Raw genomic sequence first — 56,709 nt, 5'->3', positions numbered from 1 at the left:
CATTGGCCTGTGTGTCTTTCAGCATACGCTCGGTAAAGCTATCGGCAGCATCCCCCAACAGCTGCATGGATTGCAGCAGGTTATAGGCCATCATCGGGTTATAGACGTTCAATTCAAAATGGCCTTGGCTGCCCGCAAAGGAAATCGCGGCATCATTGCCCAAGATATGGGCGCAGACCTGTGTCATCGCCTCGGCTTGTGTTGGGTTCACTTTGCCGGGCATGATTGAGCTGCCTGGTTCATTTTCGGGCAGGATCAATTCCCCAAGGCCCGACCGCGGGCCAGAGCCCAAGAAGCGCATATCATTGGCGATCTTATAGGCGGCCATCGCCGTTGTTTTAATCGCGCCCGACATAAAGACCATCGCGTCATGCGCGGCCAAGGCTTCGAATTTATTGGGTGCGGTGATGAAGGGCAGGCCCGTGATCCGCGCCATATTGGCCGCAACGGTGGTGTCCCAGCCTTTATCTGTGTTCAGGCCAGTGCCAACCGCTGTGCCGCCCTGCGCCAACTCGTAAATGCCCGGCAGGGCCATTTTGATACGGGCAATCCCATTGCGGATTTGCTGCGCATAGCCCGAGAATTCTTGCCCCAAGGTCAGCGGGGTCGCATCTTGGGTATGGGTGCGCCCAATCTTGATAATGTCTTTGAACTCCTTGGCCTTCGCCTCAAGGGCGGTGGCCAGTTTGTCGAGGCCAGGCAGCAACACATCGCGCGCGGTCATTGTGGCGGCGATATGCATGGCGGTGGGGAAGGTGTCGTTAGACGACTGCCCCATATTGCAATGGTCATTGGGGTGAACGGGGGCTTTCGAGCCAATCACACCGCCCAAAATCTCAATTGCGCGGTTCGAGATCACCTCATTCGCGTTCATGTTGGATTGCGTGCCAGAGCCTGTTTGCCACACCACAAGGGGGAAATGATCATCAAGCTTACCATCGATCACCTCTTGCGCAGCGGTGATCATGGCATCGGCCAAGTTCGCGGGCAGTTTGCCGCTTGCCTTATTCGCCTCGGCACAGGCGCGTTTGATCACCCCAAGGGCGCGCACGATGGCAACGGGCTGTTTCTCCCACCCAATGGGGAAGTTCATCAAGCTGCGCTGTGTCTGCGCGCCCCAATAGCGGTCGGCAGGAACCTCCAACGGGCCAAAACTATCGGATTCGGTGCGGGTTTGGGTCATCAAAGATCCTCCAGTATGCTGTTGCATACCAAATAGGGCCTGCGCCGCTTAATCGCAACGGGGAATTTAGTGCATCGGCCGCGTAAAGCGATAGACGCGGGCAGGGGGCAGGTTGCGCCAAATCTTATCGCTGCGTGTCCATGACAGGGCCATCTCTTTGCGCAGATCGGCATTCACCGAAGGGTTTGGCCCATAGGTGAATTGTACAAAGCTGCCCTCGGGCGCGAGGCTGTTGAAACTGTCTTTGAGAATATCGCGCTGCACCCCGATGGGCATCGACAGGAGCGGCAGGCCCGAGATCACGGCCTGCACATTGTTTAACCCCAATCTGTCGAGATCACAGGCGCTCATGTGATGGACATTCACCCCTGCAAAACTCTCGCGCAGATGGGTGCAAAAGTTGGGGTTCATCTCAACCGAATGCAGCATGTGCGGGGCAATGCCACGGCCCAAAATGGCGCGGGTGATATTGCCCGTGCCCGGGCCCAATTCGATCACGGGGCCTTTATTGGGATCAAGACCTGCAACCATCTCTTGGCACAGCGCCGCCGATGAGGGGGCCAATGCCACAACCTGATAGGGTTTTGACACAATCTGAGAGAGGAATAGGCGTAGATCTTTGTTCATACCGCATCCGATGCAGGGATATTGTAATTTATTTATGTCGAATATGCGGGATGCCCACAAATTTCAGGTATTTTTTCTGAACCGATCCAGAGATACCACTTCGCCCTGCGCTTTGGCCCCTTTCGGGGCGGGGTCGGGGTCTGTGACGGGGTCATCCTCGGCGGGGGTGTCTGGATCGGGGGTGTCATCTTCGGCTTCCACCGATTCAAACCGCAGACCAAATTCAACCGAAGGATCAACAAAGGTGACAATCGCGTCAAAAGGCACGCGCAGCGCCTCGGGGTTGTCGCCAAAATTCAGAACGATGGAAAACCCGTCCTCATCCACCTCAAGCGCGTCATACCAATGTTGGATCACAATGGTCATTTCCGCGTCATAGCGCTCGCGCAGCCAATCGGCCATTTCCACATCAGGATGGCCCGTGGCGAAGGTGATAAAGAAATGATGGTTTCCCGGCAGGCCGTTATCCGCAACATCCTCTAGCACAGTCTGGATCAGCTTGCGCATCGCGTGATGCATCAAGCGACCATAGGGGATAGAGGCGTTGGAACTCGAACTCATCATCATTGCCTTTGCTGCATCTGCAGCCCCAAGCATAGAAGATTCGGAACGGAAAGAAAGCGCGGTTTTGGCCCGCGCCTCAGCTATTTGCGAGGATCAACCACGCGGCCAATCCCGCCTCGCAGCCGAAAAAGGTCAGGCTTTGACGCGACCACGCCTTGTCGCGCAGGATCGAGGTGATCCGACCAAGCGCCGCCCCCGCATAGGCCAATCCCACCACAACCCATGCCAGCGGGTCATTGATCAAAATCGCGCCCAGACCAAGGCCCACAAACAAACAGCCCGAGGCGGCAGAGACTTCGGTATAGGCCATATTGGTGGGGCCTGCGCGCATATCAAGCACATCCATCGTCCAACGCGTGGCCAACCACCCAAGCGCGCCAAGGGCGATGGTGATCGCGCCCGCCGCGAAATTTAGAATATCAACGATGCCCATCTGACCCTTCCAAGCCCTGTCTTTCCTCTTATTCGGCGGGGACAGGGGATTGGATCACTTTTCCTTGCATCTGCAAGAAAATCTTTTTCGCGATTTAGGTGGCAATCGGGGGGGGAGTGCAGGCTTCTGTTGCCAGGTGCCTGCGGACCCCGCCTTACGCGGCTAGGCGCAAGGGCTTAGTTTCGGCGACCCGAACTGCTTATGCAGCCAGAGCCATTGCCGGAGCACGGTTGTCATTTGCAACTGTACGATTTGAACCGATAACGGTGGTATCTCACCGAGACAAAGCTAACCCCTTTAGACGTTCGTCGATCCTATTTCGGCCCCATGATCCGCAAATGACGGGGTATGGTGGAGCCGCCGGGTACCGCCCCCGGGTCCGATCCGCTTATTACGAGCGCGTTTATGTCCATAGCCCCCCGGAGGGAGCAGGTGGAATATAGGCGCTGCGGGGGCGGATGGGAAGGGGGGAGCGCTGCGCCCCCGCGTAAATTGCCGCATGCGCAGAAAGCGGACTTTGCAAAGTTTGGCACCAAGACGCCATGAAGAACCATGAACGGTCCGTTGCATGCTTTCAAGCGGTGGCCGAGAATGTCGCAATTACGCTGCGGCCCAAACCGACTCTGATAGGTGGATTGAAGATTACGGTTCCCCAAATCGCCTTTGCTTGCATATGACGGCCATTACAGCGCGGTGAGCGAACGGCAACGGAAAACTTCCTCCCCCCCAAACACAAAACGAGCGCCTTTTCGGGCGCTCGTCTCATTCCACCATCTGACCTAAATCAGAAGCCTGCTTTGATCCGCACAAAGGCCTCGGCCTGTGCTTCGCGGCGGTCGTTGCTGATGGGCAGCTGTGCCAGAAGAGGCACGGTCACTTCGCCCAAGCCATTGGACTCGAGCGTTTCTGCGCCAAGGGCGGCAAGGGCCGCGCTATTGGCGGTGCCAAAGCCGCCATCAAGCAGGGGCTGTGCTGACACCTCGGACTGCATCGCGTTGACGAAGTCATAGGCCTTATCCTCGGACCCTGGTGCATCGGCCATTTTCACATAGCCGCAGAGCCAGACAGATGTGCCCTCGACCGTGTTACGCTCGAACCCAACGGGGAAGCCTTCATCGGCCAATGCCACGGGCACCTCGTTCCATGCCCAAGCCACCAGAACCTCGCCCGATGCCATCAACTGGCCCAATTCGGCGGGGTCGGTCCAATAGGTGCGCAGGTTTTCGTGAATCGAACGCAGCCATTCGGTGGCGGCCTCGAACTCGGCATCTGTGGCTTTTGTCCAATCGGTCACGCCCGTGGCGAGATAGGCCAGCGCATAGGCGTCATCCACATTGTCAGGGATCGACAAGCGGCCCGCGAAGGCGGGATCAGTGAAGACCTGCAGCGAGGCCACCTGTTCTGCGGTCACTTCCTCGGTGTTATAGGTGATCGCGGTCGTGCCGTAATCGGTGGGCAAGAAGAACAATTCAGACGTGCCCGCAAGCACATCTTGACCCACGAGGCTTGCATCGAGAGTGTCAAAGGCCGCGATGCGGTTCTGATCCCATGGTTCGATGATGCCCGACTCTTGCCACCGCGGCACGGAGCCTGCGCAAATATGGGTCACATCGGATTTGAACCCAGAGACAAGACGCTGAAACGCTTCGTCCTCATCCCCGAAGAACACAAAGCTGGGGCTTGCGCCATGTTGGTCGATATAGGGTTGGTGGTAACCAGGTTCTTCAAAGCCCGAATAATCGAACACGGTCAATTCGCTATCTTGGGCGAGGGCCACACCAGACATCGCCATCAGTGCAACAGTGCTAAAGAGCATTTTCTTGGTCATAAGCAGCAATCCCGATCCTGTGAGTTAAGGGAAAAATCGCAACGGACGCTAGGGCGAAGCCAACCATCACGCAAGAGGATTCGCGAAATTCGCACTTTGGGATCGGGCACGTGCCACAGCATTAAGCAGTTTGTGACCCGAGATTTTACCCCCCATACCTTGACCCGCCAGATGCTGCACTAGCTTGCATCCAAAAGATCGGGTTGGGCCTTGTGACACCGCCCCAAAACAGGAACTGCCAAGGCCAATCGCGCCAGCGGCCAAAGATAAAAAAGAGGGGCCATGACAGACGCGCCTGTCCTATACTGGATCCGCCGTGATTTTCGTTTCAGCGATAATCCCGCGCTTGTGGCCGCCGCCGCTATGGGGCCTGTGATCCCCGTTGTGATTTTGGATGACAGCATTGATCAGATGGGCGCGGCCCCGCGTTGGCGCTATGAAATGGGGCTGTGCGCCTTGGCCCGCGCCTATCATGCGCAGGGTCTTGATCTGGTGATCCGCAAAGGGGCGGCTGATGCGGTCTTGGCGGATCTTGTGGCCACGACTGGGGCCAAGGCGGTGCATTGGAACAGGCTCTATGACCCCCATGCCCGCGCACGCGACAGCGCCATCAAGACCGCGTTGCGCGATCAAGGCATCGCCGCGCAGAGCCATAATGGCCATCTCCTGTTCGAGCCATGGGAAGTGCAAACAGGGCAGGGCGGGTTTTATCGCGTCTATACCCCCTATTGGCGCGCGGTGATGGGGCGTGATGTGGCGCGCCCCTTGCCTGTGCCCGCCTTGCGCGGGGTAGATCACGCGCTTGACAGCCTATCGGCCGAAGATCTGAACCTTGCGCCGCAGATGCGCCGTGGCGCGGGCGTTTTGGCGCGCTATGCGCAAATCGGGGCCGAGGCCGCCCAAACCCGTCTGGCGCAATTCCTCGGTGACAAGGTGGCCGCCTATAAGGACCAGCGTGATTTTCTCGATCAAGACGCCTGTTCTAACCTGTCCGAGCATCTCTCGCTTGGCGAAATCAGCCCGCGCGAGATCTGGCATTTAGGGTGGGAAGCACATCGCCATGGTGCGGCGGGGGCCGAGCATTTTGTAAAAGAATTGGTTTGGCGCGAATTCGCCTATCATCTTCTGTATCACTCGCCCCAGATTGCGACTGAGAATTGGCGCCCTGACTGGGACAGTTTCCCATGGGCCACCGACCCGCATGCCCCGCAGGTTCTGGCGTGGAAACAGGGGCGGACGGGCATTCAAGTGATCGATGCTGCGATGCGCGAGCTGTATGTGACGGGGCGCATGCACAATCGCGCGCGGATGTTGGTGGGGTCCTATCTAACCAAACATATGATGTGCCATTGGAAAATTGGCCTTGATTGGTTCGCCGATTGCCTGATTGATTGGGATCCCGCCGCCAATGCGATGGGGTGGCAATGGGTTGCGGGCTCTGGCCCTGATGCGGCCCCTTATTTCCGCATCTTCAACCCAGAAACCCAAGGCGAAAAATTCGACAAGCACGGGCGGTATCGGGCGCGCTGGATTGCCGAACTGTCAAACCCTGCACCGCAAACCGCGCTTGATTTCTTTGAAGCCGCACCGCGGTCGTGGAATTTGCAGCCTAAAATGGGCTATCCCACCCGACCCATTGTGGATCTGGCCGAGGGGCGCGCGCGGGCGCTTGCCGCATATAGCGCGCGAAATTCTTAACACATGCAACGATGAGATGAATTCGCTTGAGCCTGCACAGGTTTAAGGCGAAACTGGCTGACAATGTCAGGGGGAATGATGACAATAAAAACAACCACCAAAGGTGAACCAAACCTACCGCGCTATTTTGAGGCGGTTTTTGCCAAATCTGTGGACATGAAAAACGGCCGTTTGGATATGGTTCTGCCCGATGGTCGCATCTTCCGTGCCGAAGGGGCTGGGCAGGGGCCTGTTGCTGAAATTCACATTCACAATGTGGATGTGTTTGCACGCTTGATCCGCGAAGGGGATCTTGGGTTTTGCGAGGCCTATTTGGATGGGTGGTGGTCAACCCCTGACCTGCAAGCCTTTCTAGATCTGGTTCACGCGGGCAATGACGATATATATGATGGTTTTTTGGGTCTCAAAATCGCCCGCGCCTACGAGCGCTTTCGGTTTTGGCTGCAAAGCAATTCCAAATCTCAGGCGCGCAAAAATATCTCTTATCACTATGATCTGGGCAATGATTTCTACAAATTGTGGCTTGATGACACGATGACCTATTCCTCGGCCTTGTTCCAAACAGGCCAAGAAAGCCTTGAGGCCGCGCAGATCGCCAAATACGCCTCGATGGTGGATCAGATGGGCGCACAGCCTGGGGATCATGTTTTGGAAATCGGCTGTGGATGGGGTGGGTTTGCCGTATATGCCGCGCGCGAACGCGGCCTTAAGGTTACGGGCCTAACCATCTCGCGCGAGCAGCATGATTACGCGGTTGATCGGATTGCCCGCGCGGGCCTGTCTGATCAGGTCGAGATCAAGATGCAAGATTACCGCGATGAAACGGGTGTTTATGATGGGATCGTCTCGATTGAAATGTTCGAGGCGGTTGGCGAGAAATATTGGCCCGTCTATTTCAAAGCGCTGCGAGATCGCCTAAAACCTGGCAAACAGGCGACTTTGCAAATCATTACCGTTCAGCATCGCCGTTGGCAGATTTACCGCAATACGGTCGATTTCATTCAGAAATATATCTTTCCCGGTGGTATGCTGCCATCGCCCGTTGTTTTGCGCGAAGAAGTGCAAAAAGCAGGGCTTGAGGTGGCGGGGTCAATTGAATTTGGCGAAAGCTATAGCCAGACCTTGCGGCGTTGGTGTGACACTTTCAACGATCGTTGGGATGAGGTGGCCGCCCTTGGGTTCGATGATCGCTTCCGCAGGATGTGGAATTTCTATCTAACCTCTTGTGCCGCAACCTTTCATTTCCGCAATTGCGATGTGACCCAAATCACGGTGCGCAAGCCAAGCTGAGGGATAGTATGACTGATCTCGCGCTTTACGGCACGCTGCGTGATCCTGATATCCTCAAGATTGTCTTAGGGCGGGCAGGGGGCGAGATGCCATCTGCCCGTCTCTCTGGCTATCGTGTGGCGATGGTTGCAGGACAGCATTATCCCATGATCTGGCCCGAGGGCGGGGCGGACTGCGAGATAGAAATTTTGCAAGGGTTGGATGCGGGCGATCTCGCACGGATTGATTTTTATGAGGATGTGTTCGGATATTCCCGCATAACCATTTCCCATGAGGCGCGACCGCTGCAGATTTATCTGCCACCTGAAGGTGGGTCTTGGCCGAAAGGTGGGGTCTTTGATCCTGCAACTTGGGCTGTGGCACATGGCGCACTCACCCGTTTGGCCGCGCAAGATATCATGTCGTCATATGGCATTGAAACGGCCAAGGTCGTTGCCGCCCGCCTGCCGATTATTCGCGCAAGGGCGCAGGCCCATCTGCGTGCGGGCGATCATCCGCCCGTGGGAAAGACCCCCAAGCGCAACATGAGCATCGTTCATCAAAACATTGTCTATAATGGATTTTTTAATTTAATCGACATTGCAGCCTCCTATCAACGATTTGATGGCAGCCTGTCTGATCCTGCGGGGCGTTTGATCCTTGATCTTGGCGAAGCTGTCACTGTGCTGCCTTATGATCCCAAGCGGGACTTGGTGCTTTTGATTGAACAATTCCGCCCTGCCGCGGTGGTTCAAGGTGATCCAAACCCATGGCTGCATGAGACTGTGGCAGGCATATGTGACGAGGGCGAAACCTATGAGCAGACTGCGCAGCGCGAAGCCCGCGAGGAAGCAGGGGTTGCGCTGCACGCGCTGCATCTAATCGGGCGGTATTACCCAAGCCAAGGGGCGGTTGCGCAAATCCTGATTTCTTACATCGGGCTTGCTGATTTGGCGCAGGATTATGACAGCACCCATGGCCTGTTGGCCGAAGGAGAGGATATTCGCGCCTTAACCTTACCCTTTGACGAAGCCTTTCGCCTTGTGCGGGAGGCGCGCCTGAGCAACGCGCCGCTTTTGCTGTCCTTGATGGCGCTTGATCGCATGCGTGCCGAGCGGGGCTGGCCCTCACAATAGCGCCAACGCCCCTTGAGTTATCGCCCCATCCCGCCTATCCCTTGAGAAAGCAAAGAATTCTTTCAAAAAGGGGGGCGCTATGACCATTTATTCCGATCTTTCTGCAGCGATTGGCAATACGCCCCTGATCCGTCTGAACAAGGTCAGCGATGAGACTGGGTGCGAGATTTTGGGCAAAGCGGAATTCATGAATCCCGGCCAGTCGGTCAAGGATCGCGCAGCGCTTTACATCATCCGCGATGCCATTGCGCGCGGTGATCTCAAGCCCGGCGGCACGATTGTTGAGGGCACGGCGGGCAATACGGGCATTGGTCTTGCGCTTGTCGGGGCCTCGCTTGGGTTTCGCACTGTGATCGTGATCCCCGAAACGCAAAGCCAAGAAAAGAAAGACATGCTGCGTTTGGCAGGCGCCGAATTGGTGCAAGTGCCTGCGGCACCCTATAAAAATCCGAATAATTATGTGCGATATTCGGGGCGTTTGGCGGCTGAATTTGCAAAATTCGAACCTAATGGGGCGATTTGGGCCAATCAGTTTGACAATACTGCCAATCGTCAGGCGCATATTGAGACAACGGGCCCCGAGATTTGGGAACAGACCGCGGGTAAGGTGGATGGGTTCATCTGCGCGGTCGGCTCGGGCGGTACATTGGCGGGGGTTGGTGCCGCGCTGCAACCCAAAGGCGTGCGCATCGGATTGGCTGATCCTGAAGGGGCCGCGCTTTATAGCTTCTACACCAATGGAACCTTTGACGCGCCAGGAACCTCGATCACCGAAGGGATCGGGCAGGGGCGCATCACCGCGAATTTAGAGGGGTTCACGCCAGATTGCGCCTATCGCATCTCGGATCAAGAGGCGCTGCCGATCGTGTTTGATTTGCTCAGCACGGAGGGCTTGTGCCTTGGTGGCTCATCAGGGGTGAATATCGCAGGCGCGGTTCACATGGCGCGCGAGATGGGGCGGGGTCATACCATCGTGACCATTTTGTGCGACTATGGCACCCGCTATCAATCAAAACTATACAACCCTGAATTCCTGCGTGAAAAGGGTTTGCCCGTGCCCGCGTGGCTTGACTGCGGCGCGGCGGATTTGCCCGTGGTATTTGAGTAATGATGACATTCGCACGACCAAGTTTGGCCCTGACGCGGCTTTTGATCGCTTTTGTGGTCTTGTGGCTTAGCCTCACAGCCGAGGTTTTGGCGCAAGACCCGCCCGATTACACCGCGTGGTCACAACTGAGCGCGCGCGCGCAGGTGATGATTGACGGGAATCGCGCGTCAACCTCGATGCTTGAGGCGGTGCGCGCTGAGATCGTCACGTGGCGCACGGTGTTTTTGGACGCGCAAGATATCAATGCCAGTCGCATCGCAACATTGAACGAACAGATCACGGCCCTTGGCCATGTCCCCGCAGAAGGAGAGGTCGAGCCTGCGGCGATTGCCGCAGAACGCGCGGATTTGACCCAACGCCTGACCGATGCAGAGGCACCCGCGCGGCGCGCGGAGGCAGCCTATCGCGAGGCGCAAGGCCTCATCGGGGAAATTGATGCGCAAATCGCCGCCCGTCAGGCGGGCGCCTTGTTGCAGCTTGAACCCGCCCCGATTAACCCCGCCAATTGGCCCAGTGCGGTTGCAACACTGCTTGGCTTCGCTTTTGCCGTAGGGCAGGAGGTCGTAACCTACTCACTGGCGCCTGCGCAGATATCCGCCCTTGGGGCGAACCTGCCGCTTGTGGCGATTTTTGTGATTGTGGGGCTTGTTCTTTTGACCCGTGGCAGGGGCTTTGTGGGGCGGTGGATGGAAATGCACCACAGCCCAAGCCGAACCCCCACAGCGCGGCTTGCCCTGTTTGGTCTGTCACTTTTGCATCATGCCATGCCCGTCATTGGGGTTTGGGTCTTGGCCTATGCGGTGCAGATCTCGGGCATGGTCGGGTTTCGCGCGGCGGTGTTGGTGCAAATGGCCGCCCCGATGGCGCTCAGCTTTATGGCGGCGATTTGGCTTGGGCGGCAGGTTTTCCCCCTCGATGAGACCAACCGCCCCCTTCTGCGCCTAGACGAGGCGACACGCGCAACAGGCCGCCGCTTGGCGCGGGTTTTGGGGGTTATTGTGGGGCTGTGGCTTTTGGTGAGGCAGGTCGCACAAACCGAAAATTTCACTTCCGCAGACCGATTGGTGATCAGTTTCCCAATCGTGGTCTTGGCGGGTCTGATGATGTGGCAATTGGGCCGTCTGTTGGCCGTTCATGTCAAAAATTCAGCCCAGTTGGACGGCGCGCGCCCCCTGATGCTGCGCATGACACGCGCGCTGTCTTTGGCGGTCATGGCGCTTGGTCTTTTGGGGCCGATTTTGGCAGGGGTTGGGTATTTCACCGCAGGATCGTCCTTCCTTTTGCCGATGTTGTTCAGCCTGTCTTTGCTTGCGGTTCTCGGCATCTTGCAGCGGGTGGTCACTGATGCCTACGGGGCCTTAACCCGCCGCAGCGAGGGGTTGGACGAGGCCCTGACCCCGACCTTGATCGGGTTTATCTTGGTCTTGGCCTCCTTACCCGCCTTTGCCCTGATCTGGGGGGTGCGGCCCGCGCAATTATCTGACATTTGGGCGCAGATTGTCTCGGGGTTCACCATTGGCGGCGTGACGATTTCGCCTCGCAATTTCCTGATTTTCGCGATTGTCTTTGCGATTGGCTATACGGCAACCCGCGCGCTTCAAAGCACGCTGCGCTATAACCTTCTGCCAAAAACCCAAATCGACCAAGGCGGTCAAAGCGCGATTTTGGCGGGAACGGGCTATGTTGGTATTTTCTTGGCCGCACTTTTTGCCATCACCTCGGCAGGAATTGATCTGTCCTCCCTTGCGATTGTGGCTGGTGCGCTGTCGGTCGGTATCGGTTTTGGCCTGCAAACAATCGTGTCCAATTTCGTCTCAGGGATTATTTTGTTGATCGAGCGCCCGTTCAAAGAGGGTGATTGGATCGAGGTCAATGGCCAGATGGGGTATGTGCGTGAAATCTCTGTGCGCTCGACCCGCATTGAAACCTTTGATCGTTCCGATTTGATTGTGCCGAATGCCGATTTGATTGCGGGGGTGGTCACCAACATGACCCACTCCTCCGACACAGGCCGCCTGATTTTGCCCGTTGGGGTGGCCTATGACAGCGACCCGCAGCTTGTGATGAAAATCATGGCCGAGGTGGCCGAGGCGCATCCGATGGTGATCTTGAAACCAAAACCAACCATCTTGATGGTAAATTTTGGGGCAGATGCGTTGGAATTTGAAATTCGCGCGATCCTGCGGGATGTGAATTTCTTATTGTCGGTGAAATCCGAGATGAACCTTGAACTGCTGCGCAAGTTCCGCGAGGCAGGTATCGAAATCCCATTCGCACAGCGTGATTTGTGGCTGCGCAACCCCGAGGCGCTTGCCGCCCCTAAATCTTGAGTGCTGGTATGAGTGAGCTTTTATTCCTGCAAGATGCCTATCGCAAAACTGCGCCTGCGACAGTTAAGGGGCTGACGGATGCAGGTGGGATCATCTTGGATCAAACCATTTTCTATGCCCAAGGGGGCGGGCAGCCGGGCGATAGCGGGTGGTTGGATTACGAGGGCGGGCGCATCGCCATCGCCACCACGATGAAGGGCGAGAGCGGGGATGTTGTTCTCTTGCCTGCCGAACCCGTGGCCCTGCCAAAATCTGGCGCGGCGGTTGAGCAGCGTCTTGATTGGGCGCGCCGCTTTAATCATATGCGCATGCACACCGCCTTGCATCTGTTGTCTGTTGTGCTGCCTTATGGGGTGACAGGCGGGGCAATTGGCGCGGAACGCGGGCGGCTTGATTTCGACATTCCCGATAGTTTGCCCGAGCGTATGATCCTGCAAGGTCAACTTAACGCATTGGTGGATCGCAACCTGCCCGTAACACAGCACTGGATCCTCGAGGCGGAATTGGATGCAAAGCCTGAGATGGTCAAAACCCTCTCGGTGAAACCCCCGCGCGGCGCGGGCCGCATTCGTCTTGTGCAAATCGGCGAGGGGGCAGCGCAGATTGACCTGCAACCTTGCGGCGGCACCCATGTTGCGCGCACGGGCGAGATCGGCAAATTGGAGATCCTTAAAATCGAAAACAAAGGCCGCCAAAACCGCCGCGTCAGCATCGGGTTTGCCTAAACTCGGGCTTCGGTGAAATTCTCTGCGGGGGATGTCAATTCACGGGTTGCACAAAGGGGGTGAAATCCTATAGGAGACCCCTCACGGACAGGTGGCCGAGTGGTCGAAGGCGCACGCCTGGAACGCGTGTAGGCGGGAAACCGTCTCCAGGGTTCGAATCCCTGTCTGTCCGCCACCCCACCCTTTGATGAGCTGCTTACATCGGATCAAACTGATCTGCGGCAAAGACCGTGTGGATGACATGGCCGTCAAACATCTCGAACAGCCGCTTTGATACTTCTTTGCTTTGCCATCTTGTGGGGGAATTCAGCGCCTCTTCGATGTCATCGCGGGTTTTGAATTTCATGGCCATCACAAGCGGGAAGGGGCTGTCGGGGTCATCGCTTTCCACTTCGCGCATCACGCGCAACTCTTGCAGATTGGGAAAGGCTGACCAAAGCGGCACAAGATTTTCGCACCAATGGCTGTGGAAGTCTGCCTCCATGCCATCCTTGATTTTACCCTTAAAAAAGGCGCATCTTACAAACATCTGTCCCGCTCCATTCTATGTGTTGCGGCGATAGGATTGCCGAAAGCCTGCGCACAAGCAAGGGGAATGGGATGGATGTTCGCCCCTGTGAAACATGGGGGTTATGTAAGCGAGAAACGGGGGCGGGTCATGGATTTTGGACTAAAGGGGAAACCCTGCATCGTGACAGGCGGGGCATCGGGGATTGGCGAGGCGATTGTGAAGGATCTTGTGGCCGAAGGGGCCAAGGTCATCGTGATCGACAAAAAACCCTGCAAGGTGGCGCAATTTGCGACATCCGTCACCCTTGATTTGACCGATGATGCGGCCTGTGCGGCGGCATTGAGCGATATTCGCGCTGAATTTGGGACGATTTACGGGCTTGTGAATAATGCAGGCCTCAATGATGGCGTGGGGCTAGATGCGGGGCCTGACGCGTTTCGGGCCTCTCTCAATCTCAACCTCGTGCAATATTACACCTTGATGCATCACCTGCATCATGACCTGCGCGCAAGCCGTGGCGCGGTGGTCAATGTGGCCTCAAAAACCGCTGTGACAGGGCAGGGCGGCACATCGGCCTATGTGGCCGCAAAGGCGGGCGTCTTGGGTTTGACGCGGGAATGGGCGGCGGAACTAGCCTCGGCGGGTGTCCGCGTGAATGCCGTTTTGCCCGCCGAGGTTATGACGCCTATGTATCAAAACTGGCTGTCGACCTTGCCTGATCCAGAGGGGATGCGCGGCAAGATCGAGGCCGCGATTCCCCTATCGCGCCGGATGACCGAAAGCGCGGAAATCGCGGCAATGGTGGTGTTTTTGCTCTCTGCGCGGTCGGGCCATACCACGGGGCAATGGATGTTCGTGGATGGCGGATATGTGCATCTGGATCGCAAGCTGACGCTCTGATCCAACTACATCACTGCCCCCACTTGCCACGGCACGAATTCGACCCCGCCAAAGCCCAATTCCTCGCTTTTCGTGGTGCCGCCTGAGGCCACGCGTAGGATTTCGCGATAAATCTCTTGCCCCTTATCGGCTAGGCTGATGCCGCCGCTGATAATGTCACCGCAATTGATATCCATATCGTCCCCCATGCGGCCATAAAGATCATCATTGGTCGAAAGCTTGATACAAGGTGTGGGCATATAACCCGACACAGACCCACGGCCCGTGGTGAATGTGATGATATTGGCGCCTGAGGCAATCTGCCCTGTGACCGAGCATGGGTCATATCCAGGACTGTCCATATAGACAAAGCCCTGCGCGGTCAGGGTTTCTGCAAATTCATAAACCCCCGCCAAAGGGGCAGTTCCACTTTTGGCCACCGCGCCCAAAGATTTTTCAAGAATTGTGGTCAGCCCGCCGCGTTTGTTGCCTGGGGATGGGTTATTGTCCATCTCGCCGCCATTTCGGGCGGTATAATCTTCCCACCACTGAATGCGCGAAATCAGTTTTTCACCAATTTCGGGCAATATCGCGCGGCGGGTCAAAAGATGCTCTGCCCCATAGATTTCTGGGGTTTCAGACAGGATTGTGGTGCCGCCCTGACGCACGATTAAATCAGACGCATACCCCATGGCAGGGTTGGCGGTGATGCCAGAATAGCCGTCCGAGCCCCCACATTGCATGCCTACCACCAATTTTGAGGCCGGCGCAGGGGCGCGTGTCGCACGATTGGCCACGGCTGCAATCTCGCGCAGCATGCTGAGACCCCGTTCAATTGTGCGCTTTGTGCCGCCTGTCTGCTGAATGGTCATATAGCGGAAACTCTCGCCATCGCGCAGACGGGCGGGGCCGATCAGGTCAGGCACCTGCATCACCTCGCAGCCCAGACCGACCAACAGGATCGCCCCAAAATTTGGGTTTTTCGAATATCCTGCCAAGGTTCGGAAAAGCATCTGATACCCTTCGCCCAAGCCAGACATCCCGCAGCCAGAACTGTGCACAATCGGGACAATCCCATCGACATTTGGGAAATCCTTCAAGAGCCCCGATTTTTCAGCAGCCTCCGCGATGAAACGGGCCACACTGCCTGCGCAGTTCACGGATGTCAGAATGCCAATATAGTTGCGCGTGCCGACCTGCCCATCAGGCCTATGATAGCCCATAAAGCTGTCGCTTTCATCCGCCGCAGGAAGGGGGGTGTTCTGCGTGGCAAATTCATAGCCGCGTTTGTGATCGCCAAAAGACAGGTTGTGGCTATGCACATGCGCGCCTGCGGCAATATCTTCGGTCGCATAGCCGATAATTTGACCATAGCGGATCACCGCCGCGCCCTTGGCAATGGGGCGCAATGCAAATTTATGCCCTTTTGGAATGTCGGATTGCGCAATCGTTTCAAAAGATGATAGAGCCGCGCCTGATCGGATATCGACCAAGGCAATTCCGACCGTATCATCTGCGTTCAGGATCAAAATATCTTGGGTCATCGCTGGCATCATTCATTCAAAGTGAGAGTTTACGATCTTGAAATTTCCACGGCAATCATACTAACATGCTAGAATTATCGAGATTGAGCGACATGATGCAAGAGAATTCACCATCAGACCCCGCGCAAGGCAGCGAATTTAGGCTGCGGTCTTTGGATGCCTATGAAGGAAATTTGGCACGGCGCACCTACGCCGCCCTGCGTGAGGCAATTTTGACCTTGCGCTACAAACCGGGCGAGGCGCTGCGCAAGCAGGATATTTGCGCAACGCTTGGCGTGTCGCGGTCCCCTGTGGCAGAGGCGATAACACGCCTATCTAACGAGGGTTTGGTGGATGTGGTGCCGCAATCTGGCACATTTGTAGCGCGCTTCTCGATGGAAGAAATTCGCGAAGGTGCGTTTCTGCGGGAAAGTATCGAACTGGCCTGCGCCGAGCTTTTGGCCGAGATTATCACAGACGAGCAGATCACCGAATTGCGCCGCAATTTGCGCCTGCAAAAGGTGATGGTTGAGGAGGGCGATTTTGCTGAATTTTATCGGCTAGATGGCGAAATGCACGATCTCATCATCGGCTTTACGGGGTTCAAGCAATTATCGACCATTGCCAAAACGGGATGGCTTCATGTGGATCGCGCACGGCAGTTGATCTTGCCCATGCCAGGGCGCGTGGCCGAGACATTGCAAGAGCATTACGATTTGGTCGATGCGATTGCCGCGCGTGATCCGCAAGCGGCGCGAAAAGCGATGCGCGCCCATTTGGGCCAGTTGATGAAATCTTTGATCCCGCTTGAGAAGACCCATCCAGAATTATTCGACCCCAGTTGAAAGTCAGTAAATGTCCTATCCTGCGAATAAACCCCGCTATGCCGCGCGTCTGAATGCATTCAAACCACTGGCCGAGGGGCGGGGTATTGCGGGCATGATTGCCGCCGCCGCCCGTGTTGAGGGGATGGATGCGGCGGATTTGAACTATCCTGATCATTTCGAAGGGCGTCCTGCGCGCGAGATTGGCGATATGTTGCGCGATAATGGCTTGGGGTTAAACGGGCTTGCGATGCGCTATTACTCTGACCCTGCCTTTGCCATAGGGGCCTTTACCAACCCAGATCCCGCAACACGGCGCAATGCGATTGATCTGACCAAACAGGGTCTAGATGCTTTGGCGGAAATGGGTGGGGGCGTGATGACCCTTTGGATGGGCCAAGACGGGTTTGATTACGCCCTTCAGGCCGATTACGCGCGTCTTTGGGGCGATACGCTTGATGCTTTGGCCGAAGTCAGCGCCCATAACCGCGATCTGCAAATTGCCATCGAATATAAACCCAATGAGCCCCGCGCCTTTGCGCTGATGCCCGACATGGCCACAACATTATTGGCCATTCGTGATGTCGGGGCCGAAAATTTGGGCGTCACCGTGGATTTTGCCCATGTGCTTTATGCAAATGAGATGCCCGCCCATGTGGCCTATCTGGCGCAGCGCCATGCCAAGATTTTGGGGGTTCACCTGAATGATGGCTATGGCAAGCGCGATGATGGCTTGATGGCGGGCACGGTGCATCCTGTGGCGACAGTCGAGTTATTCGTGCAATTGCACCGCATGGGCTATGATGGTGTCATTTATTTCGACACATTTCCCGACCATTCGGGCCTGAACCCGATTGAGGAGGGGCGCACAAATATCCTGATTATCGAGCGGTTGCGCGCCATTGCCGCAGAACTCGCCGAAAGTTCAGAGCTGTCTGATCTGTTGCAAAAGCAAAACGCGGCCCTCACCCAGCGATTGATCGCCGAGCTGCTTTATGGCGGGGTGATCCCTGATGGGCGCTGATATCCTTGTGATGGGGGCGCTGCATCTTGATGTGATTGTCAACGCCCCCGCTTTGCCCGCCCCAGACGAGACGATGATGGGCCAAGATGTGGCCTATCGTTTTGGTGGCAAAGGCGGCAATCAGGCGGTTTCTGCCGCCCGCATGGGGGGCAAGGTTGCCATGATTGGCGTGGTTGGCACGGATGATTTTGCGCAGCCTTTGCGCGCTGAACTGGCGCGCGCAGATGTCGATAGGTCCATGCTTGCCACGTGTGATGGGGCCTCAGGCATGAGCGTGGCCATCGTGCAAAATGATGGCAGCTATGGCGCCGTGGTCGTTTCGGGCGTGAACCGCCAAATCAACGCGCAGCAGGCAAAACTTGACCCCCCCCCCAAAGTGGTCGTGCTGCAAAATGAAATCCCTGTTGCGGAAAATCACGCGCTCTTGGCGCGTTTGCCGCAGGATGTCATCGTTATCTGGAATGCGGCCCCCGCTTTGGCGCGTGACGCGGTGATGATTGAGCGGGCTGATATTTTGGTGGTTAATCGCCTAGAGGCCGCAATGCAGGCAGGGCTGCCGCATGATCTGCCCGATCCTGGGGCGGCCTTAGCGCAGCTTGCGCGCGAAGGGCGTGCGGTGATCATTACACTGGGCGCGGATGGCTATATCGCGCAAGCGCGGGACGGCACTCGCTTTGAGGCCAAGGCGCATCGCGTGCCCGTCATCTCCACCCATGGGGCGGGGGATGCTTTCGTGGGGGCGCTTGCCGCTGAGATTGCGCGCGGTGCCGATTTAGCGGCGGCTGCGGCCTTTGCCCAAGGGGCGGCGGCCCTTCATGTCTCAACCCCGCTTGAGGGACGCGCCAATATTACCTCTGCGCAACTGCGCCATGCCTTTGGCCTATAGCGCCAAGCGATAGGCCTCGGCCGCCGTGCCGCCAAAGACCCGTGCCCGTTCTTCGGCGGTTAGAGTATGGGTCAGCTCCTCCGCCGCATGGCGCCATGCGTCATATTCCGCCCGCAGACGGCAGACGGGCCAATCTGACCCCCACATGATGCGCTCAGCGCCGAAACAGGCAAAGACATGATCCGCATATGGGCGGAGATCTTCGACTGTCCAACCTTCATTTGCCTCGGTCACAAGGGCCGAAAATTTCAAATAGGCCTTGGTGTCACGCGCCAAAGCGGCCATGCCATCGGCCCAAACCTGAAACGTCTCGGCGCTATGCGCGTGGATTTGCGGCTTCATGCAGTGATCAATCACGCAGCGCATCTCGCTGTGGCGGGTCAAGATGGTGTGGAAATTCGCCAAATGTCGCGGAAATCCAAGCGCGTCAAAGCACAGATCATGCTTGGCGATGGCCTGATAGGCCCATGCGATATCTGCGCGCAGCATCCAGTTATCGTCTTCAATATCTTGGATCATGGGGCGCACGCCCACGAATTTAGGATGCTTTGCAAATCGCGCTAAGACCGCCTCATCGTCTGGATTTTCAAAATCAATCCACCCCACAACGCCTGCAACAAAAGGCGTGGCATCGGCAAGGCCCAACATATAGGCGCTTTCCTCCACTGTTGGGGCGGCCTGCACCAAAACGGTTTTATCGATGCCATGACGCGCCAGATGCGGGCGTAAATCATCCGGGCCATAGGGGCGATAGAGCGTGGCGTTTGAGGGATCCATCCATCCATAATCGCCACGGGCAGGGTTCCAGAAATGTTGGTGGGCATCAATTTGCATCGTTCGTCTCCCCGTTGCGAATTTAGGCGGTTGGTGCGTCTTGGCGCATCAATCCTGCGGATTTGAGATCAGACCAAAGGGCGGGCGGGATTTGCGCCTGTGCCGCGCGCAGATTGCTGGCCATTTCTGCAGGGCTTTGCCCTCCTGGGATCACCGAGATCACCGATGGATGCATCAGCGGAAACCGAAAGGCGGCATCGACAAGGCGCACATCATGCGCGGCACAAACCGCCTCAATGGCCGCGACCTTGTCCAAGATGTGTCGCGGGGCAGGGTCATAGTTGAAATACGCCCCCTCGCGCGCACCTGTCGCCAAAATGCCCGAATTATAGGGGCCGCCAATGACAATCCCAATTCCACGCGCGGCGGAGAGGGGGAGAAAGGTTTCAAGCGCCTCTTGCTCAAGCAGCGTGTAGCGGCCCGCAAGAAGGAAGATATCGAAATCGCCACGCTCGGCCAGCCATTGTGACGCTTGCCATTCATTCAGACCCGCACCAAATGCCGTGATCACCCCTTGATCACGCAATGCGGTCAGCGCGGCCAAGCCCCCCCCCATGAATGCGGCGCGCTTTTCCTCAAGCACGGCATCGGTCTTGTGGGTGAAGAGGTCAAGATCATGCACATAAAGCACATCAATGCGGTCTATTCCCAAGCGCTCAAGCGAGGTCTCAAAAGAGCGCATCACACCATCATAGCTATAATCGAACACCTCGCGCCGCGCGGGCACATCAAACCATTTCCCGAACCCATCCCGCGCCTCTGGTGCTGTGACCTGCATCAGCCGCCCAACCTTGGTCGAGATCACATAGTCTTCGCGCGGTTTACCCCGCAGAAAATGGTTGATCCGCGTCTCAGAGAGGCCAAGCCCATAAAGCGGTGCAGTATCGAAATACCGCAACCCTGCATCCCACGCATCTTGCAGGGTGTTTTGCGCATCCTCCTCAGAGATCGCGCGATAGAGATTGCCCAAAGGGGCCGCGCCAAACCCGAGCTCGCTCAGCCTCAGCCCGCCATTTCCAAGGCGATCCCAATTGCGAAATTTGATCATTCTGCTCCCTCCAAGGTTTAACTGACATGCTAGTATGTTTTGCCTTGGATGCAAGATAGTTTCACGTTAGGCTATGTCTCGCGCAGGTCGCGCATGGGAGAGTGTCGTGCAGAAATTCAAAGCTATTTTTGGGGATAAGAAACCTGTCATCGCCATGGTTCATTTCGGCGCCCTGCCAAGTGCGCCGCTCTATGATGCAGAGGCAGGTATTGAGGGGTTGATTGCAGGCTGCAGGAAAGATTTGCACGCCTTGCAGGCCGCAGGCGTTGATGCGGTGATGTTTGGAAATGAGAATGATCGCCCCTATGAATTGAATGTAGATACTGCCTCGACTGCGACCATGGCCTATGTCATCGGTCGGCTGCGCGATGAGATCACTGTACCCTTTGGCGTGAATGTTTTGTGGGATCCCAAAGCAAGCCTTGCTTTGGCGGCGGCAACGGGCGCGCGTTTTGTGCGTGAGATTTTCACGGGCACCTATGCCTCGGATATGGGGGTTTGGGCGCCTGATGCGGGTGCGGCCTATCGCTATGGCGCGCGTGTCGGCGCGGGCGATGTTGCAAAGTTTTTCAACATTAGTGCCGAATTCGCCTATAGCCTTGATCAGCGCTCGGTCGCGGATCGTGCGCGCAGCGCCGTGTTCTCGTCTATCCCTGATGCGGTTCTAGTCTCAGGCACCATCACGGGTGAGGCCGCGAAAATGGAGGATCTCGAAAGCGTCAAAGCGGCTGTGCCCGATGCGCCCGTTTTGGCGAATACAGGCGTTAAGCATGAAACTGTGGCCGATGTTATGCGGGTCTCGGATGGCTGTATTATTGGATCGGCGCTCAAGGTGGATGGGCACACATGGAACGCGGTTGATCCTGATCGGGCCAAGGATTTCATGGATCGGGTGCGAGCAATCAGATGAGCGAGCAATTAAAAAAAGATCTTATTGATCTGATGCAGATCGTGGGCCTGTCAGGCCATGAGGATCGGGTGCGCCGCGCGATTGCGGCGCGTTTGTCGCAAATGGGTATTGCGCATGAAACCGACAGGCTCGGCAATCTCATCGCGCGGTTTTCAGGCGATCCTTATGCGCCGTCCGTGATGGTTTTTGCGCATATGGATCAGCTTGGGTTCTTTGTGCGTAAAATCGAACAAGATGGCAGCATCAGGGTTGAACGCATGGGCGGCGTGCCCGAGCGTGCGCAAGCCTCGCAGGCGGTGCGGCTCTGTATCGGGGAGGGGCGTGATATTGATGCTGTGATTGCCAATAAATCGCATCACGCAACCACCCCTGACGAGAAATATCAGGTTTTGACCACGCCGCAGATCCGCATTGATGCAGGCTTTACAGCCAAGGCCGAGGCAGAGGCCGCAGGGGTGCAAATCGGCACGCCCGTGGTCTATCGGCCCAATGTGATCGAATTGGCAAATGGCCGCATTGCGGGCACAGCCGTTGATGATCGCGCGGGCTGTGCCGTTCTTCTGGATTTGGCCGCGCGCCTTCAAGCGCGCAAATCAGGGCCGCCTGTTGCCATCGTCTTTTCGGTTCAAGAAGAATTCAATTTGCGGGGTGCAATGTCTGCTGCACAAATTTTGCAGCCTGATATTGCCATACAATTGGATCTGATGCTGGCCTGTGACACGCCCGACATGGCGGATCGGGGGGAGATGGTTTTGGGCGGTGGCCCCGGAATGTCGCTCTATTCCTTTCATGGTCGGGGCACCCTCAATGGTGTGATCCCGCACCCTAAGATGGTAGCCCTATTCGAAGGCGCTGCCAAAACGGCCAATCTGCCCCTGCAGCGCAGCGCGCAGGTCGGGGTTTTGACTGACCTATCCTATATTCAGCAGATGGGGCAGGGTGTTGCCGCAATCGATTTGGGCTTTCCATGCCGCTACACCCATTCCAGTCTCGAGGTTTGCGCGCTCAGTGATTTGACTGATCTTGCGCAGCTTCTTGAAACAGGGCTTGCGCAAATTGACCCTGATTTCAATCTCAACCGCGATTAAAGGGGGGCTTGGGCTATGGCCGTGTTTCTTGGCGTAGACATTGGCACCTATGAGACAAAGGGTGTTTTGACCAATGAGGTCGGCCAGATTTTGGCGCAGGCCGCTGTCAGACATGAGATGATCGTGCCACGCGCGGGTTGGGCCGAGCATCGCGCAGAAGAAGATTGGTGGGATGATTTCGTTGCGGTCACCAAGGCGCTGCTTGCCCAGTCTGGGGTTGATCCGCAGGAGATTGCTTGCATCGCCACCTCAGCCATCGGCCCCTGTATGCTGCCCGTGGATGCCGCAGGCACGCCCTTGATGAATGGCGTGCTTTATGGGGTGGATACCCGCGCCACCGCGCAAATTGACCGCCTTAATGCTGAGATTGGCGAAGATCAGATCTTGGCACGCTGCGGCAACGCGCTGACCTCGCAATCTGTGGGGCCAAAAATCCTATGGCTCAAAGAGACGCAGCCCGATCTTTATGCGGCCACAGCGAAAATTCTGACCTCGACCTCGTTTCTCGTGCATCGCCTGACGGGGGAATATGTCATTGACCATTACACGGCCGCAAATTTCAGCCCGCTTTACGATGTAACCACACAGGACTGGACGCAATCCTTAAGCGATCAGATCATCGAAACGGGGCGTTTGCCGCGCCTTTTATGGTCAAGTGAGATTGCAGGGCGGGTGACCGAACAGGCCGCAGCGCAGACGGGATTGGCCGTTGGCACCCCCGTCACGGCAGGAACAATTGATGCCGCCGCCGAGGCGCTGAGTGTCGGGGTGCAAGAGGCGGGTGACATGATGATGATGTATGGCTCTACCATCTTTATCATACAGCGCACCGCAGAAAGGGTGAGTGACGCACGGCTGTGGTATGCACCATGGCTTTGGCCCGACAGCCACGCCTCAATGGCGGGTCTTGCGACATCGGGCACGCTGACCCATTGGTTTCGCGACAGGTTTGCGCCTGACCTGCCAAAGGACACGGCCTTTGGTGCCTTGGCGCAGGAGGCGGCGGCCTCCCCCGTGGGGGCTAATGGCGTTTTGGTCTTGCCCTATTTTTCGGGCGAAAGGACGCCGATCCATGACCCGCTGGCCAAAGGGGCGATTTTTGGCCTGAACCTGACCCATAGCCGTGGCGACATCTATCGCGCCTTGATTGAGGGGATCGCGATGGGAACCGCCCATGTTATCGAAACCTATCGCGAGATTGGCCATGCACCCGAACGCTGTTTGGCGGTTGGGGGCGGCACGAAAAACCCGCTGTGGTTACAGGCAACCTCAGATTTTGGGAATATCCCGCAGATCGTCTGTGAAAAGACCATCGGCGCGTCATTTGGGGACGCATTCCTTGCCGCCTGCGCCATTGGGGCTGCGCGGCCTGAGGATATCAGCAAATGGAACCCTGCCACCCACGAAGTGGCGCCCAATCATAGTGCGGCGCATACCCGTCACTATAAGCTGTTTCGCCAATTATACGAGGACAGCCGCGGCGTGGCGCATAGCCTAGCTGGGGGGCAGTAATGCGGTTCGAGCGGATGTTGCCCCATCAAATTCGGCATGCGATTGCCGATAACACGCCTGTCGCCTTGGCGCTTGGGGTTATGGAATATCACGGCGAACATATGGCTGTTGGGATGGATCTCTTGGCGGTCACAGAGATCCTCACGCGTCTTGAGGCGGAGATGGATTTGGTGATCCTACCGCCCTTTGCCTATGGCGCGGCCAGTTATGCGGTAGCGGGGCCAGAGGGCACGGGCAGCATGGATATTGATGCATCCAAAATTTCGGCACTGGCCGAGGATATGTTTTTTGCGCTTTTGCGCATCGGGTTTCGCAATATTCACGGCATTATCCATCACCAATCGGAAAACTTCACCGCAGGTATGCCAACCGATCTGGCGTTCAAATTCGCGGCGCGGCGCGCCTTGTTTCGGTATCTGCAAGAGACGCGTGGCGAAGGGTGGTGGGGCGATAACGCTATGGTCGATTACTATGCTGAGCACGCCACGGGCAGCGACCCCTTCAACTGGATCAAAATTCACCCGCTCATGGGGCCCGAGGTGAAGGCGCATTATCCCTTTGATCATGCAGGGGCAGGGGAAACTGCCCTGATGATGGAGCTTGCCCCCGATGTGGTCGAGGCTGCACGCATGGCGCAGAACACAGCATGGTATACGTCCAGCGCGACCGAAGCGACACCAGAGCTTGGCGCGAAAGGGGTGTCCTTGATCATGGCTGAGATGCGCAAGCGCCTGAGCTAACACCCCGCGCGCGCTAAAGTGGTGTTAAATCCACCACACCTTTTTTCAGGATAAAGCAGCCGTAAGGCCCACTATCGGCGGTGCGAATGATACAAAAGGCCCGCTTTGCGGCCTCGTAGAAGGCAAATCGTTCCAGGGCCTCGACCAAGACAGGTGCGCCGTTTGAGGCATCCAGAACCTTCTGCATCTTGCCGAAAATGGGCACTACGCCTTCTGGGTCACCCACAACTTGCATCCGCCTAACGGGGGCAGGGACAAAGCTATCGAGCGGCATGAGGGACAGAATGGCGCGCGTTGCGGTCGGAATATCGCACCCCGCCATATCCAAAAGGCTGCCATAGGTCGTCTCTTTTGCGATTGTCACGGCGGGGTGATTGATGTCACAGATCACCAGATCATCCCCATGCCCCATTTGCATCAGCGCATAGACTATTTCAGCGGAAAGACGCTGATCAATGCCCTTCAGCATTATTTTACCGCCCCCGCCGCCATGCCTTTGATGATATATCTCTCAAGGATGATGCCGATAATGATCAAGGGCACAATCGCCGCAAAGGACAGCGCCGCCATAGACCACCATGAAATGCCCTGTGAGCCCGTTTGTGAGGCCACCATCACAGGCAAGGTCTTTGCCGCAGACGAGGTCAGAAGTGCTGCAAAGAAATACTCGTTCCATGTCAGCACAAGCGACAAGATGAACGCGGCCACCATACCGGGCAGGGCGATTGGCATCACAATGGTGCTAAAGGCCCCCCAGATCGACAAACCATCCACCAAAGCTGCTTCTTCCAACTCGGTCGGGATTGAGCTGAACTGATCCCGCATGATCCAAATAACAATGGGCAGAACCGTCAGCGTATAAAGCAAGATCAACCCGATCCGCGTGTCAAGAAGATCAAGCGATTTATATAAAACCAAAAAGGGCAGGGCCAAAACCACAGGCGGCAGGATCAACTGGCTGAGAAAAAAGAATGAGATGTCCGAATTGCGCATGAAGCCAAATTTATAGCTAAACCGCGACAGTCCATATGCGGCGCAACTGCCCAAAACCACCGCAAAAAACGAAGCGGTGACAGAGACAACGGTCGAATTCCAAAATCGCTTGAGAAATTCTTCGCGCACAGTGGATTCATTTCCGATTGTATCAGGTGACAGGCCAAGCGACCGCCACCCCAACCAATTGGGCGTGAAATCTGCCCAAGGGATGATATTGCCCTGCATCACATCAGGCGCGGTCTTAAACGCTGTTGTGGCTGTCCAAAAAATTGGAAACAGGCACACAACGGCCCAAAGAATCAACACGCCATAGATCAGGCCGCGCGAGAGATACCAAACGGGGCGAAATTTGCGGTCAGTGTCACTGTCTTTGAAAATCTGCGCCGACATTTTAATACCTCGGTTTCATCCAGCGATCTGCTAGTTTCATTAGGATTGTCATCGCAATCACGATCACAACCAAATAAACAATCGCCAAAAGCGTGCCATATCCCACATTGGATCGGTCACGATATTCTCGGAAAATAAAGCTGGTTACACTATCGGTCGCGCCGCCTGGCCCGCCCGAGGTGATGTTGATGATGATATCCGCCAATTTGAGCTTAAAGATAATGCGGATCAAAATCGCAGTGATGGAAACGGGCAACATTAAGGGGAAGGTCACCTCCCAAAATTGTCGCCATTTCGAGGCGCCATCGACCTCGGCCGCTTCGAACAATTCGCGCGGGATTGCCTGAAGCCCTGCAAGGATCATGATCATCATGAAGGGGATGAACGTCCACGCGTCCATCATCATGATCATCGCACGTGCAACCCCCGCAGAGCCGAAGAAGGACGGGCTTGCCCATCCCAACCATTGACCAAAATCGCTGATATAGGAGCCAATCAAAAACAGCGGGGCAGGCAGGTCGGCTGAAGGCTCGGAGGCGATATAGCGCATAAAGCGCGAAATCGGGCCAAAGCGGATTTCCAACATGGATTTACCAATCATCCAGCTGACCGCAACGGGGGACAGCATCAATGGCAGAAGGAAGGCCACACGAAAGAATTTGCGCCCTCGAATTTGCCCGTTCAGCAACAGGGCAAGGCCAAAGGCAACCGTATATTCCACAACAATCGCGGCGGTATACCAAAACATGTTGCGCATCGCGTTCCAGTAAAACGGGTCGCCCGCCATCTGCCGCAGATTGTCGATGCCATTAAATTGCCGCCCATCGGGCGAGGAGAGGTTCCAATCTGAAAAGGCAATGACCAATCCAAAGAGCAGCGGGAACACCACCATAGAGATCACAAATAACGCGGCGGGCAGAACAAACAATGTGCGTTTTCCATGTTCGCCGCGGATCAAAACCTGCGACACGCAAAGGCAGGTTGACCAAAATAGATACGCATAGAGGGAGGGCCGCCAATTTTCAAACCCGATGGACAGTGTGCCAATCCCATCGAGGGTTTGTACGGCCATAATCAATGCCATCAGCGCGGCTGATCCCCAGACAAGGGTTTTTCCCAAACGGCGGCGTTGATCCGAAATGTGATCTGCCGTCACCACGTGAAGCCTGTCGCCGTCTTCCATGCTTATCGCCCGATTTATCGTGTAAATGGATTAACAAGTCTGTGGCCGACCCCGAAAGATCGGCCACAGCGTGTTTTTGCCCTTAGAGCCCGAGAGAGGCGCGATAGAGGCTGATTTGAGTGTCTCTACCGATTTGATCGGTGATGCCTTCCCAGGCAGCGGCAATCGCATCGGCGGTCTCTTGTGCCGATCCGTATTGGCCGGCAAACCCTTTGGCCAGTTCGTCTTCCGCCACCGAGTAGTATTGGAAGATACCAGGGATACGCGGTTCAATTGCCGCGTTAGGGTGGTTGTAGCTATCCGCGTTCGAGCCCAAATAATCCTCAACATAATCGCGGTCATAGCCCGCTGCTTCCCACTCGTCATATTGGAAGTGCGAGTTACGATAGGGCTGGAAGCCCGATGGATATGCGGACATCCACAAGGATATATCTTTGCCGCCAAGATGCGCCGCCGCAGACCAAGCAGCTTTACGCTTAAGGTCATCACCCTGCACGTTTTTGGTGACATAGATGCCCCAGCCCAAATAGGCCATGTTGGGCGCCTCGTTGTAGGTGTCTTCCCACTGGCCCGTCTGCGAGTTGTAGACCCGGTCTGAGCCCGGATTAATGCCAAAGCCTACAACGTCACCGACTACGGACGTATCTGATGTGCGTGCGTTGGAGCCAATATCACCCCACCACATTAGCATCGAACCTGTGCCAGCCAAGAATTGCTGGAAGCCTGTTGTCCCGGGGTCAGCATTGATCTGATCTGCAGGGTATGCACCTGGAGTCTCGATCAAATCCATCACGTCTTGGATGGCCTGAACCCATGCGGGATTGTTTACCCGTGGGGCCATGGTGTCTGGATCAAACAGCCATGCTGGGTCACTTGGGTGCTTGGCATAGGCGGCAGCGCGGTTGGCAATAAAGTAGAAGCCAAAACCGCCCCAGCCTTTCAGCGGGTCAAGATAGCCATGCGCAGGCAGACCAGTGAGGGGGTCGGTCTTGCCCACCAAATCCTTGGTCACTTGGTTCACCTGTTGCCATGTGCTTGGCACTTCGGCCCCACCGATTGCGCCATCGCCGAAGTAATCCTTGCGATAGCAGAATGTATGGCAGTCTCCATCAATGGTGATGCGATATGTTTTGCCATCCCATGTGCCCACAGGTGGTTGCAAATACCCAACCAAATCATCGGCTTCGATCTGGTCTTTCACCCATTCTGGCATTTCATCCAACAGACCCTTGCCTGCTGTGTCGCCTTCAAATGGGGCGCCCATTTCGATGATGTCGAAGTCAACTGTGCCAGTGGCAATTGCCTGCTGCAAGCGGGGGTTATAATCGGCCTGTGCAAGGTCGATCCAGTTGATCTTCGCGCCTGTGTAGGCCTCCCATGGCTTGAGGAACCCGCGGAACAAGAAGTTATGCAGGTTTTGGTTGTTGAGGCCCAAGAAAGTCAGTTCAACACCTTCAAATTCGCCTTCCGCAACATTCTCTCGGACCGGACCAAGGCATAACTCTCCAACGCGCTGCCAGTCTGCATCGGTCGGTGAGCCCATTCCTACCCCCGGAATTTGTAGAATTTGAGCGCGGACGTCACTATGACCTGCTGCGTTCGCAACTTTAGGTGCTGTCAAGGCACCAGCGCCACCTACGGCGGCAATTGCGCCGACGCTGGCGGCACCTTTGAGCATATTACGGCGGCTCATCTGTGCAGCCACAATAGCTTTATACATTTCAACTTTCACGACTTATCCTCCCAGATATCTTCGCTTAACTTGTGCAGTTTCGACGCTAGCTGAGTCCGACGTTTGAATATTTTTTAGTTGCTAGCGATATTATCTTTCCAGCCAGCAATCATTCTGTCAAGATTCTAACATGTTAGTATGCATCTGGAATGGACAGAGAAAGACTTTCGATTTAGTTGTTAAAGGCCGACTGACTTAAGGAACATGAGCATGGCAGGGTTAGAAATACGATCGCTGATGAAGTCCTACAGTGATGTGATGGTTTTGCATGGTTTGGATTTAGACATCGAACACGGTGAGTTTGTTGTTTTAGTTGGCCCGTCTGGTTGTGGTAAATCAACTCTTTTGCGTATGATCGCAGGTCTTGAGGGTATAACGAGTGGTACAGTCCAAATTGGTGATCGTATCGTGAATAATTTGCCACCGGCTGAGCGCGATATTGCTATGGTGTTCCAAAATTATGCACTTTATCCTCACAAGACAGTGCGTGCGAATATGGCCTTTTCGCTGCGGATGCGCGGCATGGATAAGGCCGAGGTCAACAGTCGCGTTGATCACGCAGCTGAGATTTTGGGCCTGATCCCTTATCTTGATCGCTATCCCCGTGCATTATCAGGCGGGCAGCGCCAGCGAGTTGCTATGGGGCGTGCAATCGTCCGTGATCCGCAGGTGTTTCTGTTTGATGAGCCACTTTCAAACCTAGATGCGAAATTGCGCGTGCAAATGCGCACCGAAATTCGGGAATTGCACCAAAGGCTACAAACAACCACCGTTTATGTGACCCATGACCAAATCGAAGCGATGACCATGGCCGATAAGATTGTGGTCATGCAGGGCGGCTATATCGAACAAATTGGCACCCCACTTGAGTTGTACGACCGCCCGCGCAACGTCTTTGTTGCGGGCTTTATCGGCAGCCCTTCGATGAATTTCTTTGAAGGGCAGGTGGTCAAATCTGGGCGTTCTTTGGCGGCGCAGATCGGTGGTGCGGTGGTTTCCTTGCCAAAAGGGGCGGGCGTTGCCGAAGGCCAACAGGTCATCATCGGCATCCGTCCCGAGGCCTTGCAAATTGCGGATAAGGGGATTTCTGGCACGATTTCAGTGATCGAGCCAACAGGTTCAGAGACACATGTGATGTTGCGCCATAGCACGGGGCAGGATTTTACACTGATCTCGCGCGAGCGGCGCGATTTCAAGGTGGGTCAAACGATCACGATGACGGCTGATCCAGATGACCTGCATATTTTCGATAAATCCACCAAAGAACGCGTGTGATCATCACTATTCGAGAAAAAGGGGGGGTATCATGCTGAAAGGAATTGATCCAAGGCTTAATGCCGATGTTTTGCATGTTTTGCGCATGATGGGGCATGGCGATGTTCTGATCATTGCGGACACGAATTTTCCATCCGACTCGGTTGCCCGCGCCACGGTTTACGGCAACCTTTTGCGCATGGATAACCTCACCGCGGCCGAGGCGGTCGAGGCGGTTCTTTCGGTCATGCCCCTTGATACTTTTGTTGATGATTTTGCAGGCCGTATGGAAATTGTGGGCGAGCCTGACACAATCCCCGCCGTTCAGGCCGAGGTGCAGCAAAAAATCAACGCCGCCGAAGGGGCGGAGCGGCCCATGATCAGCATTGAGCGATTTGCCTTTTATGATATGGCGCGGCAAAGCTATGCTGTGATTCAAACGGGCGAGCGGCGTTTTTATGGCTGCTTCATGTTGCGCAAAGGCGTGATTGGCCCTGACGCATAGGGGAAATGGATGTCTAAGGCGATTGTGATTTTGGGCGTATTTGTGGCTGATACGGCCTATACCGCGCCGCGTCAGCCCGTGATGGGCGAGACGCTGATTGGATCACGTTTTGTGTTGGGGCCAGGTGGCAAAGGGTCGAACCAATCGGTTGCGGCCGCCAAGGCAGGCGGGGATGTGCATATGATCACGCGGCTTGGCCAAGATGATTTTGCCAAGATGGCGCTTGATCTTTGGGCCGAGTGCGGCGTGACCCCCCATGTCAGCCACCACCCCGAAAGCTATACGGGGGCTGCGTATATCTTTATCGAAGAGGGCAGCGGCAATAACGCGATTATCGTCAGCCCCGGTGCGGCCGCGGAGATCGCGGTTGCCGATCTTGAGGCGCGCGCCAGCGTCATCAACACGGCAAAGGTTTTCATGACCCAACTTGAACAACCTTTGTCCGCTGCAAAGCACGGGTTGAGCATGGCGAAATCCGCAGGGGCGCTGACGATCTTAAACCCCGCACCTGCGCAAGAATTAGGGCGGGATATCTTGGGCCTTTGTGATTATGTGACGCCCAATGAGATTGAGGCGGAGCAGTTGACAGGGGTGAAGGTGACCACGCCTGAAACTGCGCAATTGGCCGCGCAAAAATTGCTTAATCTTGGTGCCAAGGCGGCGGTGATAACCTTGGGTGAGCAAGGCGCCCTTTACCATGACGGCCAGCAAACCCTGCACCAACCCGCCTTTAACTGCGGCGCGGTGGTCGAGACAACGGGCGCGGGGGATGCGTTCAATGGCGGCTTTGCTGTGGCGCTTGCCGAAGGGCAGGGGATCGAGGCCGCGTTACGCTTTGCGTGCGCGACTGCAAGCCTGTCTGTCACCCGCCAAGGCACGGCCCCCGCAATGCCAACCCGCCCCGAGATTGAGGCGGTCGTGTCCTCGTAAGTCGCGCTTTGTGATTGCCGCGCTTCCCCGCTTTGGGTCATAGTCAAACGCGGAGAGGGGATGGGTTTGATGCGCAAGGCGAAAATCACGCTTAGGGATGTTGCGGCAAAGGCGAGGGTTTCACCCTCTGCCGTGTCGCGCGCCTTTACCGATGGTGCATCTGTTTCGCCTGCGATGCGCGCGCGGGTCGAGGCGGCCGCCGCTGCCCTTGGCTATCGTCCAAACGCCTTGGCCTCATCCCTGACCACTGGACGCAGTAAGTTGATTGGCTTGGTTGCAAATAATTTCCAGAACCCTGTCTTTCTTGAGATTTTCGATCAGTTCACCCGTGGCTTGCAGCAGATGGGGTTACGGCCACTTTTGGTTAATCTCAGCGATGTGAGCGATATTGAACAAGCCGCCGCAATGCTGCGGCAATATTCGGTCGATGGGGTGGTGGTGGCCTCATCCACCTTGCCCGCTGGTTTGGTCGAGCAATTCTACGAAGAGGGCGTTCCTGTGGTTCACGCCTTTGGTCGCCATGATCCGCAGGCGCGGGTCAATGTTGTGGGCATTGATAACCACGCTGCAGGCCGTTTGGCGGGCGAGACATTAATCGCGCGCGGCTACCGCGAGATCGGGTTTCTAGGCGGGCCAGAAGGGGCCACCTCAACCCAAGATCGTTTGGCGGGTTTCCGCGCGGCCCTTGCAGAGGCAGGGCTGACCTGCCGCGCGCGCTTTGTGCCCGCCTATCGGTTTGAGGCGGGGCAGGCGGCTATGTCCGCCGAACTGTCTGCTGGGCCTGCCGAGGTTTATTTTTGTGGCGATGATATTCTATCCATCGGCGCCATGGCCGCGATTGGCGCGGCAGGTCTAGGCTGCCCTGATGATATTGGCATATTGGGGCTGAATGATATGGCAATGGCCGCGTGGCCCAATATTCGCCTCACCACGATTGCGCAGCCGATTGAGGCGATTGTGGGGGCGGCGTTGTCGCTTGTCGTGCGCCTAAGTGAACACCCCAGCCCGCAGGCTGAGGCACAGATGTTTCCTTGTCATTTGGTCGAACGCGCAAGTTTGCGTGCGCTCAACCCCTGAACATGGGCGGGCGGGCCTCCTGCCACGCGCCGTGATCCTTGGCTGAGGCCACCGCCGCATAAACAGCCGCCAGCGAGCGACACCCATCTTCTGCCGTTGGCAACCCATCACGGGCCTGACCACGAATGGCATCGGCCAGATCGCAGTAAATATTGGCCACAGCCAAGGGAAACCCTTCGGGATGTGCAATGGCGACACGGCTGAGCCGCGTGGCCTCGTCATGCAACCCCCCTTCGCCCTTTTCGATGATCTCCGTGCGCCCGCCTGTGCGGGTATAGATCAATTGATTGGGCTGCTCAGACGCCCATCTTAAGCCGCCTTTTTCGCCAAAGACCTGAATGTCGAACCCGTGTTGGCGGCCAATCGCAACCGAAGATGTCCAGAGCCGCCCGACAGTGCCCTTGGACATACGGAAATTCACCATCGCGTCATCTTCGAGCACGCGCGATGAAATTGTTGAGGCGAAGTCAGCGGACAACGTGGTGACGTGATCATCACAAATAAACCCTGCCATATGCAGCGCATGGATCCCACAATCAGCAAACTGCCCAGAAACACCCGCCATCGCGGGGTCATAGCGCCACCGCACCCGTGGGTTATCGGCATCTTCCGCATCGCCGTGATGGCCATGGCTGAAATTGGTGACGACCAACCGAATGTTGCCCAATTCGCCCGCGCGCACCATGGCACGCGCCTGACGGATCATCGGATAAGCGGAATAGCAATAATTCACCGCGCAAATTCGGCCATTGGCGCGGGCGATTTTTACGATTTCTTCGCCTTCTTCGACTGTCACCGTCATGGGCTTTTCGCAAAGCACATTAAAGCCCGCTTCAAGAAAGGCTTTGGTGATTTCAAAATGCGTGGAATTTGGCGTGGCCACAGTCACGAGATCAATGCGATCCTCGCGGGCGCTTTCCCCTGCCAACATCTCGCGCCAATCGCCATAAGCGCGATCAGCGACAATTCCCAGACGCTGTGCATAGGCGCGACCCACATCTGCGCGGTGATCCAAAGCGCCTGCCACAAAGTCAAAATGCCCATCCGCCTGTGCGCCTAAGCGATGCGCAGGGCCGATCTGGCTGCCTTCGCCACCACCGATAAGACCCCATTTTAGTTTTGTCATGATTTGATCTCTTTTCGCTTAAAAACCAATGGATTGCAGATAGGCGCGGTTGGCGCGTGCGTCATCAATAGGGCGCACATCTAAGGTTGGATCGCAATCTTGCTCGACTGTGCACCAGCCTGCAAAATTTGCATCCAAAAGAACCTTGCGCACCGCCTCAAAATCTACATCGCCTTGGCCGAGGTTGCAGAAAATCCCCTGTCCGCAGGCCTCATAAAACCCTGTGCGATTGGCAATCACATCTGCCTTAACCTTGGGGTCTATATCTTTGAAATGCATGTAGGAAATGCGGCTGACATATTTTTGCATGAAGGCCACAGGATCAAACCCCGCATAGGAGTGATGGCCCGTGTCAAAGCAGATTTTCAAAAGGCCCTCATCAACCTCATCAAGCAGGCGGATCAATTCAGGTTCAAAATCCATAAATCCTGCCGCATGGGCGTGGATGCCAACCGTTAGGCCATAGTCTTCGGCGCCAATTCGCGCGCTTTCTACGATGCGGTCGCGAAAGCCAGTCCATTCGGCCTTATCCATCTGCACCGCCTCATCAGCGCGGCCCGCAGTAGGGGCGCGGCGCGGTGAGATACTGTCGATAATCACCAGATGCTCGGCCCCATGTGCCTTGAGGGCGCGGGCGGTGCGATGCGTGGCATCGAGCACATCCTCCCATGCGTCAGGGTCGTGATAGGGGCGGAAAATCACGCCGCCAATCAAGGTGAGGCCAAATTCATCAAGCGCCTCGCCCAAAATTGCTGGATCTTCGGGCATAAAGCCAACAGGCCCCAGTTCAATCCCGCGATAGCCCGCCTCAGCGCAATCCTGCAGGACTTTGCGCCATGTTGGATTGCGGGGATCATTTGCAAATTCAACACCCCAAGAGCAGGGCGCATTGCCGATTTCGATTGTCATAATGGGTTATGCCCTCGTTTAAACAGATGAAATATCGCACCACGCGCCTTGATCGCTTGAGGCGATTACGGCGGCAATCACGCGGTCCACATCGTGACCATCACGGAAGGTGGGCCAAATCGCCTTTCTCGTTTCAATCGCGCGCAGAAAATCACGGGCTTCGATGATGATTTGGTCTTGATAGCCCGTCCCATGACCTGGCCCTTGGCAAAAGGGCAGATAATCAGGATGCGCAGGCCCCGTTAAAATCTTGCGAAAGCCGCGCGTGGCTTCTGGCCCTGTCATCTCATAGAGCCAGAGCGCGTTTTGATCTTCCTGATCAAATCGAATGGCGCCTTTGGTGCCTGTGATCTCGTAAGCATAGCCCATTTTGCGGCCAGTCGCGATGCGCGAAGCATAGATTTGCCCCATGGCCCCGTTTTCAAAGCGACACATGAACTGCGCATGGTCGTCATTGGTCACCACGCCCTCGGGCCGTGATGTGTGGACGGTTTCATAAACCCCCATGACCGATGCAATGGGCCCCATCAGTGCAAGGCTTGCGTTGATGATATGCGGGGCCAGATCTCCCATTGTGCCATTGGCCATTCCCGAAGTGCGCCAATTTGCGGGCAGGTTTGGATCGGCCAAAAAATCTTCGGTATGTTCGCCGCGAAACCATGTGATTTGGCCAATTGCCCCTTGTGCAATCAGCGCGCGGGCATATTGGCTGGCAGGGGTGCGGATATAGTTGAAACCAACCATATTGGCGACACCTGCGGTCTCAGCCGCGGCGACCATAGCCTGACTTTCGGCCAAAGAAGCGCCAAGGGGTTTTTCGCATAAAACAGGTTTTTTCGCCGCGAATGCGGCAAGCGCGATGTCGTGATGTGTGGTTTGCGGCGAGGCGATGATGATTGCCTCCACCTTTGGATCATGGACCAAAACGCGCCAATCATCGGTCGCGCGGGCAAAACCATATGCGGCGCGATAGGTTTCTGCGCTTTTTGTGCTGCTCGCGCAGACCATTTCCAAACGGGGCCGCAGCGTGGTGTTGAACACCGCACCAACGGCGGACATGGCCACGGCATGAGCCTTGCCCATATAGCCGCCTCCGATAATTCCTATCCCAATTTCTGACATGGCGGCCCCTTCGTGAAATGCGCTTGCAAGCGGTTGCAAAAGAAGTAGCTTTGAACGCATAGTCATGCAAGCACGATTGCAGTGCAAGCAAGGTCACGAATGAGGGGCGGGGGCCAGTGTCCGAATTATCTGCGCAATTACACAATGGGATCGCAAAAGGCAGTTTCGTGGTTTTGGGCCGCGCGGGCATGGATCTCTATGCCGATCCGATTGGGGTAAAGGCCGAATTCGGCGAAAATTTTCGGGCTGATCTTGGCGGGTCGTCTGCGAATATTTGTGCAGGCCTCTGTAAATTGGGGATGAAAGCTGCGCTTGTGACTTCGCTGAGCGATGACACGGTGGGGCGGTTTATCCGAAACAAGCTGATCCAGTATGGCGTGGATGTTGGGCATATCCGCACTCTAGCGGGGGAATACCGCTCCTCCTTGGCGGTTTATGAATCGGTGATGGAGGATTTTCAGGTCTGCATCTATCGCAACAATGCAGTCGATTTTCAGGTCACGCCTGAGGATGTTGCCGATATTGACTATGGCCGCTTTGGCGCGCTTGTCACCGCAGGCACGGTTTTCGCAGCGGAACCTTCGCGCAGCGCCACCTTTGCCGCTTTTGATTTGGCTAAAAAAGCGGGTGTGCCGATTATATTTGATATTGATTATCGGCCCTATTCTTGGCCCTCGCCAGACGTTGCAGCCGATGTTCTGACCCGTGCGGCAGACGCATCGGCGATGATTGTCGGCAATGATGAGGAATTCGGATTTATGGCAGGCGCCTATGAGCGCGGTCTTGACGCGGCACGGGGCTTGGCCGCGCGCGGCAAATTGGTGATTTACAAAATGGGGGCCGAAGGCGCGATCACTATGACGGGGGATCAGGAACTTCGCACAGGCACCTATCCCGCCACGCCGCTTAAGCCTGTTGGGGCGGGTGATAGTTTTATGGCGGCAACTCTTGCGGCCTTGGCCAATGGTGCAAGCCTTGCCGATGCCGTGGATCAAGGTGCCGCAGCGGCGGCCATCACCGTCTCGCATCCCGGTTGTGCGGGGGCCATGCCCGACCGCGCGACCCTATCCCAATTCATCGAAATTCATCAGTAAAGGAGGGGCCCGATGCATATCCCACCCCATGACAACCAAAATAAACCCATCGTTGACGTAGATCACGACTTAGTGCCGCTGAATTATTTCAACATCGTTAAGCTGAAAAAGGGCGAGGTGTTCGACTATCAGGTTGCGGGATATGAGACCTGCATCGTGCCCGCTACGGGCAGTGTCGATGTGGATGTCGATGGCGCGTCCTATCCCCGCCTTGGCAATCGCGGGGTCGATGTTTGGGATGGCGAACCTGAGGGGGTTTATGTTCCCGTGGGCGCGCGGGTGCGGATCACATGTGTTAGTGACACGACCGAAACCTTCATTGCGGGGGCCAAATATGACAAGGTTTTGGAACCGTTTGATGTGCGCGAGGCAGAATTAGATGTGATCCAATACGGATCGGATGACACCAAAACGCATCGCAAGATCAAACATATCCTCGGCACTAAATACGCGGATAAGGTGGGGCGGCTCTTGGTTTCGGAATTGTTCACTGTAGGGGCAGGGGGATGGTCAGGCTTTCCCAGTCACAAACATGACACGGATAGAACAGATGACGCGGGCGAGATCATCGAAACCCGTCATGATGAAACCTATAATTTCCGCTTCCGCCCGAATTACGGGTCGGGTGTGCAAATGTTGCAACGGGTCGATAATGAGGTGGGCGAAGCCTATCATATTATGGATGGCTCGACCATTTTGCTTGATAGTGGCTATCACCCTTGCGCCGCGCTGCCGGGCTATGAGATGTATTACTTCACCATTCTAGGCGGGCGGAGCCAACGCTCGCTCAAACAATATTTCCAACCAACCCATGCCGAACAGATCCACACGATCCCAGGCATTTTGGATATGGTGGCCAAGTTTAAATGACCCGCGCGACCCTCACCGATGTCCTGACGCCCGCCTTAGCCCAAGGTTATGCGGTGGCAGGCGTGGTCTGTTTGGGGTGGGAAGACGCGCGCGCCTACACGCGCGCCGCGGAATTAGAGGGGCTGCCCATTATTTTGCAGGCGGGCCCAGGCGCGCGGGCGCATATGCCGATTTCGGTTTGGGGGGCGATGTTTGGCGAATTGGCCGAAAGCGTTTCAGTGCCCGTGGTCAGCCATTTGGATCACGGCACGTCATTTGAGGAGTGCGCCGCAGCAATAGCAGCAGGGTTTTCCTCGGTGATGTTTGACGGCTCGGCGCTGCCCCTGTCGCTAAACATTGTCCGCACCGCCGAAATCGCAGAGATGGCCCATGCGGCAGGTGTCTCTTGTGAAGGTGAAATTGGGTATGTCGGCTATGCGGATGGGGCAAAATCGCGGGGCACAGACCCTGAAGAGGCTGCCCGATTTGCCCAAGAGACGGGCATAGATGCAATGGCGATTTCCATCGGGAATGTGCATTTGCAACAAGAAAAGCACCACGGTCTGGATCGCAACCGCCTTGCCGCGATTGAGGCGCTTTGTGACATTCCACTGGTTATTCATGGCGGCTCAGGCGTGCCTGTGCGAGAGCGTCAAGATTTGGCGCGCATGTCTAAGATTTGTAAATTCAACATCGGAACCGAATTGCGCATGGGTTTTGGTGCGGCCTTGTCCCATGTGATGTCAGAGCAGCCCGCCGAATTTGATCGTATCAAAATCCTTGGCCAAACCGAGGAAGCCTTGGTCGCGCTGACCCGCCCCGTTTTGCGCGCGCTGAAACCCTAAACCTCCAGATCGTGCAGATGCGCCTGATAGGGTTTTGCGGTCGGGGGTAAGGTTTTCTCAATCCGATATTCGGGGTCACTCAACTGCATTTTCAGCGCATGCGCCACCTCGCGCAGCCCATCGACAAAGCCACGATTTGCAGGCGGCAGATCATGTTTGATCGCCTCATGCAGGGCGGGCAGATTGTGATAGGGCACCATGGGGAACATATGATGTTCGACATGGTAATTCATGTTCCAATAGATGAAACGGCTGATGGGGTTCATGTAAACGCTACGGGAATTGAGGCGGTGATCCAGCACGTTATCGGCCATGCCCGTATGCTGTAGTAAGCCCGTCATGATCAGATGCCATGACCCCAAGACGGCAGGGCCAACGCCCACCAACATCAACGGCAAGATCGACCCTGTAATCGGCACCAATGCCAAAACCACGGCGCAGATCGCAAGCCAAATCTGCGCAATCACCTGCGCCTTTTTCCAATAGCGGTCAGGGGTGAAACTGCGTTCTTCTTTGTTCAGCCCATAAAGGGCGTGGCGGAACGTGGCCTTGAACCCATCCCATGTATGGCTGCCAATAAAGAGCCATAGAACCCTAAATATTTGCGGCGGGCGCATGGTGATAATTTCGGGATCACGGCCCACGATGATCGTGTCGGTGTGGTGGCGGGAATGGCTCCATCGCCACAAGACAGGATTACGGAACAGCATGAAGCAAGCGATGTGATAGACCACGGCATTCATCCAAGGGGTCAAGAACGCCGTGCGATGACCTGCCTCGTGCCAGCGGCTATCTGCGCCTGCGGTGTAAAATGTGGCATAGATCACCCAAAATGGCGCTGACCACCATGACCCCCACAGCATGATCCCGCCTGTGGCAGAGGCGATCAAGACTGCGAAATAAAGGATCGTATCACGAATGGCAGGCCCGTCTTTGCGCTGCATCAGGCGGCGCATATCCTCGCGCGGGATATCCGAGTGATACCACTGCGCAGCAGCCAGACCCTTTTCCTCTGCCTCGACCGCAGATGCGCCAAGCAGGCTGTAATCTCGGGTGATTTTGTTCACGGGCATCCTCCCTTATGCACGCCTTTACAGATGCAACCATTGCCACTCATTTCTGTCAATCCTTTCCACGATTAACCGCTTTGCGCCTTGCCGCCCAAAGGGGCAGCGGTTAGGTTTTGCGCGAAAAGAGGCATTGCCAAAGGAGGGGCAACCCATGGGTCAGATTGATCAATCACAATTCGCCATATATCCGAGCCTAAAGGATAAATCCGTCTTTGTTACGGGCGGTGCATCTGGGATTGGCGCGGAAATCGTCAAGGCTTTTGCGGTGCAAGGCAGCCGCGTTGGTTTTGTCGATATTGATGCCAAAGGCGGTGCGGCCTTGGCCGCCGAATTGGGCGATACTGTGCATTTCGAGCAATGTGACCTGCGCGATATTTCTGCATTGCGAACAGCCTTCAAATCATTGGCTGAGGCCTGCGGGCCCGCACATGTTTTGGTGAATAACGCTGCCCGTGATGATCGTCATGACTGGCGGACAGTCGAACCCGATTATTGGGACGAGCGATATGCAACGAACCTGCGTCATATGTTTTTCGCCATTCAGGCCGTAGCGCCCGCGATGATTGAGGCGCGTGGTGGCTCGATCATCAATTTTGGGTCCAACTCTTGGATGCAGGCCAGTGGCGATATGCCCGCCTATACCAGTTCTAAATCGGCCGTGCACGGCCTGACCCGCACAATGGCGCGCGATTTGGGGGATCATCGCATTCGGGTGAATACGGTCGTTCCGGGCTGGGTGATGACAGAGCGGCAAAAACAGCTTTGGGTGACGCCTGAGGCCTTGAAAGAGGCGCTCGATCGTCAATGTCTGCCCGATGAGATCGAACCCGTTTATCTCGCGCGGATGGTTTTGTTCTTGGCCTCTGACGATGCGGCCATGTGCACCGCAAATAATTACATGGTCGAGGCTGGATCAATCTAAGCGACCAAGGGGGCGGCAGATTTGCCGCCCTTATTCCTTGCTTGGGACATCTTCCCACAGGACAAAGAAATTCCACCCGCAATAGATCGTGATGGCTGCGATGAATGCGGCCCACCCATAGGTTTGGTTCCAAATCTCGACCCCTGTCCAGAAGCAGAGAAATATGATCAAGGCCACCCGCCGCCACAGCGGGTTGAAAATGGGATCAGAAAGGGTTTTATGCGCGGCCATATCTCACCCTTTTCGCGCCTGATCCCACAGCGCTGACAAGCTGCGGTAGCGATCTGCCATTTGCGAAATTGCCTGCGCATCGCTGATTTGCCCCGTAAGCCACGCGCGGGCTGCATCGCCAAAAATTGTGCGCCCCACTGCAAACCCTTTGACCAAGGGCTGACGGGCGGCGAAGGCGAAACTTGCGGCCAAATCATCGGCGAGGGCATCAAGGCCCAAAACCAAAATCCCCCGCGTATGTGCATCGTTTGCCGTGATTGTTTGGGTCACAGCCCCCCAAGAGGCGTCATCGGCAAAGGGCTCCAATTTCCACCAATCGGGAAAGATGCCTGCATCATAAAAGCGTTGGATCACGGCGGGGGTAGTTGTCTGATCCACTGCGCCGCGTTTTGAGGGGATCACCTCAAGCAAGAATTCCAACCCATTGCGGCGGGTCGCCGCAAAGAGGCGGCTGACGGTGTCGATCTGGTTTTGCCACAGCGCAGCGTCATCTTGGGGATGGCAAAAGCACAGGCATTTCACCACATGATTGCGCGGCCACTCCTTAAGAACGCCGAAATCAGGGCCAAGTTCAGGTTCAAGCACCAAAGGGCAGGAGCCCGGCCATTCCACAGGGCGGCCAATCCAAAGCGGGCTGTCAGAGGCCGCCTGCAAGGCAGAGCGACCCAATCGGTTGTCGCATAAAATGCCATATCCCGCCTGATCATCCGCCACAACGCGCGCCGCTTGGAGGCAAAGCTCTTTGAACGCATCAATTTTTGCGGGGTTTGCCCCGTCCATCTCTTCAAGTTGCATACGATGGTCAAACGCAAAGATGTGCATATCGGGCAAATCTGGCCCCCGATTGGTGGCCCAATGAACCTGCTCTAACGGCCCATCATTGCGCAAGTCGGGCCGCGTGATCCCGCGTGCGAGGAAGAATTGTAGCTCCTCCCATGACGGGTAGGCGGGGGTGCAGCCATGACGAGACACCGCAAATGCGCCGCAGGCATTGGCGTATTTTAGCGCGGTCGCCCAATCAATCTGATCCGCGGGGCAATCAAGCCACCCTTTGATAAGGCCCGACATAAACCCGTCCCCCGCGCCAAGCACGTTGAATACCTCAATCGGAAAACCCTGACCTGCGATCCCGTCATCAAGGCTTGCAGGGATCTCGCCTGTGATTGCCACGGCCCCTGCGGCCCCACGTTTGCACACCAATGTGGCACCGCTGACCGCGCGCACGGCCCGAAGCGCCGTCAGCGTATCGGTGCTGCCGCCTGCAATGTGAAATTCTTCCTCCGTGCCCACGATAAGGTCAAAGAGATGCAAGGTTGATTGCAGTTTGGCCGTAACGGCCGCGCTTTCCACAAAGCGGCTTTCGCCATCGCCATGCCCTGCCACGCCCCAGAGGTTCGGGCGATAATCAATATCAAGGGCGGTGCGGGCACCCCCCTCGCGGGCTAAGCGCAAGGCTTTCAATACTGCGGCTTCGGTCTGCGGGTGGCTGAGATGCGTGCCTGTTGCCACGACTGCGCGGGCGCGCGCGATATAGGCGGGGTCTATATCGTCTTCGCACAGCCCCATATCGGCGCAATTCTCGCGATAAAAAATCAAGGGAAAGCGTTCTTGATCACGGATCCCCAACAGCACCAATGCGGTCAGGCGATCAGGATCGACTTTGATGCCCTCGATATTGACCCCTTCGCGGGTCAGTTCTTCGCGAATAAAGCGCCCCATATGCTCATCACCCACACCCGTGATAAGGCCAGATTTCAGCCCCAAACGCGCTGTGCCTGCGGCCATATTGGTGGGCGAGCCGCCAATATATTTGTTAAAGCTGCGCATATCCTCCAAGCGGCCACCGATTTGGGCGCCATAAAGGTCAACCGAAGCGCGGCCAATTGTGATGACATCAAGGTCTTTTTTCACGCTCATTGCGGATCTTTCCTTTGGAAGTCGGTGTTCAAGTGTCTTTTTGGGTCACATGGGGGATCAGCGGTGCCTCCGCCCCCTTTTGTAGGCGCGCCGCTGTCGCCACCACCAAAGCCTGCGCCACGCACATAGGCGCGGCCAAGGAGCGCGAGAGGCTTTGCTGATATTCGGGTACGGCAAACAGGATCTTTGCCGATTTTGCGAGGGGCGATAGGGTCGTGTCGGAAATGGCAATCACATCATGCCCCGCCGAGGCGGCCTGATCGACAATCTGCACAACCTCATTGGCGTAGTAGCGAAAGGATACAGCAAACAGCACGTCCCGCGGCCCCATACTGCGCGCCATATGGGTGGCAAGGCCGCCGCTGGCATCCAGAAGGATGCAGCGTTTGCCAATCATGGTCAGCAGATAGCGCATGAGCAAAACCACGGGCGAAGATCGATTTTGTCCGACCAAATAAATGGTTTCGGCCCGCTCCATCAGCTTGGCGGCGGCGGCCATATCAAGGCCTGAAATCTCATCAACCAGACCTTCGAGCGAAGCAATGTCTTGCACGATCATCTCGCGCAGGAATCCGATTTCCGAGATATCATCGCGCGCGGCCATCCCATCACGCAAGGATTGCACGCGCGCCCCAAATCCAGGCGCAGCCGTCTCTAGGCGTTGTTGGAATAGGGCCTGCACATCCCGAAACCCTTTATACCCCAAGGCCTGCGCAAAGCGCACGAAACTCGAGGCATGCACCCCGCAGCTTTCGGCAATCGCATTGACCGAGCGCACCGCCACATCATTTGGGTTCTGCGTCAGATAGAGCGCGATGGCCTGATAGGTGTTGCTCATCGCACTGTGACGTTCATGGATCAGGCGGATGAACCCCTCATAGGTATCAGGCGGCGGGGTATCGGTGGGGGGGGTGTTGTGATCCATCACGCCCCCGATCAGACTGTCGCGATCCACGCCTCGGATTTGGCCGAAGCTTGAATGGTTTCAACCAGATATTGAATGCGCAACCCCGCACGGAAGTTAAAGGGTTCAGGCGCGCGATCTGCGATGGCATCAAGATAGCCTGCGATCTCAATCGCCTTGAGGTCGTTAAAGCCAATCTGATGGCCCGGTGCCACACAGAATTGCCCATAGGGCGGGTGATCTGGGCTGGCCTCGATTTTGCGAAACCCCTGACGGCCTGTTGCGTCATCGGTGTTGTAGAAATGCAGTTCGTTGAACCGCTCGCCCGTAAAGATGAGTGCGCCCTTGCTGCCATAGACCTCGAAATCATGCTGCATCTTGCGACCCGTGGCGACCCAATTGGCCTCAATCGAGCCCGTTGCGCCATTTTCAAACCGCAGAAAGGCGCGCCCGACATCATCGACCTCAATTTTGCGGGTGGATCCAGTGGCATCCTTGCGGTGGTCAATCATGGTGACGCAATCCCCCATAACGCGGGTGATGGGCCCCAACAGATATTCTGCCGTGGCCAAGGCATGGCTGCCAATATCGGCCAAGGCCCCACCGCCCGCAGGGTCATGACGGAAGGAATAGGGCGCGTTTGCATCACGCATATAATCCTCGGCATGCACGCCGCGATAGCTGCGAATGTCACCCAATTCGCCGCCAGCAATCATCTCGCGGGCAAGCGCCATGATAGGGTTGCACAGGTAATTGAAACCAACTTGGGTTTTGATCCCTGCCGCCTCTGCCGCCATGGCCATCTCCTCTGCGTCACGCGCCAAGGGGGCCAAGGGCTTTTCGCAATAGACATGCTTGCCCGCCGCAATCGCTGCCATGGTCATTTCTTTGTGCAACGCATTTGGCGCGGTGATATCGACCACATCTATATCGGGGTTTTCGATCAAATCCTGCCACCGATCTGTGGCATGGGCAAAGCCAAACCCTGCCGCCGCGGCCTGCGCCCCCGCAAGCGTGACATCGGCCAGCGTGTGTAATTCCACCACATAGGGCAAATCAAACACCCGCGCGGCGGTGGCAAAGCCAAACACATGCGCTTTGCCCATAAAGCCCGATCCAATCAAGCCGATGCGAAGTTTCGGTTTAGCTGCCATTGATTGCCTCGTGATTGACAATGAGCGCAGGATCAATCCTGCCTTTGATAAAGTTCAGCGCGTTTTCCACACAGGCGCAGGCCATACGTTCAGCCGCCTCATTGGACAGCCCGCCAATATGGGGCGACAGGATCACCCGCGGATCCGAGAAAAGTGGGTTATCAAGGGCAGGGGGTTCGGATTGGAACACATCCAACCCTGCCGCGGCCACCGTGCCATCCTTGAGCGCAGCCAACAGGGCCGCCTCATCGACAACGCCACCGCGCGCCGTGTTGCAGATCACTACACCGCGTTTCAATTGCGCAAAGGCGGCGCGATCCAACAGCGCGCCTTTGGCGGCGGGGATATGCACCGAAATGAAATCAGCCTCAGCCAAGGCTGCGGATAGATCTGTCACTTCTTGCGCGGCCCCTTCGGGCCATGCGCCCATTTGGGAAAGATAGGGGTCATAGGCGGATATATGCATGCCAAACCCATCGGCCATTTTCGCCAAACGCCGCCCGATGCGGCCATAGCCGATGATCAAGAGGCGTTTGTTATACACTTCGCGCGCGCTCAAAAGATTACGCCAGTTCCAATCGAACCCTTCGCTACCACGTGTGGCGAAATGCGCTTCTAGCGCCTGTTTCGCCCCTGCAAGCATCATCATCATGGCCTGCTCGGCCACGGAGATAGAATTCACATCCCCCACAATGGCCAAGCCAATCCCGCGGGCAGATAATGCATTTACATCCACCGCGTCATATCCCACGCCGTGGCGCGAGACGATTTTCAGGTCTGGTGCAGTTGCAATCATCTCAGCCGTTAGGGGTTGTGTGCGCAGCACAAGGGCATCGGCCTGCGGCAGATAGGGCAGATAGGCCGTAGGTGCGGGATCGGTCACATAGGTGACATCCACGCCCTGCGTTTTAAGCCGCTCAAGCAGCGCCTCACCCGTTGGATGAAGCGCCCCTGCAACCAAGAGCCGTGTCATCAATAGCCCCCTTTGCCAGCACCCGTGCTGTCCGAACCACCGGCGCGGCCCACAACCTCATGCCAGCCTGTGACCGCCGCGCGGGCTGATTGCGCCAAAAAGCGCACATCACCCCCAACAGTGGTGAGGCGATAGCCCCACTCAATGGCGCGGGCAGCATAGGCGGGGCTGCCACAATGCAGGCAGGCGGCGATTTTGTTCTTGCGACATACGGCGGCAATTTCCTTAATCATCGCGATCATCTCGGGTTCTTCGCGGTCAAATCCTGGGGGCAAACGCCCCGCTTGGGTGCCGAGGGTCAAATCAGCAGGGCCTACATAAATACCGTCTAGGCCAGGGGTCGCTGCGATCTCCTCAAGATTTTCCATGCCTGCCGCGGTTTCGATCATGGCAATGGCCAGAACCTGCGCATTCGCGTCTTTGACGTTGTAACTGGGGTCAGCAATCACCGCGCGGGTCGGGCCATAGCTGCGCTGCCCATGCGGGGGGTAGCGCAGATAGCTGACGAATTCTTCTGCTTCGGCGCGAGAATTGACCATGGGGCAGATGATCCCCTCAGCGCCCATATCCAAGGCCTTCATGATCCAACTGGGGTCACGCCACGGCACGCGGGCCATGATCGTGGGGCCTGCATTGCGCAAGGCCTGCACCATCGGCAAAGCCATGCCATAATCCAACGCGCCATGCTGCATATCAATGGTGATGCTGTCAAAACCCTGCGCCGCCATGATCTCGGCGGTAAAGCTAGAGCCGATGGAACACCACCCATTCAACGCGGGCTGATCCCCTTGCCATAAGGCCTTGAGTTTGTTTGCTTTCATTTCTAAACTCCCCATAACTGCGGTCGCGATTTGGGGGAATCCCTCGCCCAAAGTTTAAGCAAGCGCACAGTCTTTCAGCGTCACTATTGCAGCGTCAAAAAGTTTTTGCAATGATCGTTGCATCAAAATTTTTTTGTCAATATACATTTCGTGTGAGGACGAATCTAGCCTAGGGGAGGGGTGCTGGTATGAGTAACCGAGCAAGTGCAAACGGCACTGTGCGTCTAACTATGGCGCAGGCGATCGTGCGCTACATGGTTAATCAATTCACCATCATTGATGGCGAGGAGGTGCCGCTGTTTGCAGGGGTGTTCGGGATCTTTGGCCACGGTAATGTCACCTGCTTGGCCGAAGCACTAGAGCGCGTTCAAGATCAGCTTCCCACATGGCGCGGCCAGAATGAGCAATCCATGGCCTTGGCCGCGATTGCCTATGCCAAAGCAAAGAAACGCCGTCAGATCATGGTCGCGACTTCATCGGTCGGGCCAGGTGCCACGAATATGGTCACCGCCGCGGGTGTTGCGCATGCCAACCGCTTGCCCGTCTTGTTGTTGTCGGGCGACACTTATGTAAACCGCTTGCCCGATCCTGTGTTGCAGCAGGTCGAGCATTTCGGGGATCCAAGCATCACGGTGAACGATAGTTTCCGCGCTGTGACGCGCTATTGGGATCGGATCACCCATCCAGCGCAGATCATCCAATCCTTGCCTGCGGCTGTGGCCACGATGCTAGACCCTGCAGATTGTGGGCCGGCCTTTTTTGGCCTGCCTCAGGACACGCAGGAATTGGCCTATGATTATCCAGAGGCTTTTTTCGAGCGCAAAGTTTGGACTATCGCCCGCCCACGCCCCTCGCGCGATCAGGTCGAGGCGGCGGTCGAAATTTTGAAAACCGCGAAAAACCCCTTCATAATCGCGGGGGGTGGGGTGCGCTATTCTGGGGCCGAGGCCGCGGTGGCAGATTTCGCGAAGCGCCGTGGTATCCCGATGGCTGAAACCATTGCCGGCAAGGGCGGCGTTGTGTATGACAACCCTGCCTATGCAGGCCCAATGGGGATTGAGGGCACCGAGGCCGCGCGGCAATTGGCCGAAACGGCGGATGTGGTGATCGCCATTGGCACCCGTCTGCAGGATTTCACCACAGGATCATGGACAACATTCCCAAAGGATGCGCGGTTTATCAATGTCAACGCGGCGCGGTTTGATGCGCAAAAGCACCGCGCACAGGCCGTTGTGGGGGATGCGTTTGAGGCGATTACCGAGATTGATGCGCAATTGGGGGATTGGTCTGCCCCTTCCGCCCGTATGACGCAGGCACAAAAATGGTATGCCGAGTGGAATGATTTCTTGGACAAGGGCCAAGCCCCCACAAATCACGCCGTGCCATCCTATGCGCAGGTCATTGGTGTTGTGAACCGCATGGCGCGCCCCGAGGATGTGATGGTGACTGCCGCAGGCGGATTGCCCGGTGAAACGATCAAAAATTGGCGCTGCAAAGCACCGCACACCTATGATTGTGAATTCGGCTATTCCTGCATGGGCTATGAGGTTGCAGGGGGCTGGGGCCACGCGATGGCGATGGCAGGCAGCAAAGGCACACCCATCGTCATGGTCGGGGATGGGTCTTATATGATGATGAATTCCGACATCCATTCCTCGGTGATCTCAGGCCATAAGATGATTGTTATCGTCTGCGACAACGGTGGTTATGCGGTGATCAATCGTTTGCAGACCAATACGGGCGGGGCAGGGTTCAACAACCTGCTGAAAGATTGCCGCGTGAAAGACCCAGCCAATGTGCGCCATGTTGATTTTGCAAAACATGCCGAGGCCATGGGGGCCTATGCGCGCCATTGTGACAGCCTTGCCGATCTAGAGGCCGCGATGGAATGGGCGCAGACCACCGATGCGACAACGGTGATTTCAATCGCCTCTGATGCCTATACTTGGACAGATGGCGGTGCGGATTGGTATGTGGGCGTGCCCGAAGTCAGCCCCCGTGAAAGCGTTCAAGCCGCCCGCAAGGGCCAAGAAGAATTCCGCAAAAAACAGCGGATTGGAGTGTAAACCTCATGTTGAAGGCCAAATTGGGCATTGCCCCGATTGCATGGTGGAATGACGACCTGCCTGAATTATCAGATGACGTCAGCCTAGAGGAATGTCTGACCCAAGCCTCGGAGGCAGGGTTTAGCGGCATGGAAACAGGCCGCCGCTTTCCAATGGATATGGCGGTTTTGGGCCCGATCTTGGATCGCTATCGGATCTCGGTTTGTGGCGGATGGTTTTCGGGTGAATTGCTTGATGGGGATATCGAGCGCGAAAAGGATCGCATTGCAGAGCAAATGGCGTTTTTCCAAGCCGCAGGCGCGCCGTGCATCGTCTACGGGGAAACAGCGCGGTCTGTGCAGGGCAAGCGCGAGGTGCCTTTGGCGCAAAAGCCAGCGATCAGTGAGGCCGAGATGGCCGCCTATGGGCGCAAGATGTCGGACTTTGCCGATTGGTGCGCGGCCCAAGGGATGCCGATTTCCTATCATCATCACATGGCCGCTGTGGTCGAAACCGAGCCTGAGCTTGATGTGTTTATGAAGCATTCTTCGGTTCCGCTGCTGTTTGATGCAGGGCATATGGCTTTTGCGGGCGGGGATAATTTACGCGTAATTGACAATCATCATGCGCGGATCTCTCATGTCCATACGAAGGATATTCGCAAAAAGGTTGTGGAAAAAATTGACAGAACTAGAAATAGTTTCCTTGATGCAGTGGTTATGGGAGTCTTTACTGTACCAGGCGATGGGGATCTCAATTTTTCTAGCATTATTGCCGCACTCGAAGGTGTCGGTTACGAGGGCTGGTTTGTTGTGGAGGCAGAGCAGGATCCCAAACTGAATTCGCCTCGTGAAATGGCGTCACTTGGACACAGAGTACTATCAGAGTTGTTTTCTAAATCTGGATATAGTGTAGAAATATAATGATTTTTAAAACTAATTTTTTTAGCATAGCCTCGCTTAAAATATTTTCTGTTTTTCTTTATTATAACTTGCGGAAGTGTTTAGTTAGCGCTAACAGGGCATTGTGCAATTAGATTTTGGCGCGGGATGCATTCTTGTGAGTAGTTTAGTTGGTAAAATTGCTGTTCTAACAGGCGCCACTCAGGGCCTTGGGGCAGCAATCGCTCGCGTATTTGCAGAGGCGGATGTAGAAGGCCTTATTGTTGTAGGTCGTAACGCTGCGAGAGGTCAGCGTGTTTGCGATCTTATCGCGGATGAATTTGGCACCCAATGTCACTTTGTGGGCGCGGATTTGGCCGATTTAGATGCCGTGCGTGGCATTATTCCTGCTACCAAGGCGCATTTTGGTCGATTGGACATTTTGGTAAATGCAGCAGGCATGACCGATCGCGGAAATCTGCTGAACACCAGCGACGCTCTTTTTGATAAAATGATTGCGGTCAATACACGCGCACCGTTTTTTTTAATGCAGGACGCTGTTTTGCTGATGCAAGAGGTTGGTGTTCATGGCAGCATCGTGAATATCGGATCCGCATCTTCGAGGGTGGGGCAGCCGTTTCTTGCGCCTTACGCGGTATCAAAGGGCGCGCTTGCTACGCTGAGCCGCCATGCGGGGTTTGCCCTGATGCGCAATAGGGTGCGGGTGAACCAATTGGATATCGGATGGATGAATTCCGATGGCGAACGCGCCTTGCAAGAGGCGGAGACGGGAGATCCAGGCGCCCTTGATCGCGCCGCAAAAGAGTTACCTTTCGGAAGACTGCTTGACCCGGTGGAAGTGGCAAAAGCAGTGTTGTGGATGGCGTCAGACGATAGTGGAATGATGACGGGCTCTGTTATTCATTTCGATCAATCTGTCTGGGGCGGGTATGATGGACAGGCACCTGCGCCTGCTCATGCATTGGTGCCGTGAGGAGGGGCCAAACGTGAGGACGCGCGCGTGGGTGTTTCAAAGAATTCTGCCATAAGCGCAGAATAACAGCTCTTCGGAGCATATAACTTGGGAGGAAGACCATGAAGAAACTCATTCTCACCGCTGCAGCAGCTGCTTTGATGGCAGGTGCGGCACATGCTGAGCGTTATGTTATGATCACCCACACGCAGGGCACAGACCCGTTCTGGCCTGTTGTGGAAAAAGGTGGTCGTGATGCAGCTGAGGCTGTAGGCGCGACCCTTGAATATAACTTTGACGTATCTGGCGACATGGCTGCAATGGCGCAGCTGATCGAAGCCGCAGCAGCAACGCAGCCCGATGGCATCATCGTATCGCTGCCTGACGCAGACGCGCTTGGTGGAGCAATCCGGTCCGCTGTTGCGGACGGCATTCCTGTGGTTACTATGAACTCAGGTCTTGAGTCATCCGCAGCGCTTGGTGCCTTGATGCACGTAGGTCAGCCAGAGCGTTTGGCAGGTCAAAAAGCAGGTGAGCGCGCCGCAGCAGAAGGCGTGACCAACGGGCTTTGCTTGAACCAAGAAGCGTTCAACACCGCGCTTGTGGATCGTTGCACAGGCTACTTCGAAGGTGTCGGCGGCGATCTGAACATGATTGACGTGTCAAACGACCCTGCACAGATCGAAACCCGTACCGCAGCGGCGCTGCAGGCAGACGCATCCATCGATGGCGTTTTGGCTGTTGGCCCACATGTCTGTGAAGCGGCAAACCGCGCGATCAAGGAAGTTGGCGCAGACGTGCATTTGGCATGTTTCGACCTTTCCCCCGGCGTTATGGACATGATCCAAGCAGGTGATGCGGCCTTCACAATCGACCAGCAGCAGCGTCTGCAGGGCTATATGCCTGTGATCGTTCTGCACCTCTACAACACAGGCGCAGGCCTGTTGCCTGGTGCGAACATCCCATCTGGCCCAGGCTTTGTGGATGCATCAAACGCGGCATCGGTTTCTGCACTCGCAGGTATCGATCGCTAAGTTTTTTGATCAGTCAAAACATGAAACAGGCGGGATTTCCCGCCTGTTTTCAGCTTCAAAATCCAGATAAAAACAGGATGTGAGATATGGCCGATCGAAGCGAAGCGAACAGGCTTCAACAAGAAACTGCCTTTCAAAAAATCTTACGCCGTCCCGAGATCGGCTCTTTCGTGGTGATGATTATCATCATTGTGGCCTTGGCGATTGCCTCGGATGGTAAGGCGTTTAACCCCTTGGGTCTGAAAAATAACATCGCGATTATTGCCCAATATGGGATCATTGCCACAGGGGCCGCTGTGCTGATGATTGCAGGCGAATTTGACCTGTCAATCGGTTCGATGATTGGCTTTGCGGGCATGTCGATGGCGATGATGCTGAAATGGGGTTTGCCCTTTGGTCTGGGCGAAGCAACCCCCGCCGCAGCGTTTTTCATCACCCTTGCGATGACCTTGGGGATTGGTTGGGTGATTGGCATGATCGTTGTGCGATCTGGCCTCTCGAGTTTTATCGTGACCTTGGCGTTTTTGTTTTTCTTGCGCGGGGTTACCGAAGTTTGCTTCCGCCTGATCAACCAATCGACCCAAATCTCGGGTTTGCAAGATTTTAAACTGGAAAGCTGGTTCGCCGACATCATGGGCGGCGAGGTTTTCGGGTGGTTCTATGATATTTGGTTCGCGCTTGGCGGTAATCTTAATCGCAATGGCGAACAATGGGTTCACGGGTTTGACGCGCGGTTTTTCTGGTGGATTGTGATCGCAAGCGTGGCCTATTTCGTGCTTAGCCGCACGCAAATCGGCAACTGGATTTATGCGACAGGCGATAACAAAGAGGCCGCGCGGGCCAATGGCGTACCAGTCGATAAGGTGAAAGTGGGCCTGTTCATGTTCACCGCCTTTTGCGCCACGATGTTTGCCGCATGTCAGGTGTATGACACCAACACATCAGATGCCGCAAAAGGCAATTTGATGGAATTGTTCGCGATTGCCATCGCGGTTGTGGGTGGCACACTAATGACGGGCGGCTTTGGATCCATCCTTGGCGTGGTCTTTGGGGCGATTACCGTTGGCCTTGTGGCGAATGCGGTGTTCTTCATTCCTGCTATCGATGGCGCATGGTTCCGCGTGTTCCTTGGCGGTATCCTGCTTGCTGCGGTTTTCGCCAATGAGCGTATCCGCAAGCGTATTACGGGAGGGATTTAACCATGGCCGAACCATATCTTCGCGTAGAAAATCTGGTCAAACGCTTTGGCCCTTTCACAGCCCTTGGTGGTGTTGACCTTGAGGTCTTTCCAGGTGAGGTGCATTGCCTTCTGGGGGATAACGGGGCGGGCAAATCGACCCTGATCAAAACCCTTGCAGGTGTTCACCAACCCACCGAAGGCAAAATCTATATCGAAGGCAAACCTGTCACCTTCCGCTCGCCGCGGGATGCGTCTGCGGCTGGCATTGGCACAGTGTATCAGGATTTGGCCCTGAACCCGTTGATGAGCGTCACCCGTAATTTCTTTATGGGTCGTGAATTGACAGGGCCCCTTGGCAGCTTGCGCATGAATGAAATGAACCAGATTGCGCATGATGAGATGCTGAAAATCGGTATTGATTTCTCTGACCCCACGCAGGCGGTTGGCACAATGTCGGGCGGACAGCGTCAGACATTGGCGATTGCGCGTGCGATTTATTTCGGGGCCAAGGTTTTGATCTTGGATGAACCAACATCAGCCCTTGGTCAGCGTCAGCAGATGGGTGTTTTGAAAACAATCAAACGCGTCCGCGCACGCGGGGACATTGCGATTATTTTCATCACGCATAACGAAATCCATTCGCGTCTGGTGGGGGATCGCTACACGTTCCTTGCGCTTGGTAAAACGATTGGGGCGGGCACCGCTGCCGAGATCGGTGACAAGGAAATGCGCCGCTTGATGTCAGGGGGCGCTGAGATGGGCGACCTTAAGGCAGAGCTAGACGCGATCTAATCTCGCTGTAACTGACAGCAGGGGCCGTTCGCGGCCTCTGCATCCGCGGGGTCATGTGTAACCAGAACCGCAGGAATATTGCGCGCGCGGATATGTGCAAAAACAAAGCGGCGCATCTCATCTCGCAATTCCATGTCCAAGGCCGAAAAAGGCTCGTCCATCAACAGCGCGCGTGGCTCTGCCAAGAGGCTGCGCATCAGGCTGGCACGGGATTTCTGGCCGCCTGAAAGGGTGTCGGGGTCTGCCCCATAGAGGCCCGCAAGGCCCGCTGTCTCAAGGGCTGCCTCTATGCTTGCGCGGCGCGCCGCGCGGTCGGCGCTTGACCGCAGGCCAAAGGCAAGATTGTCACCAAGGCTGAGATGGGGAAAGAGGCACGGATCTTGAAAAATCATGCCCACCCCGCGCGTTTCGGGGGCCAGTGGGGCGAGGTCTTGCCCCTCAAGGGTCACATGACCAGTCGCCGTGACGGATGGGTCAAGATGGCCTGCGATTGCCGCCAAAAGGCGTTTGATCATGAGGTCTCTCTCTCAATGCGTGTTCGGTGAAAAAGCCACCCATGCCGCGATGAGGCGGGTGAGTGTTGTAATGGCGCAGGCCGCCGCAAAAATAAACGCAAAGGCGGGGAAGGCCATGGGGAAAAGGCAAAAGACCACAAATGCGGCAATTGTTTCGGCCCCTTCGGTCAGGCCGCCCAAATAATAGAACCCTTTTTGTGGGAAGGCTGAAGAGTGCAATCCGCGTTTCGCGGCAATCACCGCATAGGCCATAAATGACACGCCCGTGCCAATGAAACTGGCCAGTAAGAGCGCAGCAGGAAGGGCGTTGCGGGTCGGATCTAAGAGCGCAAACCCAATTGGGATGCTCGCGTAAAAGAGAAAATCAAGCGCGATATCCAAAAACGCGCCCCGATCTGTTGGCCCCGCGATCCGCGCCACAGCCCCATCCAACCCGTCACAAAGGCGGTTGAGCAGGATGAACATAAGACCCAGCCCAAAGTGCCCCATGGCAAGCGCAGGCAGGGCGCACAGCCCCAGAGCAAAGCCAAACAAACTGATCTGATCTGCACTGATACCGGCCTTGTACAAGGCTTCGGCAAAGGGTCGGGTCAGGCGGCGTTGCAGGGGCAATAGGCGGGCATCGATCATTTTCCCAGCCTCCAGGCGTGAAACCGCTGCAGCAGCGCAAGGGCGCGGGGGTTCACGCGTGCTTTGCGCCAATTCCCCGCGACATATTTATTCGCCTCTGCGAGGGTTGGATAAATGTGAATGGTGCCCAAGATTTTGTTCAGCCCAAGCCCGTGTTTCATGGCCAAGGTGAATTCGGCCAAGAGATTTCCCGCCTCTTCCCCGATAATCGTGGCCCCAAGAATGCGGTCACTGCCTTTTGCGGTCAGCACCTTTACAAACCCCTTTGTGGTGCCATCGGCAATGGCGCGGTCAAGATCATCGAGATCATAGCGCGTGACCTCATAGGCCACGCCCTTGGTTCGGGCCTCGGCTTCGGACAGGCCAACGCGGGCGATTTCGGGATCGGTAAAAATCGCAAAAGGAATGGTGCGATAATCGGCTTTGCTGCGCTTAATATCCCCAAACAGCGCGTTTACGGCGGCGTAATATGCCTCGTGGCTTGCCGTATGGGTGAATTGATAAGGGCCTGCGACATCGCCTGCGGCGAGGATGTTGGGGAAAAGGGTTTGCAAATAGTCATTCGTGTCGACCTTGCGATCTGTGACAATCCCCAATTCTTCAAGGCCAAACCCCGTCAGGCGCGGGCTGCGCCCGACTGCAACCAAAAGATTATCGGCCAGGATCACCTCACGGCCCTCTGGCCCTTCGATTTCCACGGCAATCTGATCACCCGCACGGCTCACGGATTGCGCCGTGGTGCTTGTTTTGACGGCAACCCCATCCCCCTCTATCGCGGCCTGAAGGGCGGCGCTGACCTCCTCATCCTCGCGCGCCAAAAGCCGCGGCGCGCGTTCGATTTGTGTGACCTGAACCCCAAGCCGCGCGAAGCTTTGCGCCAATTCGCAGCCAATTGGTCCACCCCCTAAAACCACCATGGATTGTGGGGCGGTTTCACGGGTTTTCATCTCTGACCACAATGTGTCAGAGGTCAGGTAGGGCACATTGGACAGGCCCGTGATGGGGGGGATGGTCGGGGATGCGCCCGTGGCCACGATGATCGCGCGGGTGGATAAGGTCGTGACGCTGCCATCATTTTGCGTGATCTCAACATGCCAAGGGTCACGGATGCGGGCATAGCCTTTGATCACTTCAACCCCCAAACCCTCGTAGCGCTCTGCGCTGTCATGGGGCGCGATGGTTTCAATCACCGCATGAATGCGGGCCATGATGCGCGGGAAATCCACCTTGGGGGGCGTGGCGATGAGGCCGTATTCCTCGGCATGGGCAATGTCATGGGCGCGCTCGGCAGATTTGATCAATGCCTTTGAGGGGACGCAGCCAAAATTGAGGCAATCCCCCCCCATTTCGCTTGCCTCAACCAAGGTGACCTTGGCCTTGACCGCAGCGGCGATATAGGCCGAAACAAGACCAGCCGCGCCTGCGCCAATCACGATCAGATTGCGATCAAAACGGGCAGGGCGCGTATAGGGGCGATAGGCGCGATAGCGTTTGATGCGCGCAATTGCAAATTTTGCAATCCATGGAAAAAGGCCAAGCGCTGCAAAAGATCCAATCAGCGCGGGCGACAGGATATCAGCAACGGCTGTGATCGTTGCCAATTGCGTGCCTGCGTTCACATAAACGGCCGTTCCTGCAAGCATCCCCGCTTGGCTTACCCCGTAAAAGGTCAAGGCCTTCATTGGCGATAGGCCCATTACCAGATTAACCACGAAAAAGGGGACAATCGGCACAAGGCGCAAGGTAAAGAGGTAAAAGGCCCCATCGCGTGCAAGCCCACGATTGACCCCCTCAAGCCGCGCGCCAAATCGGCCCATAACCCAATCCCGTGCCAGATAGCGGGCGGTGAGAAAGGCCAAGGTCGCCCCAAGGGATGCGGCAAAGGACACCATCAACAGCGCTGACCAAAAGCCGAAAATTGCTCCTGCCCCCAAGGTCATCCAAACCGCCAAGGGCAGAGACAGCGCCGTGACCG

54 protein-coding genes, 1 tRNA gene and 1 other RNA gene (2 of these 56 running past the window's edge) are annotated in these 56,709 nt (G+C 56.1%); 29 read left to right on the top strand and 27 right to left on the bottom strand.

Annotated features, from left to right (window positions below; all coding sequences use genetic code 11):
- The 6 genes from fumC to AAC636_RS07800 form a co-directional block, all read right to left on the bottom strand.
- On the bottom strand, window positions 1–1,183 hold the 5' portion of the coding sequence (fumC, locus tag AAC636_RS07825; protein ID WP_340301018.1) for a class II fumarate hydratase. 212 nt of this gene lie to the left of the window's left edge; only the first 1,183 of its 1,395 coding nucleotides appear in the window; it begins with the start codon at window positions 1,181–1,183; the stop codon falls past the left edge of the window.
- Between the two features lie 66 nt (window positions 1,184–1,249).
- Window positions 1,250–1,810, bottom strand: a complete 561-nt coding sequence (locus AAC636_RS07820) for a class I SAM-dependent methyltransferase (RefSeq protein ID WP_340301017.1) — start codon at window positions 1,808–1,810, stop codon at window positions 1,250–1,252.
- Between the two features lie 63 nt (window positions 1,811–1,873).
- Window positions 1,874–2,371 carry an SspB family protein gene (locus AAC636_RS07815; RefSeq protein ID WP_317654856.1) on the bottom strand — a complete coding sequence of 166 codons (498 nt, stop codon included), beginning with the start codon at window positions 2,369–2,371 and terminating at the stop codon, window positions 1,874–1,876.
- Between the two features lie 79 nt (window positions 2,372–2,450).
- Entirely contained in the window at window positions 2,451–2,807 is a 357-nt protein-coding gene (locus tag AAC636_RS07810) for a DUF4345 family protein (protein WP_317654854.1), read from the bottom strand.
- A gap of 115 nt (window positions 2,808–2,922) precedes the next feature.
- Window positions 2,923–3,276: a transfer-messenger RNA gene (gene ssrA / locus AAC636_RS07805) on the bottom strand.
- A 315-nt stretch (window positions 3,277–3,591) separates the two neighbouring features.
- On the bottom strand, window positions 3,592–4,635 hold the full coding sequence (locus AAC636_RS07800) for an extracellular solute-binding protein (RefSeq protein WP_340301016.1): 1,044 nt from the start codon (window positions 4,633–4,635) through the stop codon (window positions 3,592–3,594).
- A 282-nt stretch (window positions 4,636–4,917) separates the two neighbouring features.
- Between AAC636_RS07800 and AAC636_RS07795 the strand changes: the two genes are divergently transcribed.
- From AAC636_RS07795 to AAC636_RS07765, 7 genes are all read left to right on the top strand, one after another.
- On the top strand, window positions 4,918–6,333 hold the full coding sequence (locus AAC636_RS07795; protein ID WP_340301015.1) for a cryptochrome/photolyase family protein: 1,416 nt from the start codon (window positions 4,918–4,920) through the stop codon (window positions 6,331–6,333).
- A 78-nt stretch (window positions 6,334–6,411) separates the two neighbouring features.
- Window positions 6,412–7,623: a cyclopropane-fatty-acyl-phospholipid synthase family protein gene (locus AAC636_RS07790; RefSeq protein ID WP_340301014.1), complete on the top strand. Its 1,212-nt coding sequence runs from the start codon at window positions 6,412–6,414 to the stop codon at window positions 7,621–7,623.
- Between the two features lie 8 nt (window positions 7,624–7,631).
- Window positions 7,632–8,738, top strand: coding sequence for an NUDIX domain-containing protein (locus AAC636_RS07785; RefSeq protein ID WP_340301013.1), 1,107 nt, complete (start codon window positions 7,632–7,634; stop codon window positions 8,736–8,738).
- A gap of 79 nt (window positions 8,739–8,817) precedes the next feature.
- Entirely contained in the window at window positions 8,818–9,846 is a 1,029-nt protein-coding gene (locus tag AAC636_RS07780; protein WP_340301012.1) for a cysteine synthase A, read from the top strand.
- Window positions 9,847–9,848: 2 nt separating this feature from the next.
- Window positions 9,849–12,176 carry a mechanosensitive ion channel family protein gene (locus AAC636_RS07775; protein WP_340301011.1) on the top strand — a complete coding sequence of 776 codons (2,328 nt, stop codon included), beginning with the start codon at window positions 9,849–9,851 and terminating at the stop codon, window positions 12,174–12,176.
- An 8-nt stretch (window positions 12,177–12,184) separates the two neighbouring features.
- Complete coding sequence (locus AAC636_RS07770; protein WP_340301010.1) at window positions 12,185–12,901, top strand: alanyl-tRNA editing protein; 717 nt, start codon at window positions 12,185–12,187, stop codon at window positions 12,899–12,901.
- 85 nt (window positions 12,902–12,986) lie between these two features.
- Window positions 12,987–13,076: transfer RNA gene (locus AAC636_RS07765), tRNA-Ser, on the top strand.
- Between the two features lie 21 nt (window positions 13,077–13,097).
- Here AAC636_RS07765 and AAC636_RS07760 read toward each other — a convergent pair.
- On the bottom strand, window positions 13,098–13,430 hold the full coding sequence (locus tag AAC636_RS07760) for a hypothetical protein (protein WP_340251020.1): 333 nt from the start codon (window positions 13,428–13,430) through the stop codon (window positions 13,098–13,100).
- Between the two features lie 66 nt (window positions 13,431–13,496).
- On the opposite strand from AAC636_RS07760, the gene AAC636_RS07755 reads away from it, so the two are divergent.
- Window positions 13,497–14,312: an SDR family oxidoreductase gene (locus tag AAC636_RS07755; RefSeq protein WP_340301009.1), complete on the top strand. Its 816-nt coding sequence runs from the start codon at window positions 13,497–13,499 to the stop codon at window positions 14,310–14,312.
- 5 nt (window positions 14,313–14,317) lie between these two features.
- On the opposite strand, the gene AAC636_RS07750 is transcribed toward AAC636_RS07755, so the two are convergent.
- Window positions 14,318–15,835, bottom strand: coding sequence for a UxaA family hydrolase (locus AAC636_RS07750; protein WP_340301008.1), 1,518 nt, complete (start codon window positions 15,833–15,835; stop codon window positions 14,318–14,320).
- Window positions 15,836–15,930: 95 nt separating this feature from the next.
- Here AAC636_RS07750 and AAC636_RS07745 point away from each other — a divergent pair, with 95 nt between their 5' ends.
- From AAC636_RS07745 to AAC636_RS07735, 3 genes are read left to right on the top strand one after another with little or no spacing between them, the layout of a single operon-like run.
- Complete coding sequence (locus tag AAC636_RS07745) at window positions 15,931–16,659, top strand: GntR family transcriptional regulator (protein ID WP_340301007.1); 729 nt, start codon at window positions 15,931–15,933, stop codon at window positions 16,657–16,659.
- 10 nt (window positions 16,660–16,669) lie between these two features.
- Complete coding sequence (locus AAC636_RS07740) at window positions 16,670–17,662, top strand: sugar phosphate isomerase/epimerase family protein (protein ID WP_340301006.1); 993 nt, start codon at window positions 16,670–16,672, stop codon at window positions 17,660–17,662.
- Window positions 17,652–18,548: a PfkB family carbohydrate kinase gene (locus AAC636_RS07735; RefSeq protein ID WP_340301005.1), complete on the top strand. Its 897-nt coding sequence runs from the start codon at window positions 17,652–17,654 to the stop codon at window positions 18,546–18,548. Before AAC636_RS07740 ends, AAC636_RS07735 begins: the two co-directional genes overlap by 11 nt.
- On the opposite strand, the gene AAC636_RS07730 is transcribed toward AAC636_RS07735, so the two are convergent.
- A complete protein-coding gene (locus AAC636_RS07730) occupies window positions 18,543–19,382 on the bottom strand; it encodes an amidohydrolase family protein (RefSeq protein ID WP_340251033.1) in 840 nt (279 codons plus the stop codon). The two genes, AAC636_RS07735 and AAC636_RS07730, sit on opposite strands and share 6 nt — an antisense overlap.
- A 22-nt stretch (window positions 19,383–19,404) precedes the next feature.
- Entirely contained in the window at window positions 19,405–20,430 is a 1,026-nt protein-coding gene (locus tag AAC636_RS07725) for an aldo/keto reductase (RefSeq protein ID WP_340301004.1), read from the bottom strand.
- Window positions 20,431–20,536: 106 nt separating this feature from the next.
- On the opposite strand from AAC636_RS07725, the gene AAC636_RS07720 reads away from it, so the two are divergent.
- From AAC636_RS07720 to AAC636_RS07705, 4 genes are read left to right on the top strand one after another with little or no spacing between them, the layout of a single operon-like run.
- The gene (locus AAC636_RS07720; RefSeq protein ID WP_340301003.1) at window positions 20,537–21,340 is read left to right on the top strand and encodes a BtpA/SgcQ family protein; all 804 of its coding nucleotides are present in this window, start codon (window positions 20,537–20,539) and stop codon (window positions 21,338–21,340) included.
- A complete protein-coding gene (locus tag AAC636_RS07715) occupies window positions 21,337–22,428 on the top strand; it encodes a M42 family metallopeptidase (protein WP_340301002.1) in 1,092 nt (363 codons plus the stop codon). Before AAC636_RS07720 ends, AAC636_RS07715 begins: the two co-directional genes overlap by 4 nt.
- Before the next feature lie 15 nt (window positions 22,429–22,443).
- Window positions 22,444–23,940, top strand: coding sequence for an FGGY-family carbohydrate kinase (locus AAC636_RS07710; protein WP_340301001.1), 1,497 nt, complete (start codon window positions 22,444–22,446; stop codon window positions 23,938–23,940).
- Window positions 23,940–24,680, top strand: coding sequence for a creatininase family protein (locus tag AAC636_RS07705; RefSeq protein WP_340301000.1), 741 nt, complete (start codon window positions 23,940–23,942; stop codon window positions 24,678–24,680). The genes AAC636_RS07710 and AAC636_RS07705 overlap by 1 nt, the downstream gene beginning before the upstream one ends.
- Window positions 24,681–24,693: 13 nt before the next feature.
- On the opposite strand, the gene AAC636_RS07700 is transcribed toward AAC636_RS07705, so the two are convergent.
- The 4 genes from AAC636_RS07700 to AAC636_RS07685 all read right to left on the bottom strand — a co-directional run bounded on the left by AAC636_RS07700 (window position 24,694) and on the right by AAC636_RS07685 (window position 28,969).
- On the bottom strand, window positions 24,694–25,149 hold the full coding sequence (locus tag AAC636_RS07700; protein WP_340300999.1) for an RbsD/FucU family protein: 456 nt from the start codon (window positions 25,147–25,149) through the stop codon (window positions 24,694–24,696).
- Complete coding sequence (locus AAC636_RS07695) at window positions 25,149–26,066, bottom strand: carbohydrate ABC transporter permease (protein ID WP_317654729.1); 918 nt, start codon at window positions 26,064–26,066, stop codon at window positions 25,149–25,151. Before AAC636_RS07695 ends, AAC636_RS07700 begins: the two co-directional genes overlap by 1 nt.
- Before the next feature lies 1 nt (window position 26,067).
- Window positions 26,068–27,249: a carbohydrate ABC transporter permease gene (locus tag AAC636_RS07690; protein ID WP_340300998.1), complete on the bottom strand. Its 1,182-nt coding sequence runs from the start codon at window positions 27,247–27,249 to the stop codon at window positions 26,068–26,070.
- Between the two features lie 82 nt (window positions 27,250–27,331).
- Window positions 27,332–28,969 carry an extracellular solute-binding protein gene (locus AAC636_RS07685; protein WP_340296495.1) on the bottom strand — a complete coding sequence of 546 codons (1,638 nt, stop codon included), beginning with the start codon at window positions 28,967–28,969 and terminating at the stop codon, window positions 27,332–27,334.
- A gap of 222 nt (window positions 28,970–29,191) precedes the next feature.
- Between AAC636_RS07685 and AAC636_RS07680 the strand changes: the two genes are divergently transcribed.
- From AAC636_RS07680 to AAC636_RS07665, 4 genes are all read left to right on the top strand, one after another.
- Complete coding sequence (locus AAC636_RS07680; RefSeq protein ID WP_340300997.1) at window positions 29,192–30,256, top strand: ABC transporter ATP-binding protein; 1,065 nt, start codon at window positions 29,192–29,194, stop codon at window positions 30,254–30,256.
- A 31-nt stretch (window positions 30,257–30,287) separates the two neighbouring features.
- Complete coding sequence (locus AAC636_RS07675) at window positions 30,288–30,740, top strand: RbsD/FucU family protein (RefSeq protein ID WP_340242635.1); 453 nt, start codon at window positions 30,288–30,290, stop codon at window positions 30,738–30,740.
- Between the two features lie 9 nt (window positions 30,741–30,749).
- A complete protein-coding gene (locus AAC636_RS07670; protein ID WP_340300996.1) occupies window positions 30,750–31,670 on the top strand; it encodes a ribokinase in 921 nt (306 codons plus the stop codon).
- A gap of 69 nt (window positions 31,671–31,739) precedes the next feature.
- On the top strand, window positions 31,740–32,747 hold the full coding sequence (locus AAC636_RS07665; RefSeq protein ID WP_340300995.1) for a LacI family DNA-binding transcriptional regulator: 1,008 nt from the start codon (window positions 31,740–31,742) through the stop codon (window positions 32,745–32,747).
- On the opposite strand, the gene AAC636_RS07660 is transcribed toward AAC636_RS07665, so the two are convergent.
- The 3 genes from AAC636_RS07660 to AAC636_RS07650 are packed head-to-tail and all read right to left on the bottom strand — an operon-like array spanning window position 32,737 to window position 35,904.
- Window positions 32,737–33,873 (bottom strand): Gfo/Idh/MocA family protein, encoded by a 1,137-nt coding sequence (locus AAC636_RS07660; protein ID WP_340300994.1) that lies wholly within the window; start codon window positions 33,871–33,873, stop codon window positions 32,737–32,739. The genes AAC636_RS07665 and AAC636_RS07660 overlap by 11 nt on opposite strands.
- 18 nt (window positions 33,874–33,891) lie before the next feature.
- Complete coding sequence (locus tag AAC636_RS07655) at window positions 33,892–34,782, bottom strand: sugar phosphate isomerase/epimerase family protein (RefSeq protein WP_340300993.1); 891 nt, start codon at window positions 34,780–34,782, stop codon at window positions 33,892–33,894.
- A gap of 18 nt (window positions 34,783–34,800) precedes the next feature.
- Entirely contained in the window at window positions 34,801–35,904 is a 1,104-nt protein-coding gene (locus tag AAC636_RS07650; RefSeq protein WP_340300992.1) for a Gfo/Idh/MocA family protein, read from the bottom strand.
- A 116-nt stretch (window positions 35,905–36,020) separates the two neighbouring features.
- Between AAC636_RS07650 and AAC636_RS07645 the strand changes: the two genes are divergently transcribed.
- Genes AAC636_RS07645 through AAC636_RS07635 form a run of 3 tightly spaced genes read left to right on the top strand, consistent with a single transcriptional unit; the run spans window position 36,021 to window position 38,692 of the window.
- The gene (locus tag AAC636_RS07645; protein ID WP_340300991.1) at window positions 36,021–36,998 is read left to right on the top strand and encodes a PfkB family carbohydrate kinase; all 978 of its coding nucleotides are present in this window, start codon (window positions 36,021–36,023) and stop codon (window positions 36,996–36,998) included.
- A 12-nt stretch (window positions 36,999–37,010) separates the two neighbouring features.
- On the top strand, window positions 37,011–37,868 hold the full coding sequence (locus tag AAC636_RS07640) for a 5-deoxy-glucuronate isomerase (protein WP_340300990.1): 858 nt from the start codon (window positions 37,011–37,013) through the stop codon (window positions 37,866–37,868).
- Complete coding sequence (locus AAC636_RS07635) at window positions 37,865–38,692, top strand: class II fructose-bisphosphate aldolase (protein WP_340300989.1); 828 nt, start codon at window positions 37,865–37,867, stop codon at window positions 38,690–38,692. Before AAC636_RS07640 ends, AAC636_RS07635 begins: the two co-directional genes overlap by 4 nt.
- Here AAC636_RS07635 and AAC636_RS07630 read toward each other — a convergent pair.
- Window positions 38,689–39,759, bottom strand: coding sequence for a fatty acid desaturase (locus AAC636_RS07630; protein ID WP_445322546.1), 1,071 nt, complete (start codon window positions 39,757–39,759; stop codon window positions 38,689–38,691). The two genes, AAC636_RS07635 and AAC636_RS07630, sit on opposite strands and share 4 nt — an antisense overlap.
- A 154-nt stretch (window positions 39,760–39,913) precedes the next feature.
- On the opposite strand from AAC636_RS07630, the gene AAC636_RS07625 reads away from it, so the two are divergent.
- Window positions 39,914–40,684 carry an SDR family NAD(P)-dependent oxidoreductase gene (locus tag AAC636_RS07625; RefSeq protein ID WP_340300987.1) on the top strand — a complete coding sequence of 257 codons (771 nt, stop codon included), beginning with the start codon at window positions 39,914–39,916 and terminating at the stop codon, window positions 40,682–40,684.
- Window positions 40,685–40,714: 30 nt separating this feature from the next.
- Here the strand turns inward: AAC636_RS07625 and AAC636_RS07620 are convergent, their stop codons facing one another.
- From AAC636_RS07620 to AAC636_RS07595, 6 genes are read right to left on the bottom strand one after another with little or no spacing between them, the layout of a single operon-like run.
- The gene (locus AAC636_RS07620) at window positions 40,715–40,915 is read right to left on the bottom strand and encodes a hypothetical protein (protein ID WP_340300986.1); all 201 of its coding nucleotides are present in this window, start codon (window positions 40,913–40,915) and stop codon (window positions 40,715–40,717) included.
- A gap of 3 nt (window positions 40,916–40,918) precedes the next feature.
- Window positions 40,919–42,832 carry a bifunctional 5-dehydro-2-deoxygluconokinase/5-dehydro-2-deoxyphosphogluconate aldolase gene (locus AAC636_RS07615; protein WP_340300985.1) on the bottom strand — a complete coding sequence of 638 codons (1,914 nt, stop codon included), beginning with the start codon at window positions 42,830–42,832 and terminating at the stop codon, window positions 40,919–40,921.
- A 28-nt stretch (window positions 42,833–42,860) separates the two neighbouring features.
- Window positions 42,861–43,787: a MurR/RpiR family transcriptional regulator gene (locus AAC636_RS07610; RefSeq protein WP_340300984.1), complete on the bottom strand. Its 927-nt coding sequence runs from the start codon at window positions 43,785–43,787 to the stop codon at window positions 42,861–42,863.
- A complete protein-coding gene (locus AAC636_RS07605) occupies window positions 43,769–44,890 on the bottom strand; it encodes a Gfo/Idh/MocA family protein (protein WP_340300983.1) in 1,122 nt (373 codons plus the stop codon). The genes AAC636_RS07610 and AAC636_RS07605 overlap by 19 nt, the downstream gene beginning before the upstream one ends.
- Complete coding sequence (locus AAC636_RS07600) at window positions 44,880–45,863, bottom strand: hydroxyacid dehydrogenase (RefSeq protein ID WP_340300982.1); 984 nt, start codon at window positions 45,861–45,863, stop codon at window positions 44,880–44,882. The genes AAC636_RS07605 and AAC636_RS07600 overlap by 11 nt, the downstream gene beginning before the upstream one ends.
- Window positions 45,863–46,684 (bottom strand): HpcH/HpaI aldolase family protein, encoded by an 822-nt coding sequence (locus tag AAC636_RS07595; protein WP_340300981.1) that lies wholly within the window; start codon window positions 46,682–46,684, stop codon window positions 45,863–45,865. The genes AAC636_RS07600 and AAC636_RS07595 overlap by 1 nt, the downstream gene beginning before the upstream one ends.
- 188 nt (window positions 46,685–46,872) lie before the next feature.
- On the opposite strand from AAC636_RS07595, the gene iolD reads away from it, so the two are divergent.
- From iolD to AAC636_RS07565, 6 genes are all read left to right on the top strand, one after another.
- Window positions 46,873–48,750 (top strand): 3D-(3,5/4)-trihydroxycyclohexane-1,2-dione acylhydrolase (decyclizing), encoded by a 1,878-nt coding sequence (iolD, locus tag AAC636_RS07590; protein ID WP_340300980.1) that lies wholly within the window; start codon window positions 46,873–46,875, stop codon window positions 48,748–48,750.
- A 5-nt stretch (window positions 48,751–48,755) separates the two neighbouring features.
- Entirely contained in the window at window positions 48,756–49,652 is an 897-nt protein-coding gene (iolE, locus tag AAC636_RS07585; protein ID WP_340300979.1) for a myo-inosose-2 dehydratase, read from the top strand.
- 136 nt (window positions 49,653–49,788) lie between these two features.
- The gene (locus AAC636_RS07580; protein ID WP_340260601.1) at window positions 49,789–50,604 is read left to right on the top strand and encodes an SDR family oxidoreductase; all 816 of its coding nucleotides are present in this window, start codon (window positions 49,789–49,791) and stop codon (window positions 50,602–50,604) included.
- A 101-nt stretch (window positions 50,605–50,705) separates the two neighbouring features.
- Window positions 50,706–51,617 (top strand): sugar ABC transporter substrate-binding protein, encoded by a 912-nt coding sequence (locus tag AAC636_RS07575; RefSeq protein ID WP_340251093.1) that lies wholly within the window; start codon window positions 50,706–50,708, stop codon window positions 51,615–51,617.
- 86 nt (window positions 51,618–51,703) lie between these two features.
- Window positions 51,704–52,816 (top strand): ABC transporter permease, encoded by a 1,113-nt coding sequence (locus tag AAC636_RS07570; protein ID WP_340251095.1) that lies wholly within the window; start codon window positions 51,704–51,706, stop codon window positions 52,814–52,816.
- A gap of 2 nt (window positions 52,817–52,818) precedes the next feature.
- Window positions 52,819–53,589 carry an ATP-binding cassette domain-containing protein gene (locus tag AAC636_RS07565; RefSeq protein WP_340260603.1) on the top strand — a complete coding sequence of 257 codons (771 nt, stop codon included), beginning with the start codon at window positions 52,819–52,821 and terminating at the stop codon, window positions 53,587–53,589.
- Here AAC636_RS07565 and AAC636_RS07560 read toward each other — a convergent pair.
- The 3 genes in view from AAC636_RS07560 to AAC636_RS07550 are tightly spaced (at most 12 nt apart) and all read right to left on the bottom strand, a layout consistent with a single transcriptional unit that may run on beyond the window.
- Window positions 53,586–54,104: an ATP-binding cassette domain-containing protein gene (locus AAC636_RS07560; protein WP_340300978.1), complete on the bottom strand. Its 519-nt coding sequence runs from the start codon at window positions 54,102–54,104 to the stop codon at window positions 53,586–53,588. The two genes, AAC636_RS07565 and AAC636_RS07560, sit on opposite strands and share 4 nt — an antisense overlap.
- Window positions 54,105–54,116: 12 nt before the next feature.
- Window positions 54,117–54,734: a CDP-alcohol phosphatidyltransferase family protein gene (locus tag AAC636_RS07555; RefSeq protein ID WP_340300977.1), complete on the bottom strand. Its 618-nt coding sequence runs from the start codon at window positions 54,732–54,734 to the stop codon at window positions 54,117–54,119.
- Window positions 54,731–56,709 carry the 3' portion of an FAD-dependent oxidoreductase gene (locus tag AAC636_RS07550; protein WP_340300976.1) on the bottom strand. 175 nt of this gene lie beyond the right edge of the window, so the window shows 1,979 of its 2,154 coding nt (coding positions 176–2,154); its start codon lies beyond the right edge, outside the window; it ends in the stop codon at window positions 54,731–54,733. Before AAC636_RS07550 ends, AAC636_RS07555 begins: the two co-directional genes overlap by 4 nt.

It is taken from the genome of Roseobacter sp. HKCCD5988 (genome assembly GCF_037830355.1).
In the GTDB taxonomy this organism is placed as follows: Bacteria; Pseudomonadota; Alphaproteobacteria; order Rhodobacterales; family Rhodobacteraceae; genus M30B80.
The sequence above is the reverse complement of the archived record's forward strand: the minus strand, read 5'-3'. Positions and strand labels throughout refer to the sequence as shown.

Coding starts and splice junctions, on each gene's coding strand:
- AAC636_RS07635 (WP_340300989.1), top strand. CDS start 37,865: ATGACCCGCGCGACCCTCACCGATGTCCTGACGCCCGCCTTAGCCCAA.
- AAC636_RS07770 (WP_340301010.1), top strand. CDS start 12,185: ATGAGTGAGCTTTTATTCCTGCAAGATGCCTATCGCAAAACTGCGCCT.
- AAC636_RS07740 (WP_340301006.1), top strand. CDS start 16,670: ATGTCCTATCCTGCGAATAAACCCCGCTATGCCGCGCGTCTGAATGCA.
- AAC636_RS07785 (WP_340301013.1), top strand. CDS start 7,632: ATGACTGATCTCGCGCTTTACGGCACGCTGCGTGATCCTGATATCCTC.
- AAC636_RS07640 (WP_340300990.1), top strand. CDS start 37,011: ATGCATATCCCACCCCATGACAACCAAAATAAACCCATCGTTGACGTA.
- AAC636_RS07795 (WP_340301015.1), top strand. CDS start 4,918: ATGACAGACGCGCCTGTCCTATACTGGATCCGCCGTGATTTTCGTTTC.
- AAC636_RS07660 (WP_340300994.1), bottom strand. CDS start 33,873: ATGACAAAACTAAAATGGGGTCTTATCGGTGGTGGCGAAGGCAGCCAG.
- AAC636_RS07775 (WP_340301011.1), top strand. CDS start 9,849: ATGACATTCGCACGACCAAGTTTGGCCCTGACGCGGCTTTTGATCGCT.
- AAC636_RS07685 (WP_340296495.1), bottom strand. CDS start 28,969: ATGTATAAAGCTATTGTGGCTGCACAGATGAGCCGCCGTAATATGCTC.
- AAC636_RS07700 (WP_340300999.1), bottom strand. CDS start 25,149: ATGCTGAAGGGCATTGATCAGCGTCTTTCCGCTGAAATAGTCTATGCG.
- AAC636_RS07615 (WP_340300985.1), bottom strand. CDS start 42,832: ATGAGCGTGAAAAAAGACCTTGATGTCATCACAATTGGCCGCGCTTCG.
- iolD (WP_340300980.1), top strand. CDS start 46,873: ATGAGTAACCGAGCAAGTGCAAACGGCACTGTGCGTCTAACTATGGCG.
- AAC636_RS07750 (WP_340301008.1), bottom strand. CDS start 15,835: ATGACCCAAGATATTTTGATCCTGAACGCAGATGATACGGTCGGAATT.
- AAC636_RS07565 (WP_340260603.1), top strand. CDS start 52,819: ATGGCCGAACCATATCTTCGCGTAGAAAATCTGGTCAAACGCTTTGGC.
- AAC636_RS07695 (WP_317654729.1), bottom strand. CDS start 26,066: ATGTCGGCGCAGATTTTCAAAGACAGTGACACTGACCGCAAATTTCGC.
- AAC636_RS07575 (WP_340251093.1), top strand. CDS start 50,706: ATGAAGAAACTCATTCTCACCGCTGCAGCAGCTGCTTTGATGGCAGGT.
- AAC636_RS07690 (WP_340300998.1), bottom strand. CDS start 27,249: ATGGAAGACGGCGACAGGCTTCACGTGGTGACGGCAGATCACATTTCG.
- AAC636_RS07675 (WP_340242635.1), top strand. CDS start 30,288: ATGCTGAAAGGAATTGATCCAAGGCTTAATGCCGATGTTTTGCATGTT.
- AAC636_RS07760 (WP_340251020.1), bottom strand. CDS start 13,430: ATGTTTGTAAGATGCGCCTTTTTTAAGGGTAAAATCAAGGATGGCATG.
- AAC636_RS07605 (WP_340300983.1), bottom strand. CDS start 44,890: ATGGCAGCTAAACCGAAACTTCGCATCGGCTTGATTGGATCGGGCTTT.
- AAC636_RS07790 (WP_340301014.1), top strand. CDS start 6,412: ATGACAATAAAAACAACCACCAAAGGTGAACCAAACCTACCGCGCTAT.
- AAC636_RS07665 (WP_340300995.1), top strand. CDS start 31,740: ATGCGCAAGGCGAAAATCACGCTTAGGGATGTTGCGGCAAAGGCGAGG.
- AAC636_RS07730 (WP_340251033.1), bottom strand. CDS start 19,382: ATGCAAATTGATGCCCACCAACATTTCTGGAACCCTGCCCGTGGCGAT.
- AAC636_RS07710 (WP_340301001.1), top strand. CDS start 22,444: ATGGCCGTGTTTCTTGGCGTAGACATTGGCACCTATGAGACAAAGGGT.
- AAC636_RS07570 (WP_340251095.1), top strand. CDS start 51,704: ATGGCCGATCGAAGCGAAGCGAACAGGCTTCAACAAGAAACTGCCTTT.
- AAC636_RS07815 (WP_317654856.1), bottom strand. CDS start 2,371: ATGAGTTCGAGTTCCAACGCCTCTATCCCCTATGGTCGCTTGATGCAT.
- AAC636_RS07555 (WP_340300977.1), bottom strand. CDS start 54,734: ATGATCGATGCCCGCCTATTGCCCCTGCAACGCCGCCTGACCCGACCC.
- AAC636_RS07560 (WP_340300978.1), bottom strand. CDS start 54,104: ATGATCAAACGCCTTTTGGCGGCAATCGCAGGCCATCTTGACCCATCC.
- AAC636_RS07600 (WP_340300982.1), bottom strand. CDS start 45,863: ATGACACGGCTCTTGGTTGCAGGGGCGCTTCATCCAACGGGTGAGGCG.
- AAC636_RS07670 (WP_340300996.1), top strand. CDS start 30,750: ATGTCTAAGGCGATTGTGATTTTGGGCGTATTTGTGGCTGATACGGCC.
- iolE (WP_340300979.1), top strand. CDS start 48,756: ATGTTGAAGGCCAAATTGGGCATTGCCCCGATTGCATGGTGGAATGAC.
- AAC636_RS07745 (WP_340301007.1), top strand. CDS start 15,931: ATGCAAGAGAATTCACCATCAGACCCCGCGCAAGGCAGCGAATTTAGG.
- AAC636_RS07755 (WP_340301009.1), top strand. CDS start 13,497: ATGGGATGGATGTTCGCCCCTGTGAAACATGGGGGTTATGTAAGCGAG.
- AAC636_RS07595 (WP_340300981.1), bottom strand. CDS start 46,684: ATGAAAGCAAACAAACTCAAGGCCTTATGGCAAGGGGATCAGCCCGCG.
- AAC636_RS07680 (WP_340300997.1), top strand. CDS start 29,192: ATGGCAGGGTTAGAAATACGATCGCTGATGAAGTCCTACAGTGATGTG.
- AAC636_RS07620 (WP_340300986.1), bottom strand. CDS start 40,915: ATGGCCGCGCATAAAACCCTTTCTGATCCCATTTTCAACCCGCTGTGG.
- AAC636_RS07650 (WP_340300992.1), bottom strand. CDS start 35,904: ATGTCAGAAATTGGGATAGGAATTATCGGAGGCGGCTATATGGGCAAG.
- AAC636_RS07810 (WP_317654854.1), bottom strand. CDS start 2,807: ATGGGCATCGTTGATATTCTAAATTTCGCGGCGGGCGCGATCACCATC.
- AAC636_RS07715 (WP_340301002.1), top strand. CDS start 21,337: ATGAGCGAGCAATTAAAAAAAGATCTTATTGATCTGATGCAGATCGTG.
- AAC636_RS07735 (WP_340301005.1), top strand. CDS start 17,652: ATGGGCGCTGATATCCTTGTGATGGGGGCGCTGCATCTTGATGTGATT.
- AAC636_RS07800 (WP_340301016.1), bottom strand. CDS start 4,635: ATGACCAAGAAAATGCTCTTTAGCACTGTTGCACTGATGGCGATGTCT.
- AAC636_RS07655 (WP_340300993.1), bottom strand. CDS start 34,782: ATGACAATCGAAATCGGCAATGCGCCCTGCTCTTGGGGTGTTGAATTT.
- AAC636_RS07725 (WP_340301004.1), bottom strand. CDS start 20,430: ATGATCAAATTTCGCAATTGGGATCGCCTTGGAAATGGCGGGCTGAGG.
- AAC636_RS07820 (WP_340301017.1), bottom strand. CDS start 1,810: ATGAACAAAGATCTACGCCTATTCCTCTCTCAGATTGTGTCAAAACCC.
- AAC636_RS07705 (WP_340301000.1), top strand. CDS start 23,940: ATGCGGTTCGAGCGGATGTTGCCCCATCAAATTCGGCATGCGATTGCC.
- AAC636_RS07780 (WP_340301012.1), top strand. CDS start 8,818: ATGACCATTTATTCCGATCTTTCTGCAGCGATTGGCAATACGCCCCTG.
- AAC636_RS07625 (WP_340300987.1), top strand. CDS start 39,914: ATGGGTCAGATTGATCAATCACAATTCGCCATATATCCGAGCCTAAAG.